This window comes from Streptomyces sp. NPDC001858, from assembly GCF_053594615.1.
On record NZ_JBSFEV010000044.1, the window covers coordinates 1 to 57,118 of the forward strand.

Annotated in this window: 44 protein-coding genes and 6 pseudogenes (1 of these 50 cut by a window edge); 14 read left to right on the forward strand and 36 right to left on the reverse strand. The window is 71.8% G+C overall.

Annotated features, from left to right (window positions below; translation table 11 throughout):
- Nucleotides 1-148: 148 nt before the first annotated feature.
- From ACWCPF_RS38540 to ACWCPF_RS38555, 4 genes are all read right to left on the reverse strand, one after another.
- Nucleotides 149-1,510, reverse strand: coding sequence for an aminomethyl transferase family protein (locus ACWCPF_RS38540; protein WP_451049798.1), 1,362 nt, complete (start codon nt 1,508-1,510; stop codon nt 149-151).
- Between the two features lie 261 nt (nt 1,511-1,771).
- Nucleotides 1,772-2,464: a response regulator transcription factor gene (locus ACWCPF_RS38545; RefSeq protein WP_451049799.1), complete on the reverse strand. Its 693-nt coding sequence runs from the start codon at nt 2,462-2,464 to the stop codon at nt 1,772-1,774.
- Nucleotides 2,465-2,757: 293 nt separating this feature from the next.
- Nucleotides 2,758-5,031, reverse strand: coding sequence for an MMPL family transporter (locus ACWCPF_RS38550; RefSeq protein WP_451049800.1), 2,274 nt, complete (start codon nt 5,029-5,031; stop codon nt 2,758-2,760).
- Between the two features lie 344 nt (nt 5,032-5,375).
- A complete protein-coding gene (locus ACWCPF_RS38555) occupies nt 5,376-7,526 on the reverse strand; it encodes an NACHT domain-containing protein (RefSeq protein WP_451049801.1) in 2,151 nt (716 codons plus the stop codon).
- A gap of 820 nt (nt 7,527-8,346) precedes the next feature.
- On the opposite strand from ACWCPF_RS38555, the pseudogene ACWCPF_RS38560 reads away from it, so the two are divergent.
- Nucleotides 8,347-9,198, forward strand: a pseudogene (locus ACWCPF_RS38560) (tetratricopeptide repeat protein); the annotation flags it as partial.
- A gap of 74 nt (nt 9,199-9,272) precedes the next feature.
- On the opposite strand, the gene ACWCPF_RS38565 reads toward ACWCPF_RS38560, so the two are convergent.
- The 5 genes and pseudogenes from ACWCPF_RS38565 to ACWCPF_RS38585 form a co-directional block, all read right to left on the reverse strand.
- On the reverse strand, nt 9,273-10,415 hold the full coding sequence (locus tag ACWCPF_RS38565; RefSeq protein WP_451049802.1) for a universal stress protein: 1,143 nt from the start codon (nt 10,413-10,415) through the stop codon (nt 9,273-9,275).
- Nucleotides 10,416-10,581: 166 nt separating this feature from the next.
- Nucleotides 10,582-13,725: a glycosyl hydrolase family 95 catalytic domain-containing protein gene (locus tag ACWCPF_RS38570; RefSeq protein WP_451049803.1), complete on the reverse strand. Its 3,144-nt coding sequence runs from the start codon at nt 13,723-13,725 to the stop codon at nt 10,582-10,584.
- A 305-nt stretch (nt 13,726-14,030) separates the two neighbouring features.
- A pseudogene (locus ACWCPF_RS38575) lies at nt 14,031-15,304 on the reverse strand (sulfite oxidase).
- A gap of 115 nt (nt 15,305-15,419) precedes the next feature.
- On the reverse strand, nt 15,420-15,503 hold the full coding sequence (locus tag ACWCPF_RS38580; protein ID WP_354775551.1) for a putative leader peptide: 84 nt from the start codon (nt 15,501-15,503) through the stop codon (nt 15,420-15,422).
- Nucleotides 15,504-15,588: 85 nt separating this feature from the next.
- Nucleotides 15,589-16,668: an aromatic amino acid lyase gene (locus ACWCPF_RS38585; RefSeq protein WP_451049804.1), complete on the reverse strand. Its 1,080-nt coding sequence runs from the start codon at nt 16,666-16,668 to the stop codon at nt 15,589-15,591.
- Between the two features lie 72 nt (nt 16,669-16,740).
- Here ACWCPF_RS38585 and ACWCPF_RS38590 point away from each other — a divergent pair, with 72 nt between their 5' ends.
- The 3 genes from ACWCPF_RS38590 (at nt 16,741) to ACWCPF_RS38600 (ending at nt 20,555) form a co-directional block, all read left to right on the forward strand.
- The gene (locus ACWCPF_RS38590) at nt 16,741-17,553 is read left to right on the forward strand and encodes a MurR/RpiR family transcriptional regulator (RefSeq protein ID WP_451049846.1); all 813 of its coding nucleotides are present in this window, start codon (nt 16,741-16,743) and stop codon (nt 17,551-17,553) included.
- 213 nt (nt 17,554-17,766) lie between these two features.
- A complete protein-coding gene (locus ACWCPF_RS38595; protein ID WP_451049805.1) occupies nt 17,767-18,996 on the forward strand; it encodes an acyl-CoA dehydrogenase family protein in 1,230 nt (409 codons plus the stop codon).
- Nucleotides 18,997-19,448: 452 nt separating this feature from the next.
- Nucleotides 19,449-20,555, forward strand: coding sequence for an aliphatic sulfonate ABC transporter substrate-binding protein (locus ACWCPF_RS38600; protein WP_451049806.1), 1,107 nt, complete (start codon nt 19,449-19,451; stop codon nt 20,553-20,555).
- A gap of 88 nt (nt 20,556-20,643) precedes the next feature.
- Here ACWCPF_RS38600 and ACWCPF_RS38605 read toward each other — a convergent pair whose 3' ends face one another.
- Entirely contained in the window at nt 20,644-21,879 is a 1,236-nt protein-coding gene (locus ACWCPF_RS38605; RefSeq protein WP_451049807.1) for a serine hydrolase domain-containing protein, read from the reverse strand.
- A gap of 224 nt (nt 21,880-22,103) precedes the next feature.
- Nucleotides 22,104-23,441, reverse strand: a complete 1,338-nt coding sequence (locus ACWCPF_RS38610; protein WP_451049808.1) for an aminotransferase-like domain-containing protein — start codon at nt 23,439-23,441, stop codon at nt 22,104-22,106.
- A 101-nt stretch (nt 23,442-23,542) separates the two neighbouring features.
- Here ACWCPF_RS38610 and ACWCPF_RS38615 point away from each other — a divergent pair, with 101 nt between their 5' ends.
- Entirely contained in the window at nt 23,543-24,190 is a 648-nt protein-coding gene (locus tag ACWCPF_RS38615) for a DJ-1/PfpI family protein (protein ID WP_451049809.1), read from the forward strand.
- Here ACWCPF_RS38615 and ACWCPF_RS38620 read toward each other — a convergent pair.
- The 12 genes from ACWCPF_RS38620 to ACWCPF_RS38675 form a co-directional block, all read right to left on the reverse strand.
- Entirely contained in the window at nt 24,133-25,212 is a 1,080-nt protein-coding gene (locus tag ACWCPF_RS38620) for a maleylacetate reductase (protein WP_451049810.1), read from the reverse strand. The two genes, ACWCPF_RS38615 and ACWCPF_RS38620, sit on opposite strands and share 58 nt — an antisense overlap.
- On the reverse strand, nt 25,205-26,134 hold the full coding sequence (locus ACWCPF_RS38625; protein ID WP_451049811.1) for a dioxygenase family protein: 930 nt from the start codon (nt 26,132-26,134) through the stop codon (nt 25,205-25,207). The genes ACWCPF_RS38620 and ACWCPF_RS38625 overlap by 8 nt, the downstream gene beginning before the upstream one ends.
- A 189-nt stretch (nt 26,135-26,323) precedes the next feature.
- Entirely contained in the window at nt 26,324-27,472 is a 1,149-nt protein-coding gene (locus tag ACWCPF_RS38630; protein ID WP_451049812.1) for a N(5)-(carboxyethyl)ornithine synthase, read from the reverse strand.
- Between the two features lie 156 nt (nt 27,473-27,628).
- Complete coding sequence (locus tag ACWCPF_RS38635; RefSeq protein WP_451049813.1) at nt 27,629-27,940, reverse strand: aldehyde dehydrogenase family protein; 312 nt, start codon at nt 27,938-27,940, stop codon at nt 27,629-27,631.
- Nucleotides 27,829-28,548, reverse strand: a complete 720-nt coding sequence (locus ACWCPF_RS38640) for an aldehyde dehydrogenase family protein (RefSeq protein WP_451049814.1) — start codon at nt 28,546-28,548, stop codon at nt 27,829-27,831. Before ACWCPF_RS38640 ends, ACWCPF_RS38635 begins: the two co-directional genes overlap by 112 nt.
- A complete protein-coding gene (locus ACWCPF_RS38645) occupies nt 28,545-28,979 on the reverse strand; it encodes a cupin domain-containing protein (RefSeq protein WP_451049815.1) in 435 nt (144 codons plus the stop codon). Before ACWCPF_RS38645 ends, ACWCPF_RS38640 begins: the two co-directional genes overlap by 4 nt.
- A 20-nt stretch (nt 28,980-28,999) precedes the next feature.
- A complete protein-coding gene (locus ACWCPF_RS38650; RefSeq protein ID WP_451049816.1) occupies nt 29,000-29,302 on the reverse strand; it encodes a putative quinol monooxygenase in 303 nt (100 codons plus the stop codon).
- A complete protein-coding gene (locus ACWCPF_RS38655) occupies nt 29,299-30,366 on the reverse strand; it encodes an Ldh family oxidoreductase (protein ID WP_451049817.1) in 1,068 nt (355 codons plus the stop codon). Before ACWCPF_RS38655 ends, ACWCPF_RS38650 begins: the two co-directional genes overlap by 4 nt.
- Before the next feature lie 106 nt (nt 30,367-30,472).
- Nucleotides 30,473-31,222, reverse strand: coding sequence for a GntR family transcriptional regulator (locus tag ACWCPF_RS38660; protein WP_451049818.1), 750 nt, complete (start codon nt 31,220-31,222; stop codon nt 30,473-30,475).
- A gap of 71 nt (nt 31,223-31,293) precedes the next feature.
- The gene (locus ACWCPF_RS38665; protein ID WP_451049819.1) at nt 31,294-32,307 is read right to left on the reverse strand and encodes a VOC family protein; all 1,014 of its coding nucleotides are present in this window, start codon (nt 32,305-32,307) and stop codon (nt 31,294-31,296) included.
- On the reverse strand, nt 32,304-33,224 hold the full coding sequence (locus ACWCPF_RS38670) for an alpha/beta fold hydrolase (protein WP_451049820.1): 921 nt from the start codon (nt 33,222-33,224) through the stop codon (nt 32,304-32,306). The genes ACWCPF_RS38665 and ACWCPF_RS38670 overlap by 4 nt, the downstream gene beginning before the upstream one ends.
- Before the next feature lie 8 nt (nt 33,225-33,232).
- A complete protein-coding gene (locus ACWCPF_RS38675; RefSeq protein ID WP_451049847.1) occupies nt 33,233-34,786 on the reverse strand; it encodes a bifunctional 3-(3-hydroxy-phenyl)propionate/3-hydroxycinnamic acid hydroxylase in 1,554 nt (517 codons plus the stop codon).
- Nucleotides 34,787-35,077: 291 nt separating this feature from the next.
- Between ACWCPF_RS38675 and ACWCPF_RS38680 the strand changes: the two genes are divergently transcribed.
- The 7 genes and pseudogenes from ACWCPF_RS38680 to ACWCPF_RS38710 all read left to right on the forward strand — a co-directional run bounded on the left by ACWCPF_RS38680 (nt 35,078) and on the right by ACWCPF_RS38710 (nt 38,593).
- Nucleotides 35,078-36,127, forward strand: coding sequence for an amidohydrolase family protein (locus tag ACWCPF_RS38680; RefSeq protein ID WP_451049821.1), 1,050 nt, complete (start codon nt 35,078-35,080; stop codon nt 36,125-36,127).
- A 154-nt stretch (nt 36,128-36,281) separates the two neighbouring features.
- Nucleotides 36,282-36,884, forward strand: a complete 603-nt coding sequence (locus ACWCPF_RS38685) for a hypothetical protein (protein WP_451049822.1) — start codon at nt 36,282-36,284, stop codon at nt 36,882-36,884.
- Between the two features lie 143 nt (nt 36,885-37,027).
- Nucleotides 37,028-37,378, forward strand: a pseudogene (locus ACWCPF_RS38690) (ABC transporter substrate-binding protein); the annotation flags it as partial.
- Nucleotides 37,378-37,536: pseudogene (locus ACWCPF_RS38695) on the forward strand (ABC transporter ATP-binding protein); the annotation flags it as partial. The pseudogenes ACWCPF_RS38690 and ACWCPF_RS38695, both read left to right, overlap by 1 nt.
- Nucleotides 37,529-38,221, forward strand: a complete 693-nt coding sequence (locus ACWCPF_RS38700; protein ID WP_451049823.1) for an ABC transporter ATP-binding protein — start codon at nt 37,529-37,531, stop codon at nt 38,219-38,221. The pseudogene ACWCPF_RS38695 and the gene ACWCPF_RS38700, both read left to right, overlap by 8 nt.
- Nucleotides 38,218-38,376 (forward strand): annotated as a pseudogene (locus ACWCPF_RS38705) (malate synthase A); the annotation flags it as partial. The gene ACWCPF_RS38700 and the pseudogene ACWCPF_RS38705, both read left to right, overlap by 4 nt.
- Before the next feature lie 7 nt (nt 38,377-38,383).
- On the forward strand, nt 38,384-38,593 hold the full coding sequence (locus tag ACWCPF_RS38710; RefSeq protein ID WP_451049852.1) for a hypothetical protein: 210 nt from the start codon (nt 38,384-38,386) through the stop codon (nt 38,591-38,593).
- A 185-nt stretch (nt 38,594-38,778) separates the two neighbouring features.
- On the opposite strand, the gene ACWCPF_RS38715 is transcribed toward ACWCPF_RS38710, so the two are convergent.
- The 7 genes from ACWCPF_RS38715 to ACWCPF_RS38745 form a co-directional block, all read right to left on the reverse strand.
- Nucleotides 38,779-39,537: a CbtA family protein gene (locus ACWCPF_RS38715; protein ID WP_451049824.1), complete on the reverse strand. Its 759-nt coding sequence runs from the start codon at nt 39,535-39,537 to the stop codon at nt 38,779-38,781.
- 24 nt (nt 39,538-39,561) lie between these two features.
- Complete coding sequence (locus ACWCPF_RS38720; protein WP_451049825.1) at nt 39,562-39,780, reverse strand: CbtB domain-containing protein; 219 nt, start codon at nt 39,778-39,780, stop codon at nt 39,562-39,564.
- 244 nt (nt 39,781-40,024) lie between these two features.
- Entirely contained in the window at nt 40,025-40,846 is an 822-nt protein-coding gene (locus ACWCPF_RS38725; RefSeq protein ID WP_451049826.1) for an ECF transporter S component, read from the reverse strand.
- Complete coding sequence (locus tag ACWCPF_RS38730) at nt 40,843-42,447, reverse strand: ABC transporter ATP-binding protein (protein WP_451049827.1); 1,605 nt, start codon at nt 42,445-42,447, stop codon at nt 40,843-40,845. Before ACWCPF_RS38730 ends, ACWCPF_RS38725 begins: the two co-directional genes overlap by 4 nt.
- Nucleotides 42,444-43,562, reverse strand: coding sequence for an energy-coupling factor transporter transmembrane component T (locus ACWCPF_RS38735; protein ID WP_451049848.1), 1,119 nt, complete (start codon nt 43,560-43,562; stop codon nt 42,444-42,446). The genes ACWCPF_RS38730 and ACWCPF_RS38735 overlap by 4 nt, the downstream gene beginning before the upstream one ends.
- A 20-nt stretch (nt 43,563-43,582) precedes the next feature.
- On the reverse strand, nt 43,583-44,470 hold the full coding sequence (locus tag ACWCPF_RS38740) for a hypothetical protein (RefSeq protein ID WP_451049849.1): 888 nt from the start codon (nt 44,468-44,470) through the stop codon (nt 43,583-43,585).
- Between the two features lie 20 nt (nt 44,471-44,490).
- Nucleotides 44,491-47,187 (reverse strand): prenyltransferase/squalene oxidase repeat-containing protein, encoded by a 2,697-nt coding sequence (locus ACWCPF_RS38745; RefSeq protein ID WP_451049850.1) that lies wholly within the window; start codon nt 47,185-47,187, stop codon nt 44,491-44,493.
- Between the two features lie 613 nt (nt 47,188-47,800).
- Between ACWCPF_RS38745 and ACWCPF_RS38750 the strand changes: the two genes are divergently transcribed.
- Entirely contained in the window at nt 47,801-49,249 is a 1,449-nt protein-coding gene (locus ACWCPF_RS38750) for a hypothetical protein (protein WP_451049828.1), read from the forward strand.
- Between the two features lie 144 nt (nt 49,250-49,393).
- On the opposite strand, the gene ACWCPF_RS38755 is transcribed toward ACWCPF_RS38750, so the two are convergent.
- The 3 genes from ACWCPF_RS38755 to ACWCPF_RS38765 all read right to left on the reverse strand — a co-directional run bounded on the left by ACWCPF_RS38755 (nt 49,394) and on the right by ACWCPF_RS38765 (nt 52,656).
- Nucleotides 49,394-49,882 (reverse strand): DUF4430 domain-containing protein, encoded by a 489-nt coding sequence (locus tag ACWCPF_RS38755; RefSeq protein ID WP_451049829.1) that lies wholly within the window; start codon nt 49,880-49,882, stop codon nt 49,394-49,396.
- Nucleotides 49,883-50,174: 292 nt separating this feature from the next.
- On the reverse strand, nt 50,175-51,476 hold the full coding sequence (locus tag ACWCPF_RS38760) for a M20 family metallo-hydrolase (protein ID WP_451049830.1): 1,302 nt from the start codon (nt 51,474-51,476) through the stop codon (nt 50,175-50,177).
- 58 nt (nt 51,477-51,534) lie between these two features.
- Nucleotides 51,535-52,656, reverse strand: coding sequence for a diaminopropionate ammonia-lyase (locus ACWCPF_RS38765; RefSeq protein ID WP_451049831.1), 1,122 nt, complete (start codon nt 52,654-52,656; stop codon nt 51,535-51,537).
- 94 nt (nt 52,657-52,750) lie between these two features.
- Here ACWCPF_RS38765 and ACWCPF_RS38770 point away from each other — a divergent pair, with 94 nt between their 5' ends.
- Nucleotides 52,751-53,716 carry a LysR substrate-binding domain-containing protein gene (locus tag ACWCPF_RS38770; protein WP_451049832.1) on the forward strand — a complete coding sequence of 322 codons (966 nt, stop codon included), beginning with the start codon at nt 52,751-52,753 and terminating at the stop codon, nt 53,714-53,716.
- Between the two features lie 33 nt (nt 53,717-53,749).
- On the opposite strand, the gene ACWCPF_RS38775 is transcribed toward ACWCPF_RS38770, so the two are convergent.
- The 3 genes and pseudogenes from ACWCPF_RS38775 to ACWCPF_RS38785 all read right to left on the reverse strand — a co-directional run.
- Nucleotides 53,750-54,865, reverse strand: coding sequence for an FAD-dependent oxidoreductase (locus ACWCPF_RS38775; protein WP_451049833.1), 1,116 nt, complete (start codon nt 54,863-54,865; stop codon nt 53,750-53,752).
- 190 nt (nt 54,866-55,055) lie between these two features.
- A pseudogene (locus ACWCPF_RS38780) lies at nt 55,056-55,301 on the reverse strand (response regulator transcription factor); the annotation flags it as partial.
- 199 nt (nt 55,302-55,500) lie between these two features.
- Nucleotides 55,501-57,118, reverse strand: the 3' portion of a protein-coding gene (locus ACWCPF_RS38785; RefSeq protein ID WP_451049834.1) for an FAD/NAD(P)-binding protein. Its footprint extends 1,100 nt past the window's final position; only the last 1,618 of its 2,718 coding nucleotides appear in the window; the start codon falls outside the window, past its right edge — the gene reads right to left on this strand; the stop codon is at nt 55,501-55,503.

The window sequence follows — 57,118 nt, forward strand, 5'->3', positions numbered from 1 at the left end:
GGTGGCACCGGGGGGGGGAGGCCGCCCGTTCGCCGCGCAAGGTCGGGGAAAGTCGGCCGCGCCCCAAAGGGGCGCGGGGAACTGCGCGACCAGCCACAACGGCGCCGCAGCAAAACGACGGCACATCGCGGCGCTTCCAGCGGAGCGCTTACGCGTCGCGGCGGTACGCGGTGCGGGCGTGCCGGTCGTAGGGGCTGGGCCGGACGGTGGCGCGAATGCGGGGGAACCCCAGATCGGCCTCGGGGTCGGTGCCGAAGCCGGGGTGTTCGCCCCAGACCACGCTCACCTCGGCGCCGGGCACGGCATGGGCCGGGTCGACCAGGGACTGGGCCAGGACCGTGCCGACCGGGTCGATCGAGGCGGTCTGCATGGTCGTGCCGATCATTCCCGCGGAAGTCTCGACGCGGTGGCGGGCGTAGGTGAGAACGAAGCCGGGGTCCTCTCCCCCGCCGACGACCCGTCGCACGTCGTCCGGGTCGAAGACAAGGGTGACCTTGGTGCGATGGGGTGCGTCCTTGGCCTTGAGCAGGGCGTCGCGGCCATGGAAATCGTGCCCGAAGTGGATCAGCTTGCCGTAGCCCAGTTCGTACGGGGAGACGTAGTAGTCCTCGATGTCCGCCGAGAAGAAGCTGCCGTTGAGCGGGCGCTTGCCCTCGATGCCGAACAGCGGCAGCCAGGCGCGGTACCCGGCCAGCTCGGGGTCGGTGTAGATGCCGGGCACCGGGGAGGGGACCCAGCCGCTCTCCACGCTCGGGGTGGTGTAGGCGAGCGCGCCGACCTGGACGAGGCCGAGCGGCTCGCCGGCCTCCATGAACGCTTCGTGGACGTACGCGGCATGCTCCCAGGGCCCGATGAACTCGTAGCCGGACTGCCCGGCCATGCCGTGCCGCAGGGCCTCGAAGGAACGGCCGTCCAGGGTGACCGGGGTGGCGTGGAAGAACTTGGTCTGCGGCAGCGGGCCGCCGAACACCTTCTCGGTCAGCTCCAGCGCCAGCGGGCCCTGGATCTGATAGCGGAACAGCTTCGGGTCCCCGCCGCCCGGACGGAACGCGGAGGACGCGTCGGTCTCGAAGGCGACGTCGTGGCCCGCCTTCTCGGCGTGGTACCGCACCCAGTGCTGGGCGGCCGGGATCCCGCTGAGGAGGTACTTGTTCTCGGCGTGGCGGGCGAGGATGCCGTCGGTGACGATGTGGCCGGACCGGGTGACGGGCACGTACTGCTTGGCCTGGCCGATCGCGAACTTCTCGAAGTTGTTCGCGCCGTACTCGGCCAACGCCCGGGTGGCGTCCGGGCCTTCGATCCACATGTCGTACATGTGGTGCGAGAGGTTGAGCAGCGCCACACCCTCGTGCCAGGCCGCCTGCTCCCGGCGCCAGCCGGCGTACTCCCGCTCGACCACCTCGGGGGTCCACGGCTCGGCGTTCGGCTTCCACAGCAGGCCGACGGGCGAACCGGCCTTGTCGATGCCGTCCTGAAGACTGGGGACTGCCATGTGTGCCATGTGTGCCATGTGCGGCTCCTGTCGGGGTCGTTCATCCGAGGTTACTAAATCGATCTAGTGGCGCGACGCGCTACGCAACCGACTCGTCCGGGGATGGGCAGGGAGATTACAACGGATTACTTAATCGATCTAGCCCTGGTCGGCTCTCTGTGAGATGTGAGAGGCGAGCAAGGGCCGGGTGTCGGGACAGGAGCAAAAACAACCACACTCCGGGGCGGACGGCTCCCGCACGGCACGCAACCAAAGCCTGCACTGAAGAGATGAGCCTCGTCAGGGCGCGCAGGCGTGGGGCTGCGGATGCGGTTTCACCAGGCCGCTCTGGTAGGCGATGACGACGAGTTGGGCGCGGTCGCGGGCGTGGAGTTTCGTCATGGCCCGCTGGATGTGGCTGCGTACGGTCAGCGGGCTCAGCACGATCTCGGCGGCGATCTCGGCGTTGGACTTGCCGTGCGCGGCCAGGGCCATGACCTCGCGTTCGCGGTCGGTCAGGGCTTTGACGGCGTCGGGGAGCGCGTGGAAGCCGTCGGTGTCCGCAGTGGCCAGGAAGCGGGTGATGAGGGCTCGGGTGGCGACGGGTGACAGGAGGGCGTCGCCGGTCGCCACGGTGCGGATGCTCGACAGCAGGTCCTCGGGGCGGACGCCCTTGCCGAGGAAGCCGCTCGCGCCGGCGCGCAGGGCCTTGGCCACGTTCTCGTCGTTCTCGAAGGTGGTGAGGATCAGGATGTGGGTGTCCGACAGTTCCGGTCGGGAGCAGATCGCTGCGGTGGCCGTCACGCCGTCGACGTTCGGCATGCGGATGTCCATGATGACGACGTCGGGCCGGTGGGTCGCGGTGAGGTCGACGGCTTCCTGGCCGTCGGCGGCCTCCGCGACGACGGTCAGGTCCGCGACCGAGTCGATGAGGATGCGGAAGGTGGCCCGCAGCAGGGCCTGGTCGTCGGCGAGCAGAACGCGGATGGTCATGGGGCGGGGCTCTCGTGGTTGCCGTGGGGGGAGGGTGCAGGCAGGGGGCGGCCCTTGAGACGTACGCGGCGGTGCCGACCTGGGCGTCTGCCGGGGTGAGGTGGTGGGCGACCAGGGCTTGCGGTTGGACACGGCCGGTGTCGCGGCTTCGACGACGTCTTGGACGGGTCGCTGCCCTGCGCGCTGACCTGCGCCCTGCGCCTTGCGCGTTGCGCCTTGCGCCTTGCGCGAGCACTGTGCGTGGGCCGCGGCGCCGTGGTGTCCGGCGCCGCGGCGCACGCGGGCGGATCGCGTCAGACGCGGGCCGGTTCCTGGTGCGTGGGCTCGGTGCCCTGCGGCCCGGTGGGGCCCGTCGGGGACGTGGCGAGCCCGGAGCCCTCGACGTCGACGCGGGGCAGCAGCCGGTCGAGCCACCCGGGCAGCCACCACGCCTTGTCACCGAGCAGGGCCAGCACCGCCGGCACGAGCGCCATCCGTACGACGAAGGCGTCGAACAGCACCGCGACGGCCAGACCGAAGCCGATGGTCTTGATCATCGACTCGCCGGAGGCGATGAACCCGGAGAACACCGCGATCATGATCACCGCTGCGGCGACGACCACGCGGGCGCTGTGCCGGAAGCCGGTGACGACGGCCTGGGGAGCCCGGTCGCCATGGACGTACGCCTCGCGCATCCGGGCGACCAGGAACACCTCGTAGTCCATGGCCAGGCCGAACACGATGCCGACCAGGAAGATCGGCATCAGGCTCATGATCGGACCGGCCTGCTCCACGCCCAGCAGTTCGGCGCCCCAGCCCCACTGGAAGACCGCGACGACCGCGCCGAGGGCGGCCAGTACCGACAGCAGGAACCCGAAGGCGGCCTTGACCGGCACGAGTACCGAACGGAAGACCACCAGCAGCAGGATCAGGGCCAGCACGACGATGACGGCCAGGTAGGGCACGAGGGCGTCCTGAAGGGCCACCGCGATGTCGATGTTCATCGCGGTGCTGCCGGTGACCTCGAACGTCGCCCCGGTCGCCTGTTCGAGATCGGCTCGTTCCGAGCGGATGGTCTTGACGAGGTTCTTGGTGTCCTCGGTGTTCGGACCGGCGGTCGGCACCGCGGAGAACAGCGCGGTGTCGCCGGCCGGATTGAACTGCGCGGGAGAGACGGACACGACCCCACGGGTCGCGCCGATCTTCTCGGCGATCTCGTTCGCGGCCGCCTTGGCGTCCGCCGCCCCCTTGGCGTCCACGACGATCGTCAGCGGTCCGTTGAAGCCCGCTCCGAAACCGTCCGCCAGCGCGTCGTAGGCGCGCCGTTCGGTGGAGGAGACGGGCTTGGACTCGGCGCCCGGCATGCCCATCTCCAGGCTCGCGGCGGGCAGGGCCAGGACGCCCAGGCCGGCGACGCACGCCACCAGCACGGCCACCGGGCGGCGCAGCACGAACCGAGCCCACCGGGAACCGCCGTTGTCCGTACCCCCGTTGCCCGTAGCCCAGTTGTCCGTACCGCCGTTGCCCGTGTCTGCGGCCGACCGGGCTGCCGCACGGCCGCGCTTGCGCGTGGCGCGGGAGAGCACGGCGTTCGGCCACATGCCGAGCAGGGCCGGGACCAGGGTGAGAGCGACCAGCACGGCGACGACCACGGCGCCCGCAGCGCACAGACCCATCTTGGTCAGCATCGGAACCCCGACCACCGACAGGCCCGCCAGCGCGATGACAACCGTGAGGCCGGCGAACACCACGGCCGAGCCGGCCGTGCCGGTGGCGAGTCCGGCCGCCTCCTGGGGAGCGTGGCCGCGCGCTCGTTCCTCCCGGTAGCGGGAGACCACGAAGAGGGCGTAGTCGATGCCGACCGCCAGTCCGAGCATCGTCGCCAGGGTGCCGGTGGTCAGGGAGAGGCCGAAGACGCTGCCCAGAGCCAGGATCGAGGCCATGCTGACGCCGACGCCCACGACGGCGGTGAGCAGGGGAAGCCCGGCCGCCGCGAGGGACCCGAAGGTGATCAGCAGGACGACGGCGGCGAGGGCGATGCCGATGGCCTCGGCGGAGCCGCCCGCCGCGGGCTGCTCGGCGAGCGCGTCGCCGCCGACCTCGACGGTGAGACCGGAGGCGCGGGCGTCGTCGATGGCCTCTTCCAGCGCGGCCTTGTCCGCGTCGGTGAGATCTTCGGCCCGCACCTTGAAGTTCACCGTGGCGTAGGCGGTGGAGCCGTCCCTGCTCACCGCGCCCGCCGTGAACGGGCTCACCGCGCCCGCGACCTCCGGCTCGTCGGCGGCCTTCGCCACGAGCGCGTCGATGGCGGCGCGGTTGCCGGACCCGGTCACCCGCTGGCCGTCGGGGGCGACGAACACGATGCGCGCGCTGGCGCCGTTGGCGTCCGTACCGGGGAAACGCTCACCGATCAGGTCGAAGGCCTTCTGGGCCTCGATGCCCGGCATGAAGGACGTGCCGTCGTCGGAGGAGGCGGGCGCCTTGGCCGCGCCGAGGCCGACTGCGCCGAGAAGCAGGACCCACAACAGCGTCACGAGCCAGCGCCGTCGGAAGGCGGTCCGGCCCATCCGGTAGAGGAAGGTAGCCACGAGAAACGGATCTCCAGGTCTGGGAGGGGTAGATCACCAGCCTGGCGGGCCAGGGTGTGCCGAGGCATCGTGCGTGTGCTGGCACTCCGGCTTGGTGCGGTCGCACGAGCCGACGCGCCGCTGCCCTCCTTCAGGACGAGTGGCGAGTACGACCTGGGTATGACCCCGGGCCTCGTGTCGGTGCGCCGACGACCAGAGCGTCTCATCGTTCGCTTCGGCGCCTCTCGGGGCGACGGCTGAACCACCCCGGCAGCGGCCCGCTCGTCCTGGATGTCCTCACCGGCCTCGGCCGGGAAGTTTCCCGGCTGCACCGATGCTCGTGCAGCGTGCTGGTCGTGACGTAGCTACACGTTCGCCGGCTGCGTCTCCGGGGCCGGGGCGGGCGAGTGGCCGTCGAGCCAGTGCTGCAACTGCAGATGCCGGAACTGGTAGCCGTCACCGGACGTGCGGAGCAACCCGGCCTCGCACGCCCACGACAGGAACCTCCCCAGCCTCCGGGGCAGTCGGCGCATGCACACCACGAACGCGACATAGCGACGCGTGGCACGAAGGCAGACGGCTGCGACGAGAAGTGTCAGCGCCATGCCGCTGGAGACGCCGGCGGCGTACTCGGTGTAGTAGATGTGCATGGGCTCGTCGAGGAGGTCGCCCCAGTACAGGTAGTGCCCCAGTTCCTCGCTCGCCTTGAACAGGGCGACGAGAAGAGCGAGTGCCGCGCCGTACGAGACGGCCGTGGCCGTGCCGGCGACCAGGTCGCCGCGCAGGGGGTGCCTCAGGTCGAGGGCGCTGTCGTCGGCCTCCCGGGACGGCTCCGTCGTGACCGCCGCGATCGCTCCTGTCGTCAGCCCGACGACGATGCCGGCCAGCAGCGCATAGGACGACACCAGGCTGACTCCCTTCACCTCCAGGTAGGGGAAAGCGATGTAGACGCCGGGAAAGCCGCCGAGACTCGGTTGGACGGTGACGAACAGGGCGGTGGCCGCACCGAGAGCGCCGCCCACGGCCAGGCCCCTGGTGCGGCGCCGCCGTGCCAGATCACGCCGTGCCCGGGTCCCCCGACGGGGCCAGCGGGCGACGGCCGGGAGCGGGGTGCCGAGGCGGAAGGCCCAGATGACCGCCCCGATGCCGATGGCCAGCCAAGCCTGATCGTGCAGGGTCGTCGGCATCTCGATGGCTTGCACGAACCACGAGTAGTCGCGCAGGTTCTGCACGGCGGGGATGACGCAGGCCGTCACGAGGAGCAAGTCCACGACAAGGACGCGCAGTCGCCCTGCCAACGGCCACAAGCGGTGCAGAACGAGTCGGGTCTCGGCGTTGCGGCCGAGGTGGTGGGCGAGGATGCCAAGCCATTCCTCGACGCGTTCCGCCGGATAGCGGGGGTCCGGCAGCAACTCGGTGAGGGCGGGAACGTAGCGGGCCAGCAGGTGCCGGTCGATGGCGGTCGGCGAGTCGTGGTTCAGCATCTCCCCGGGGTCGCCGTCGTGGGCGTAGACGGTGGTGGCGAGGGTGAGACGCCAGGGCGTGGAAAGTGCGCGGCCCAAGGCGCCGGTCGGGTTGTCCGCCAGGACACGAAGGACCGGATTCCAACGTTCGGGCTCACTACTGCAGCGGTCTTCGAGGAAGGCCCGGGCCTGGTCGGCCGAGACCGGCGCCAGGTGCACGCGGGCGGTATCGACGACCGGTGCGCCGCGGTGCGTGGTCGCTTGTTCGTAGAAGGCGCTGCGGCAGGTGAGCACGAACGGAGAGGGGTCGGCGCCGTCCTGATAGGCGGCAAGCAGCTGCAGTGCGGTTGTGGCACGCCTCGGGCAGGCGGTGTCGGGGGTGTCCATCTCGTCGAGTCCGTCCAGCACAGGCAGTACCAGCCGGTGCTCCACCAGGCAGCGGGCCTCTGCGGCGGCCAGGTCGAAGTCGTGCTCCAGCCGCATGCTCAGCCAGCGTTCCAGCGGCATGGCCACATCCCAGTCCGACAGCGGGAACCGGACCGGCACGGGGTCGTCGGCGCCCCGTCGGTCGAGAAGGGCCAGGATGAGCTTGACCGCGAGGACCGTCTTGCCGGCGCCCGGCTCGCCGGTGATGACCAGTCGGCGTGGGCGGGTGGCCATGAAGTCGTCGGCGACGCCTTCCAGCGAACCGGCCGGCCGCTGCGGCGGAACCGCCGCACGCCGCCCGCCGGTTCGGAAGGTGAAGGCGATGTCGATCGGGATCCGGTCCCCGCCCAGCAGCCGACGCCACTGCTCGCCCTCCGTGTTACGGACCCGGGCGGCCAGCCGCCCCGCGATCACGATCGGATCCGTTTCCGCAGGCCGCCGCAGCGCGACGACGCCCAGCACGACACCGGCGGCGCCGACGAACAGGCCCAGCACACCCGCCGTGTCCTGCGGCTCCAGATCCCGCGTGAGCAGAACACCGACGACCCACAGCAGACTGCTCCCCGACAGCAGCACCGCAATGCCCAGCAGCGCCCACCACAGTCGCCGCCCCGCTTTCCCTGACATCAACTCCGCACTCTCCTCTGAGCCTCCCAGCCGACTTCGTCAACGAGGAACCAGCCAAAGGGCGACGCACACGAAGCGGTCGCACAGAAGCAAACCCGCCCCCGAACCAAACCGATGCACACGCCCCGGCGCATTGAGGCGCGACACAATCGGGCTCGGCACACCGGGCCTCAGCAACGGCGTCGCTGCGGCCGGTGACGATGCTGCGGTCGCCACGGCCCACCCGGCCCCGACCACGTGGGGCCCTGGACGCCGTGCCGCGCCGATCCCCCGTCCCTTCCAGCTCGCCGTCAGTGTCGCGTCAAGATTTTTGGGCCTGGGTGTCAAGGACGCGACAAGACAGGACTGGGTCGCGTTCGAGGCGCAAGAGTGGCCCTCGCGGAAAGCGCGGCGCAAGCGGCTCCGCAGCGCGAAGGGGACTCGATGCGATGCCGGACACCAGCATTACGGAACAGCGCCCTGCGACACCGCCCCAGACGTCGGCTCCGGAAGGGGCCGACTTCCCCCGGTCCTCCAGAGGGAGGCACCGCGAACCGCGCGTTCCCCCAACAGCTGGGTGCGCCGGATACGTTGGGCGCGTCGCAGACCGACTGTGCTGTGGCGCGCCCACCTCCCTTCGACCGTCCCGAGATGGCCGAGACTGCTGCGCGGCGCCGCGCTGACCACCTCGGCACTGCTCGTCGCCGCGCTCGTCGCGACCGGTCTGCTCTCCCGCGCCGCCTGGTTGGACATCCGCAACCACTCCGCACCCCAGATCACCAGCGCCACCGGCCTGTACTTCGCGATCAACGACATGGACGCCCAGCTCGCCGACCAGCTGATGTTCGGCACCAATCCGGACCTCGCCGACGACCGCCGCACCGCCGCCCGCATCTACGACGAGCGGCGCGCCCAAGCCGGCGTCTACCTGCGTGACCTCTCCGTCGCGGCGCAGGGTGACCCCGTCGCCGGAGCGTCCGTCGCCCAGGCCATCGCCGACTACGGCAAGTACGAGGCGGACGCCGCCCTCGCGCTGCCGGTGCCGCTGGTGGACCCGACCGACCCCAACGCCGGGTTCCTTGCGGGCCTGGCGGCCGCGGCGCCGGCGGAGCTGGTCACGGCGTTGCGGACGGCGCCTGTCGACTCCGTAGAGAAACGGCTGCAGGACCTGCGGGCGCGGCTGGAGATGGACGACGTCGACGAGGCTTCGCGCCTGCTGACCGCGCTGGCCGACGACGACCTCGACGACTGGCGTGTGGTGTGGCACCGGGGCGTGACCGCGCTGACGACCGGCGATCACGAGACGGCCGCGCTGGCCTTCGACGCCGTGTACGACGCCTTCCCGGGCGAGTCCGCGCCCAAGCCGGCGCTGGCCATCTGCGCGGAGGTGACGGGCCGGCCGGCCAACGCCTCCGCGTACTACCGGCTGGTGTGGAGCACCGACGAACGCTATGTCAGCGCCGCGTTCGGGCTCGCCCGGGTGCTGCTGGCCTCGGGCGACCGGGCCGGGGCCGTGGCGGCGGTGGAGTCGGTGCCGGAGTCCTCGATCCACTTCACGGCGGCGCGGGTCGCCGCGATCCGTTCCCGGCTGCGCGAGCGGTCGCCGCAGGAACCGCTGCTGGACGACCTGCGGGCGGCGGCCGCGCAGGTGGAGGAGCTACGGCAGCTCGGCATCGACACCGACCGGCGCGAACAGCTCTCCACCGAGGTACTGGGCAGCGCACTCGACTGGGTGCTCTCCGGCAGCCCGGCTCCTGGTTCCTCGGGTCACTGTGCGGCGCTCGACGCTCCGGCGGCGCCTGCACGGCGGTGCAGGAGCCGACCGTGCGCGGCCTCGGAGTGGGTGACGACGTACACGTCGATGTCGTCGCCGGACCCCTCGATGATCGTCTCGCCCACGCCCCGGGAGAACAGCGTCTTCAGCCGGCTGCGCCGGGTGGCGCCGATGACGATCTGGGTGGCGTTCACCTCCCGGGCGAGGTCCAGCACGCCCTCGGCGGTGTCGTCGCCCGTCACCGCGTGGAACGTGCCGCCCAGCTCTTCCACCAGGGCCTGCTGGCAGGACAGGAGTCTGGGCGATGCGGTGGCGAGCCCGTCGGCGCGCTGCACATGCACGGCGAGGAACTCACCGCCCGCGCCACGGGACGCGATCCGCTTGGCCCGCCGGATGAGCGTCTCGCCCTCGGGCCCGCCGGACAGGGCGACCAGCACGCGTTCCCGGGTGCTCCAGGGCTCTTGGATGCCGTGGTCCGTGCGGTAGCGCAGCAGGGCCTCCTCGACCCGGTCGGCCGCCCACAGCATGGCCAGCTCGCGCAGGGCGGTGAGGTTGCCCAGCCGGAAGTAGTTGACCAGCGCCGCGTCGATCTTGTCCGCGGGGTAGACGTTGCCATGTGCCATCCGGCGACGCAGCGCCTCGCCGGACATGTCGACCAGCTCGATCTGGTCGGCCCGGCGGACCACGTCGTCGGGGATCGTCTCGCGCTGCCGTACCCCGGTGATCTGCTCGACGACGTCGCCCAGCGACTCCAGGTGCTGGATGTTGACCGTGGAGATCACATCGATGCCCGCGTCCAGCAGCTCTTCGACGTCCTGCCAGCGCTTCTCGTGGCGGCACCCGGGGATGTTGGTGTGGGCGAGCTCGTCGACCAGGGCCAGCTGCGGGTGGCGGGCGAGCACGGCGTCGAGATCCATCTCGGAGAAGGTCGTACCCCGGTAGGGCATGGTCCGGCGGGGCACGGTCGTCAGCCCCTCGGCCATCTTGCGGGTCAGCTGCCGTCCGTAGTCCTCCATGAACCCGATCACCACGTCGGTGCCCCGCCCGGCGCGCCGCTGTCCCTCGCCCAACATGTCGTAGGTCTTGCCCACGCCGGGGGCCGCCCCGAGGTACACCCGCAACCTGCCCCGCGGCATACGCCCTCCTTCCGGACGGGCCCGTCACGCACGCGAGGACGGCGCGCCACGGCAGGGCCCCGGCGTCCGCCAGGACGTCGTGCCCTCTCCCACCATGGTGACCCATCCGCACCGAGAACACCCGATCCGTCCGTTTACGGACCTGCTCCTTGCCGGACGCGCGGCATCAGGGCTTGGCCGGCTTCACCGTCCTGTCGACGCCGTTCACCCGCACGGTGACGCTCCCCCGGTTCCGTGCCCGGTCGGCCACGATTCTGTACGACGTGACCTTCCCGTCCCGCCACCGGCAGTCGACCTCGTAGCCGCCGCGGGCGCGCAGCCCGGTGAAGGAGCCCTCGGCCTTCCATGCGGCCGGCAGGGCGGGCAGCAGGTGGATGACGCCGTCGTGGCTCTGCAGGAGCATCTCCGCCACGGCGCCCGTGATGCCGAAGTTGCCGTCCATCTGGAAGGGCGGGTGGTTGCCGAACAGGTTGGGCAGCGTGTTGTAGGTCAGCAGTCCGCGCAGCATGATCTGGGCGCGGTGCCCGTCGCCGAGGCGGGCGAAGAGGGCGGCTCGCCAGGGCCAGGTCCATGAGCGGCGGCTGTCGCCCGACACCGTGGCGGCGGTGAACGGGACGCCGTCCTTCTCGCCGCACCGCGCCTTCAGCGAGACGAGGGCGGCGGCCGCCAAGTCGGGTGCCTTCGGGGTGATCTGACGGCCCGGGTAGACCGCGAAGAGGTGCGAGGTGTGACGGTGGATGTCGGTGGGGCTGTCGATGTCCTCCTGCCACTCCTGCAGTTGCCCCCACCGGCCGATCTTGTTCGGGGCGAGCCGCGCCTGCATGTCCGCGACCTTGGCCCGGTAGGCGGGATCCGCGTCGAGCACCGCCTCGCAGTCGAGGTAGTTCTGGAACAGGTCCCAGATGATCTGCTGGTCGTACATCACGCCGTCCTCGCGCGGCCCGTGCTCGGGGGACCAGCCGTTCGGCGCGACGAGCAGGCCGTCCGCGCGTTCCTTGAGGTGGTCCTCCCAGAACTCGCAGATCTCCTTGATCATCGGGTGGGCGACGGCCCGGAGGTAGTTCAGGTCCTGGGTGAACGCCCAGTGTTCGTACAGGTGTTGCGCGTACCAGGCGCTCGCGACGGTGTTCCACTCCCACGAGTTGCCGCCGAAGACGCTCTGGCTGGTGCGGGCGGTCCAGCCGCGGGTGTCCTCGCCGAAGGCATTGCGGGTCGCCACGCGGCTGGGCACCGCCACCTGCTCGATGAACCGGACGAGTGCCTCGTGGCTCTCCGGCAGGTTCGTCGTCTCGGCTCCCCAGTAGTTCATCTGGACGTTGATGTTGGTGTGGTAGTCGGAGGCCCAGGCCGGCTGGTTGCTGTCGTTCCACAGGCCCTGGAGGTTGGCGGGCAGGCCGTTCGGGCGGGAGGAGCTGATCAGCAGATAGCGGCCGTAGTCGAACATGGTCTGCTCGAGGGTCGGGTCCTGGCCGCCCGCCGCGTAGCGCGCCAGCCGGACGTCGGTCGGCAGCGCGACGACGGCCGGGTCGGAGACGCCCCAGGCGACGGAGACGCGCTTCATGAGGGCGCGCACCTCGGCGGTGTGTTCGTCGCGCAGCTTGCCGTAGGACCGGGCGGCCGCCTTGTCGAGCGTCCTGGCGACGATCGGTTCCGGAGCGGGTCCGCGCCACCCGGCGGCGGCGTCGAGCTTGTAGTCGGTGCGGGCGTCGAGGAACAGGGTCAGGGTGGTGCAGCCGCTGAACCGGAGCAGCGATCCGTCGGCGCGGAGGTCGCCGTCGGTGTGCACGGCCCGGACGGTGCAGGTGTGCTTGAGTCCGTTGCCCATGACACCGCTGAAGGCGAGCTGCCCGGCGTCGGCGTCGACGGTCGTCGGGGCGTCGTCCTGTGCGGACGTCAGCGATATCGCTCCGGACAGTTCCCGGGCGCCGTCCGAGGTGTACCGGAAGACCATGACGTCCGCGGACCGGCTGGCGAAGGCCTCGCGCAGGACGCGCCGTCCCGGGGCGCCGAAGCGGGTGGTGTGGACGCCCTTCATGAAGTCGAGGCCGCGCTGGTAGTCGACGACCGTCCGCTGGGTGCACGTGTCGAAGCCGTTGCCTGCCAGCGCGATCTCCGCGATCTGGAAGCCTCTGGCGGACTCGCCGGGCGTCAGGGTGAGCCGGTAGACGCGGTAGGCCGTGGTGTTGGCGACCCGGTAGGTCCGGCTCGCGCCGCGGTCGGCGAAGGGCGCTCCGGGGGTCTGCGTGTCGAGGGTCGTCCAGGCGTGCCCGTCCTGCGAGGCCTCGAGCGTCCATCGCCCGGGGTCGTCCCGCGGCCGGTCCGGGGCCGCCGTCAGCGTGTACGAGGTGACGGCGGCCGCGCGGGGCAGGTCGGCCTGCCAGACGACCGCCGGCGCGTCGGCGTCGACCCGCCAGACGGTGGCCGGATCGCGGTCCACGGACCGCGAGATGTCCATGGCCCGGGACTTGGAGCCGCCGCCGGATCCCGCGGTGTGCCCGCTCGTCGAGGACAGGTACCACGAACCGCCCGCGCCGAGGTCGACGCCGGACAGCCCGATCTCGCTCACCTGGAAGTGGCTGACGCCCGCCTTGGGGACGAAGTCGAACCGGTAGAAGCGGTAGGCGGCCGGGGTGCCGGCACAGGTGAATTCCTTCGTCTGGAAACGGCTCTCGAAGGGCGCGTCCAGCGTGCGGCTGTCGAGCGTGGTCCAGGTGGCGCCGTCGGCGGAGCCGGAGAGCGTCCACTGCTGCGGGTCGCGCTGCGGCACGTCGTTGGCACTCGTCAGACGGTAGGAGGCGACCGCGACGAGTTCGGGGAGCTCGACCTGCCACTGCACCTTCGAACCGGGCCCGTCGATGCACCACTTGGTGCTCGATTCGCGGTCGTACGACTTGTCGAGGCCTTCGGCCGAGGAGCTGCTGTACGGTCCGCCGGGGGCCGTGACCTTCGGGCTCGCGCGGGGAGCGAAGGTGACGACGACGTCCCCGAAGTTCCGGTACGAACCGAAGCCCGTCATGCCGGTGTCGAAATCGCTGTCGGGTTTGCCGGCGAGCGCGTTGTCGTAGTTGTTGACCCCGCCCCACAGGCTCTGTTCGTTGAACTGGATGCGCTCCTCGTAGGGATCGGCGAAGAGCATGGCGCCGAGTCTGCCGTTGCCGATCGGCAGGGCCTGGGACTGCCAGTCCGCTGCCGGGACGCGATACTTCAGCGCCTTGCGGGACAGGGTCGGCCACTGGACGGCCGTACGCGCGTCGGTCCCTGCGGCAGCGGCCTGTCCTGCGGGGATGCCGCCGGTGAGCTGAGTGATCAAAGGTGCAAGGGCGAGGGCGCTGCCGAACTTGAGGATGCTCCGTCGCTGCGGTTGAGAGTCATTGATCACAGTGAGATCTCCGGCCTATTCATCGGCTCTTTCACGGGGATATGACCGCCACATCGACGTCCATCGAGGGCATGAGCATCTTCGCCGGAGGAGAGATCCGATGTCTAGAGGCGAGCACGCGGTACGAGGCGGGCCCCGGTGCGGCAACGCCCCAAAGGGGCGCGGGGCGCTGACATTTGCGGCTCCGCCGCGCGGGCGCGACCAGCCACAACGGCGCCGCACCCAACCGACGACCCTTACACCACGCTCACCGGATGCCGGACCACCGCGTCGAACAGGTACCCCTGGGTGTTCGGCACGGCGGTGGTCGGCTGGGTGCGGCCGGCCGTGTCCGTGGCGCGGGCCAGCAGGTGGGTGGCGCCGGGGGCGTCGGGCCGCCAGCCGAGGGACCAGCGGGTCCAGGTGCCGGCGCGGGGACGGTCGTGCAGCCGGGCAGGCCGCCAGTTCGCCCCGCCGTCGGTGCTGACGTCGACCCGGGCGACGCCCCCGCGCCCGACCACGACCGTCCGTGCAGCACATGCCTGCGGCCCGCCTCGAACGTGGCCCCGCTCGCCAGCTCGAACGCGCTCTTCGTGGCCTGCCGGGTGAGCGGCGCGCTGCCGCCCTCCGGGTGGGCGGGGCCGAAGAGCCGGTAGAAGGTGGTGTTCCAGGGCGAGTAGAGCGGCTGCGCGGACACCTCGATGTCGCCGACCCACTTGATCGACGCGATCCCCACCCACGAGGGCACCAACACCCGTACCGGGTACCCGTGGTCGTACGGCAGCGGCTCTCCGTTCATCTCGTACGCGAGCAGTACGTCGTCCAGCGCCTTGGCGAGCGGCAGCGGACGGCGGACCCGGCCCAGGCTCTCGCCGCCGCTGACGTACTCGGCGTCCAGGCCGCGCGGCTGCACGTCCACGGCGTGCGGGGACAGCCCGGCCCTGCGCAGCACGTCGGCCAGGCGCACCCCGCGCCAGCGTGCGACGCCGATCGCGCCCAGGGTCCACGCGGTGCCGGTGACCGTCTCGCCCTGCTGGGTCGTGTAGAAGGAGCGGCCGTTTCCGGCGCACTCGACGAACGCGGTACGGGTGACGGCCGGCAGGGCCCGCAGGTCGTCGTACCCGAACTCCACCGGCCGGTCCTCGCCCGGGGCGCCGCGCAGCCCGCTCCCCCACAGCCGCAGCCGCCAGTCGGCGGCTTCCAGGACGGGGGTGGCGGTGTGATTGCGCACGAAGAACAGCTCGTTGGGGGTGTGGTGACCGGTGCCGCGCAGCGCCTCCCAGCGGGTCTCGGCGTTGGTGCCGCGCGGGATGAACCACTCGGGCGGCAACGGCTTGACGATCGGCGTGTCGGCGGCATGGGCGGGCGCAGTGGCGCCGAGTGCGGTTCCGGCGGCGGTCGCGGCGAGCAGGGTGAGCAGCCGACGGCGGGTGACCCCGTCGGCCCTGGCCTCACCGGCGAGCCACTGGCGCAGTCTGCGGCGGTCGTAGTCGGTTTCGTAGCGGTGACCGGCGGGGGCGGATGCAGGCATGGCGTGTCCTCGTCATGGGGGGAGAGGGAGAAGTGCGAGAGCGTCAGGCGCAGGCCAGGACACACAAATGGCCAGTGCAGCAGGGCTGTTGACGCAGACGTGAGGAGGCGCGCGGTCAGCCGGTCGTCCGACACAGCGCGGCGGCCACCCGGACGAGGTCCACGGCGCGGCGGCGGGTCAGAGGCTCCGACAACGGCATGGCGGGATGCAAGCACGTGGGGCGGAGGGTGTCAACGGACCGTCGGGACCCGGGCTCGGCGCCGCGTCACTCACCTCGACGTCGGTCATGCCGATCCTCCCGCCAGGGCGCGCCCTCCCGCCACGGCGCGCCCTTCCGCAAGGACGGGTCCTTCCGCCAGGGCGCGCAGGGTGCCCCGGACCTCGTCCGAACCGAGGACATCGCGGGCCACCGCCTCCACGTCCGCCCCGCAGGCCCGGTCGTCGTCCAGGCGGGGCACGACCTCGCGGATCGCGCTGTGCAGGAATCGCGGCCCCCGTCCCAGCACGGGCGGGGCCGCCAGGTCCACCGCCTGTGCGGCGACCACGGACTCCACGGCGAGCAACTGCCGCAGCCGCCCGAGGATCGTGGTCAACCGCCGTGCGCCGAGGGCCGCGTTGGTCGAGTCGTCCTCGACGGCGTGCGCGCCATGGCGGGGGTCGGTGCTCACCGGTACCGACAGCATGCGGATCTCGGCGACGAGCGCCTGTGCCGTCTTGGCCAATGGGGCGAAGCCCGAGCGCTCGGGACCGTACGGAGAGAGGTTCGGGGGCAGTCCGCTGACGGCCGGGTCGAGCAGCCGTCGCATGCGCTCGGCGGAGATCGACGTGGTCTGTGTGAGGGCCAGCGCGAGGGTGTCGAGCGCGAGGGCGAGGGCCGGGGTGTGGAAGTTCCCGGACGAGAGGATCTCGCCGGTGTCGGCCAGCACCACCGGGTTGTCGCCGCAGCCGTTGAGCTCCGGTCGCAGCGCGGCGTCGGCGAAGTCCAGCGCGGTGTGCAGCGCCCCATGGACCTGGGCCGCGCAGCGCAGGCTGACGGGGTCCTGGACCCGCCGGGCGTTGCGGGGATCGCCCAGCTCACCGCCGTCCAGGAGGGCGCGCAGTTCGCTCGCCGCCCGGGACTGCCCGGGGGCGGGCCGCAGTTCCAGGACCCGCGCGTCGAGCGGGCTCGTGTTGGCGCGGAAGCCCTCGTAGGTCAGGGCCGTGACCGACTGGGCCAGCAGCAGGACGGCGGCCGTCTCGTGCAGGGCGAGCGCGCCCTGACCGGCCGCGAGCGGGCTCGCGCTGCACAGCACGTGCCCGTCCTTCGGGCCCAGGACGGCCGGGGCCAGACCGGCCCGGCGCAGTGCCGTGGCGCCGTCGAGCACCTCGCCGGCGAACTCGGCGCTGCCTTCGCCGCCGGCACTGACCTACCTGCCGGTGTCGGCGCCTCCGCACGGCTGCACCGGCTCTTCGAAGGCCGTCGGCTCACCCCGACGCAGCGTCGCATCGCGCACTGCCTGGTGCGTCGAGCCGCGGATGTGCCCTTTCTGTCGAGCGTGGAACTGGCTCGACTGGCGGGCGTGAGCCAGCCGTCGGTGACCCGTTTCGCGATCGCCCTCGGCTTCGACGGCTATCCGGGGCTGCGCAGCCATGTGCGAGAACTCGCGCCTGCCGGAACCGCCTTGGTCCAGGAGCCGCGCAACCCGTACCAGCAGGCGGTGCAGGCCGAGATCGACAACCTGCGGCAGCTGGCGTCCCTGCTCGCGGATCCGGGTCCCGTGGAACGCGCCGGTCGGCTGCTCGCAGGCTCGCGGCCGCTGCCGGTGCTGGGGCTGCGCGCCTCCGCCGCTCCGGCGCGCGGATTCTCGTACTTCGCGGCGAAGGTCCATCCCGACGTGCGCCTGCTCGACGAGGGCGGTTCGCTGCTCGCCGACCGGGTCGACGCGGCCCGGCAGGCCGGCGCGAGCGCGCTGCTGTGCTTCGCGCTGCCCCGCCGCCCTCGGGAGATCCTCGCCGCGCTCAGCCATGCCCGTGCCACGGGGCTGACGGTGGTGACGATCGCCGACGGCACGTTCGCCCCGGTGGCGGCGCACAGCGATGTGCTCCTGCCGGCGGCCGTGGGGACGGGCCTGGTCTTCGACACCGTGAGCGCCCCGATGCTGCTGGGGCAGGTTCTGCTGGAGGCGATGTGCTACGCCCTGCCGGACGCTCAATCCCACCTGGAGGAGTTCGACGCGCGGGCGGCGGCGCGGGCGCTGTTCGTCGACTGAACCGAGGGCAGCCGCAAGCCGGTCGAGGGCATTGGGGGCTTGTCCGCCCTCCTGCGGTGTTGCGTTCCCTACTTTTCCTATCGATTTACTAGGAAAGAGTTGACGGCCCGCCCGGCGGGTGCCGAGGATGATGCACATGCCCCACGGGCAGCAACGATTCACTCCATCGGGTGGGGACGTGACTCTGCCGCCGACCTTGAGGAGACCACCGCCATGGGCGTTGCCGCCGCACCGTCCGGACCCGCCTCGGGATCCGACCGGACCGGGCCCGGCCGTGCGCACTGGCTGCAGGTGGCGCGCGAGACGGCGGACGACCTGGCCACGGACGCGGTGGCCAGGGAGCACGCGGGCAAGGCCCCGTTCGACGAGGTGTGCCGACTGCGCGAAGCGGGACTGCTGACGCTCCTCGTCCCGGCCGAGTTCGGCGGAGGCGGCGCGGACTGGCGCACGGCGTACGCCATGGTCCGGGAGATCGCCGCCGCAGACGGTGCGATCGGTCAACTGCTCGGCTGTCACTACTTCCTGTCGTGGAGCGCCCGGTTCTTCACCGAGCCCGCCGTCGCCGCCCGGATCGAGCGGAGGTCCGCGGCGGAGCAGTGGTGCTGGGGCGGCGGCTTCGCCCGCCATGACCTGCCCTTGACGCTGGCCAGGAAAGCCAAGGGCCATGTACTCGACGGTCGGCAGAGCTACGCGACGGGGGTCCTGGTCGCCGACCGTCTCGCCGTGCGGGTCGAGCGCGCCGACACCGGCGAACCCGTCGCCGTCGTCGTCGATCCCTCCCATCCCGGCGTGCGGATCGACGGCGACGTCGACACCTTCGGCCAGCGGCTCGCGGCCGGCGCCAGCGTGGAGTTCGACTCCGTGCCGGTCGCCGCCGACGACGTACTCGGCTCCCTCTCCGCGGACGAGGACGTCCTGTCGCCCCGGGTCGCTCTCCTGTCGCCGATCGGACGCCTCCTCTCCGCGCAGCTGCTTCTGGGCATGACGGAGGGGGTGCTCGCCGAAGCGCGCGAGTACAGCAGGGCGGGCCACTCCCCCTGGCATCCCGCCTGGCCGGTCGACTCGCCCCAGGACCCGCAGGCGCTGACCGCCTACGGAGAACTCACCGTCCTCGCCCGCGCCGCCTCCGCCCTGTCCGAGCAAGCGCTGCAAGCCGTGCACGCCGGGCTGGCACACGGCCCGGACCTCAGCTACGACGAGTACGCGGACATCTCGGTCCTCGTCACCATGGCCGAGGCCGCCGCGTCCCGGGCCGCGCAGGAGTCCACCACCCGCGCCCTCGACATCGTCGGCCCGCGCTCCGCGTCCTCACGGCTGGGCTTCGACCGCTTCTGGCGCAACGCGCGGACCCACACCCTGTACGCGCCCGTGGCCCATCGACTGCGCGACGTCGGCGACTACTTCCTCAACGGTGCGCACCCGCCGTTCGTCCTGCCGGTCTGACGTCCTGACCGACCAGGCCATCCACGGCTGATCTCACAGAGCGAGAAGGCCGCGTCCGCCATACGAACACCCTCTTGGGGTGCGCGTCAGCTTCTGCCACGATCCCCATCATCCAGGTAGGAAAACTAGGGATCCGGGGGGTGGCCATGGCAACGTTCGACCGCGCCGGTGAACTGCTGCCCCTTCTGACCTCGCGTCGTCACGTCGACCTCGGTCGCACGTGCAGTGCCCTCTGTCGGCCGCTCCGCCGCAACCAGACCTGACGCTCCCGAGCCGGCACCGCTGCTCCGCCGCTCCGCTTCCCCGCCGTTCCGCCGCGCCGCCGTTCTGCCTGGCAGGCGGGTCGGACGCGCTCGGCTCGGCCACGCCCCACGTTCCGCGCATCACATTCCACGCATCACACGCCACGTTCCACGCCCCTTCCTGTTCGCCATCCTTGAGAGGACACCTCTGTGTCTGCCGCGAGACCGCTCACCGCCCTGCGCACCATCGCCGTCGTAGCCGCGCTCCCCCTCCTGCTCACCGCCTGCGGCTACGGTTCCGAGTCCACCGACGACGGCAAGCAGGCCGCGGTCGCGGCAGGCGCCAAGAAGCTCTCCGCCGACGAGGTGAAGATCGGCTACTTCCCCAACCTCACCCACGCCACCGCTCTGGTGGGCGTGCAGGAGGGCCTGCTCCAGAAGGAGCTCGGCGGCACCACGATCAAGGCGGCCACCTTCAACGCCGGCCCCTCCGAGATCGAGGCGCTGAACGCCGGCGCCATCGACATCGGCTGGATCGGCCCCTCCCCCGCCATCAACGGCTACACGAAGTCGAAGAGCAAGAACCTGCGGATCATCAGCGGTTCCGCCTCCGGCGGCGTGAAGCTCGTCGTCAACCCGAAGAAGATCAAGTCCCTGGACGACGTCAAGGGCAAGAAGATCGCCACCCCGCAGCTCGGCAACACCCAGGACGTCGCGTTCCTCAACTGGATCGCGGAGAAGGGCTGGAAGGTCGACGCGCAGAGCGGCAAGGGCGACGTCTCCGTCGTCCGCACGGACAACAAGGTCACCCCGGACGCCTACAAGTCCGGCTCGATCGACGGCGCGTGGGTGCCGGAGCCGACCGCGTCGAAGCTGGTCGCCGAGGGCGGCAAGGTGCTGCTGGACGAGTCGACGCTGTGGCCGGACAACAAGTTCGTCATCACGAACATCATCGTGTCGCAGAAGTTCCTCAAGGCGCACCCGGACGTCGTCGAGGCCGTGCTGCGCGGCTCCGTGAAGACCAACGCGTGGATCAACGCCAACCCGGACAAGGCCAAGACGTCCGCGAACGCGGCGCTGGAGAAGCTGTCGGGCAAGGCGCTGCCCGCCGACGTCATCGACCCGGCCTGGAAGTCCATCACCTTCCTCGACGACCCGCTGGCCGCCACCCTCAACAGCGAGGCGGAGCACGCGGTCAAGGCCGGCCTGCTGGAGAAGCCCGACCTCGCGGGCATCTACGACCTCGCACCGCTCAACAAGGTCCTCAAGGCCGAGGGCAAGAACGCGGTGGACGACGCCGGTCTCGGCGTCGAGTAGCGACGACGGGACCGGCATGACGGGCCCGGCATGAACAGGGTGGTGCCATCGGCCGAGCCGGTGGCACCACCCTGCCGTGCGTTCCAGGTCAGTCGTCGATCGCCTGGTAGAGGGTGGTCCAGAAGTCCTGCATGGCCCGCGCCGAGTCCGGGGTGGACATCCCGGTCTGGGTGAGCAGGATGCCGACGAGCCGGTTGTCCGGGTCGGCGTAGGTCGTGGTGCCGGCTCCGCCGTCCCAGCCGAACTGGCCGATGGGCGAGTAGTCGCCGCGGTAGGTGCGTACCGTCATCCCGAAGCCCCAGCCGCCGGTCTGCCCCTGACCGTGTGACAGATGGACGACGCTGCGCGCCCAGGCCTGCAGGGCGGCCGTCTGCTCGGGCGTGAGGCGGTTGGTGGTCATCAGCTCGACGGCGGGCCTGGACAGGATCCGTTCGGTGCCGTGCGTCCCGTGGTTGAGCAGCATCCGGAAGTAGGCGTGGTAGTCGTCGACGGTGGAGTCGAGTCCGCCGCCGCCGGACTGGAACGCCGGAGGCTCGCTGTGGTGTCCCCCTTCGGCCGGGTCCTCCACGGTGAACTCCCCGGTCTGCGGGTCGGGGGCGTACAGCGGCGGCAGCCGGTCGATCTTGTCGGCGGGCACGTGGAAACCGGTGTCCTTCATCCCCAGTGGATCGAAGATGCGCTCGCGCAGGAACGCCTCGAACGACTGGCCGGTCACCCTGGCCACCAGCACCCCGAGCACGTCGTCGCTGACGTTGTACAGCCACCGATCTCCGGGCTGGTGCATCAGCGGAAGCGTGCCGAGGCGGCGCAGCCATTCGTCCGGCCCCACCGCCGGCAGCATCCATCCGTTCTCGCCGTAGACCTTCTGCTCGAAGTACGCGCCCATCATCGGGGAGCCCATGGCCGTCGTGTCCAGCCCGAGCCCGCAGGTGGAGGTGAGCAGGTCCCGCACGGTGATGGGACGCCGCGCCGGCACGGTGTCGTCCAGCGGGCCGTCGGGCCTCTTCAGCACCTGACGGTCGGCGAGTTCCGGCAGCCACTGATCTATCGGGTCGTCAAGTCGCAGCCGGCACTCGTCCAGCAGGACCATCGTCGCGGCGACCGCGACCGGTTTCGTCGTGGAGGCCATCCGGAAGATGGTGTCCCGGCGCATCGGCGCGCCGCCGTCGTGGCGCATCGTCCCGATCGCCTCGACATGCGTCTCCTCGCCCCGGCCGACCAGGGCGACGAGTCCGGGGATCTTCTTGGACTCGACATGCGCTTCCAGCACCTCGCGCAGTCGGCGCAGGCCTGCTTCGGACAAGCCGTAGTCACCGTTTCCCATGCCGAATCTCCTTCTGGACGGACCTGTTCCAGCCGCTCCGCGAGAAGGCCCCTTCTTGGAGGCCCTCTTCGCTAGTCAGCGCTACTGAGTACTGGTACACGGTAACGCTGACTAGCGGTACTTAGCAAGACCGAATAGCGGAAGTGGTCGACAGGCACTGCACTGGCGGCGTCACGGATGAACGGATGATTCGCCCCGTTCCGCGGTGGAAGCCGCGGGCGGGTTCAGGCGTCGGCGTCCTCGATCGTGACTCGTCGTACTGTGCGCAGCGTCGACCGGAGGCTGTCCAGGTCGGTCGAGCCCAGGGCGAGGCGGATCGCCTGGGGGGTGTGCGTCGAGGTGGTGAACGGTTCGGCCGTGGTCACCGAGATGTGCTGACGCGCGAGGGTCGCGGTCAGGCGATCGGCGCGGGCGTCGTCGGGCAGCGGGAGCCAGGTGAAGTAGGACGAGGGGTGGCCGATGAGCGGCAGGCCTGCCAGTTCCTGCCTGGCGAGGGATTGGCGGGCCTTGGCGTCGTCGCGTTTCTGTGCTTCCAGGTCGTCCACCGTGCCGTTGTCGAGCCAGCGGCAGGCGATCGCGGTGGTGAGGGCCGGGGTGTTCCAGGTGGTCGCCCGAATCGCGCGTTCGAGCGACGGCACCGCGGCGGGCGGGGCGACGACGAAGCCGACGCGGAGACCGGTGGCGACGCTCTTGGACAGTCCCGAGACGTAGACGGTGATGTCCGGCGCGGTCGCGGCCAGGGGCGGTGGCGCGTCCTCGACCAGGTAGGCGTAGGAGGCGTCTTCGATGAGGAGCGGACCGTGCCGTCGGGCGATCTCGATCAGCCGGGTTCGGTCGGCTGCCGGCATGACCCAGCCCAGCGGGTTGTGCAACGTGGGCATGGTGTAGATCGCGCGTACGGGACGGGTTGCGCACAGCTTTTCGAGGGCGTCGAGATCCGGACCGTCGGCGGTTGCCGGGATGGGCTCCAGGTCGAGATGCACGGCGTGCGCGAGCACCTTGAAGCCCGGGTAGGTGAGTGCGTCGACCGCGACGACGTCGCCGGCGTTGAGCGTGGCCATGACGGTGACCGCCAGGCCGTGCTGCGCGCCGTTGACGACGAGGATCCGATCCGCGTCGGTGGTGATTCCTCGACGCCTCAGGTGCCGTGCGATCGAGGCTCTGTCCTGGGGACGCCCTCGATGGGGCTGGTAGCGCAGCAGCGAGTCGAGGTCACCGGAGGTGGCCACCTCGCGCAGGGCCTGCCGAAGGAGGTCGGCCTGCCCGGGCAGCGACGGGTAGTTGAAGCTGAGGTCGACCGCATCCGTGGCGACGAACTGCTGATCGATGCCGTGACCGGCGGAGACCGCGATGTCACGCACGAACGTGCCGCGGCCCTGTTCCCGGCTCACCAGACCCATCGTCTCCAGCTCGGCGTACACCCGAGTCGCGGTCACCACGGCGATGCCCTCACGGGCGGCGAGGCCGCGGTGGGTCGGCAGCCGCACGCCCGCGGCGAGCCGCCCGGCCCGGATGTCGGAGGCGAACGCGTCGACCAGCGTCTTGTACCGCGAGGCTGCCATGCACCGAATTGTATGCATGACAATTCTTTGACTGTCCTGTTCGGGGGTCCTTACCGTCGAGAACCACCCACCCGCCCGACCGTCTCTGAAGGACAGCCGCCGTGCACATCGCCATCCTCACCTTCGAGGGCTACAACGAGCTCGACTCCCTGATCGCGCTCGGTGTGCTCAACCGCATCAAGTCCGACGACTGGCGTGTCACCATCGCCACCCCCAGCCCCAAGGTGACGTCGATGAACGGGGTGGTCATCGAGCAGATGTCCACCCTTGAGGACGCGTGCGCCGCCGACGCGGTCATCGTCGGCAGTGGGATCGCCACCCGCGAGGTCGTCGAAGACCCGGCGATCATGAACGTCCTGCGCCGCCTGGACCCCTCGCGCCAGCTCATCGCGGCGCAGTGCTCCGGCGCGCTCGTATTGGCCAAGCTCGGCATGCTCGACGACATTCCCGCCTGCACCGACCTGATCACCAAACCCTGGGTCGTCGCCGCCGGCGTCGAGGTGCTCGACCAGCCCTTCTACGCCAAGGACAGCATCGCCACCGCCGGCGGCTGCCTGGCCTCGCACTACCTCGCCGCCTGGATCATCGCCCGCCTCGCAGGCCACGACGCCGCCGAGAGCGCGCTGCACTATGTCGCCCCGGTCGGCGAGAAGGAGGAGTACATCGAGCGCGCCTGGCGCAACATCACCCCCTACCTGCCCGGCTCACCCTCTGCCAGCGTTCCGTGCAGCGCGTCGGTGAGCAGGTAGAGCAACGCGTCGCGGGTGACCGGTCGGGGGTTGGCGTAGGGGGCCGCCAGAACCTGCTCGACCACGTGTGGCAGGTCGGCGGCGGTCAGGCCGAGGTCGGCGAGCGAGTGCGGGGCGCCCAGGGCGGCGGACAGCCGGGCGAGGTGTCCCGGCACGTCGGAGGTGTCGGTCGCGCGACGCAGGATCCGCTCCGCTGCCGGGGCCGCGGGGAGGTTGAAGGCGGTGGCGTACGGGAGGACGACCGTGTGCGTGGCGGCGTGCGGGAGGCCGAAGGCGCCGCCGAGCACATGGCAGAGCTTGTGGTGCAGCGACATCGTCGTGGCGCCCAGGCAGGAGCCGCACAGCCAGGCGCTACGCAACGCCGTGGCACGGGCCTGCGGATCGCCCGGCTCGGTGGCGATGGCCGGCAGGGCCGAGAGCAGCGACCGCACGCCGTCCTCGGCCATGAGGGAGACGATCGGCGAGGCATCGGGGGCGTAGAGCGCCTCGACCGCGTGGGCGACGGCGTTGAAGCCGCTGGTGACGGAGACCGGCACGGGCAGTCCGGCGGTCAGCTCGGGATCGTAGACGACGCTGCGCGGGAGGACTGCCGGATCGCGGCCGGTCTGCTTGCGGCCCTGTGCGGTGAGCCCCCACACGGGTGTCATCTCCGAGCCCGCGTAGGTGGTGGGAACCGCCAGGACCGGAAGCCCGGTGTCCAGCGCGATGGCCTTGCCGAGGCCGATCGTCGATCCGCCGCCGACCGCGAGGCAGCCGTCCGCGCCCGCGTCCTTCGCCGCGGCGCGGGCCGCCTCGGCGATCTCGACGGGCACATGCTCGCGCGCCCGGTCGAAGACGCCGACTGCGGCGTTGCCGAGCAACTCGGCGAGCCGGTCGGCGAGTTCGCGCCCCCGAGGGGTCGACAGGACCAGTACCCGGCGCAGTCCCAGCCTCGCCACCTCGTCGGGCACCCGCGCGAGGCTGCCCGCGCCGAAGACCACCCGCATGGGCAGGGCCTCGTAGGCGAACGCCGTCTCACTCATGGTCGGCCTCCTCCGCGGACGGGTCACTGCCCTCTGGAGCGAGGACGATGTCGAACCGCACCCGGGTCCAGGTACGACCGTCCAGGTCGCGTCCGTCCGGGGTCGGGGTGCCCTGGGGCTGCGTCTCGAAGTGCTTGACGAGCGACTCCTTGACGCCGAACACGGCGTCGGAGTCGAGCAGTCGGTCCCCCTCGACGAAGATGTGCGTCACCAGCGTGCGCAGTCCGGGCGCGGTCGCCAGGAAGTGCAGGTGGGCGGCGCGCATCGGGGAGCGCCCGGTCCTCTCCAGGAGCGCGCCGACCGGTCCGTCGTGCGGGATGGGGTACGGGACGGGGGTCAGTCCCCAGAACGCGAATCTGCCGTCCCGGTCGGTGAACAGGTGGGCACGGCCGGCCACCCGGTCGTCGCCGTACTGCACGTCGTAGAAACCGTCGGCGTCGGCCTCCCACACCTCCAGCCGTGCCCCGGGAACCGGTTTTCCGTCGGTGTCGGTCACGGTGCCCTCGACCCAGCAGGGTTGGCCGGGCGCGCCGCCGGCGAGGTCTCCGCCCTTGGGGATCTCGGGTGACTCTTCGAGGAAGAAGGGGCCGACCACGGTGGCCTCGGTGGCGTCGGTGTGGGCCCGGTTGTTGACGTTGATGGTCTGCATCGAGGCGCCGAGGACGTCGGAGAGCAGCACGAACTCCTGGCGGCGGTCGGTGGTGATGTGCCCGGTCGCGGTGAGGAAGTCGATGGCCTGCTGCCACTCGGCCTCGGTCGGCCGCACCTCGCGGATGAAGGCGTGCAGATGCCGCACCAGGGATTGCGTCAGTTCCCGGAGCCGCGGGTCCGGTGCGTTGTCGAACGAGGCCAGCACGGTGCGGACCAGGTCTTCCTCGACGCGGTGTTGCCGGTCACGGGGTGCGATCGAAGTCTCGGGCATTGACGGCGTTACCTACCTTCCTCAGCCGCGGTCGCGACGTCGTAACCATAGATCCAGCCGTTGCCCATCAGGCAGTCACGGTAGGCCGGTTACGCGTCGCGGCGGAGCATGGGAACGGGGCCGCCGTAAGGCGGCCCCGTGTGGTCATCGCCTCCAGGAGCCCTGGGGGTCACTGGGGAGCACTGGGGGTCACGCGCGCGCAGGCGCGTGGGGGTAGGCGGTTTCCCGGTGTTGGAAGGAGAGGATCTTCGGGTTCTGGACGATGCCGTCGCGGACCTCGATGGCCTTCTTGACGGTGACGTCGCGGTCCCATGCCGCGGGACCGTTCATGACCTTGCGCAGATAGGGCAGGAGCGCCTCGCTGATCTCCCAAGTGGCGGAGTTCCACAGGTGGGAGGGGCTGTGGTCCACGGCGTAGTAGTGGCAGCCCGGCCCCACCGCGAACATGGGCTCGCCGAAGGTGGTCGGGCGGGCCCATCCGAAGCCCATGCCCTCGTCGCAGGCGACGTCGATGAAGAAGGTCCCCGGCCGGAACAGGGCGAGGTCCTCGTCGGTGACGAACATCAGCGGCGCGTCGGTGTCCTGGAGGACGCAGTTGACGATGATGTCGAACCCGGCCAGATACTCCGCCAACGGCAGGGAACCGGCCGCGGTGACGGCCCGCAGGCGCGACGGATCGTCCTCCTGCTCCTCGAAGTGCCCCATGACGACCGAGGGCATCGGCGAGGCCACCGCCGCGGCGGCCCGCTGGGTGAGCACCGTGACGTCGGTGACTCCCATGGCGCCCAGGCCCGTGACCGCTCCGCGCGCCGTGGCGCCGAAGCTGATGACCGCCGCGCGCAGGCGACGGCCGTAGTGGCCGGTCAGCCCGCCGAGCTGGAGGGCGTGCAGCACCGAGCAGTAGCCGGCCAGCTCGTTGTTCTTGTGGAACACATGGACGCTGAAGGCGCCCGCGGAGGTCCAGTGGTTCATGGCCTCCCAGGCGATCAGGGTCAGCCGCCGGTCGATGGCGACCTGGGTCATCTTCTCGTCCTGCACGCAGTGCGGCCAGCCCCACAGCACCTGGCCCGCGCGCAGCTCGGCGATGTCGTCGTGCATCGGCTTGGGCAGCAGCAGGACGTCGCACCCGGCGATGAGCTGTTCGCGCGAGCGCAGGCCCGCCACGAGTGGTCGCAGCGCGTCGTCGGCGACGCCGAAGCGTCGGCCGTAGCCCTGTTCGAGGAAGATCCTCTCCCTTATGTCCGGGGCGATCCGGTCGAGGTGGCGCGGGTGCAGCGGAAGCCGGAACTCGTTCTCCTTGCGGGAGGAGGCGAGTACTCCGAGACTCAACAGACTCATGTGGGGCGGCTCATTTCCGACCGGACGCGATGCGCTCCGGCATTGCCGTTCCCCGAGGGCGACGCCGAAACGGATGACGGCGTGCGAGGTGCGCTCGGTACCGCCACCCTACTCCCCAGCCGAACCCGAACCCGGAGGTCGCGGGCGCGGGAGGCGTCAGCGGGCGATCCAGCAGGTGCGGGTGTTGGTGAACTCGCGGATGCCGGCGCCGGCCAGTTCGCGGCCGTAGCCGCTACGTTTCGTGCCGCTGAAGGGCAGGCACGGGTCGGAGGCGACGACGGCGTTGACGAAGGCCGCCCCGGTGGTGACGCGGCGGGCCGGCGCGACCCCGCGGGCGGGGTCTGACGTCCATACGCTCAGGCCCCGGCCGAAGGAGGTCGCGTCGGCCGGCCGTACGGCGTCGTCGTCATCGCGGGCGACGGCCAGGGCGGCCAACGGGCCGAAGGTCTCCTCGTCGAAGGCAGGCATGCCCGGCCCGGTGTCCGCCAGGACGGTGGGCCGGAAGTAACGGCGGCGACGCGGTCGTCCTGGATGAGCCGCGCGGTGACGTCGGGCACGTCCGTGTCCGCGACGACCGGCGCGGTGACCAGGTGCTCGGGGAAACCCGCCTCGACGAAGAGGTCCCGCAGGGCCAGGGCGCTGCCGGTGACGTTGGAGGCGTGTTTGAGCAGGACGCCGTTGCCCGCCACCAGGGACGGAACGGCGACGCGCATCACCTGCCAGACGGGGAAGTTCCACGGTATGACCGCCAGGACCGGGCCGGCGGGCTCGTGGGCGACCCAGGTCTCGGCGCCGTCGACGGCCACGCGTTCGTCGGCGAGGATGCCGGGGCCTTGCGCGGCGTAGTACTCGGCCGTCACGGCGGACTTGTCGACCTCGCCCTCCGCCTCACCGACCGGCTTGCCCATCTCGGCCACGACCAAGTGGGCCAGGCCTTCCCTGTGTTCACGGAGGGTGTGGGCCAGCCGGGCCGCGCGGGCGGTCCGTTCGGCGACCGGCACCAGCGGCCAGGCGTGGGCGCGGGCGACGGCATGGGCGCGTTCCAGCGCGGCCTCGACGCGTACGTCGTCCGTCATGAGGTGGGGGCCCCTCCCTTGTCGCTCGCGGAGAGGTGCGCGAAGGTCTCGCCGGTGGCCGTGATGGTGCGGGTGACGTCCCGGCCGCCGTAGACCCAGTAGATCCGCATGACGCCCTCGCCGCGGTTGAAGAACCGGTGCGGTACGCCTGCCGGGACCCAGGTGGCCTGGCCGGGTTCCAGGTCGAAGAACTCGCCGTCGATCTCCGCGGTCGCCTCGCCCTGGAGGATCAGGACCGACTCCTCGACGTTGTGGCTGTGCAGGGGCAGGCCGGTGCCGGGCTGGAAGACGGTCTGGCCGGTGGTGATCACGGCCTGCTCCGCGTTCCACTTCCCCACGTACGGGATGGTGGCCACTCCACCGCCGCGGTCGAAGCGCTCGACCTCGTCGGGGTGGATGAGCAGGTTCGGCTCGGTGGGCTTGGTGCACATGTGGGGCTCCTTGCGGGCGTTCAGGAGTGGTGGAACAGACGGCGGGAGAGGGTGTTGACCTGGCTGCCGGGGACGACGTACTTCGCCGCCGCCGCGCGCCAGACGGCGAAATGGGGCGCGGCACGGTGGGCTGCCACGGCGGCCTCGTCGTCGTAGAGCTCGTGGAAGACGAAGTGGTGGTCGTCGGCGAGGTCGCAGACGACGTCGAAGGAGCGGCAGCCGGGCTCGTCGGCGAAGGAGCGTACGGCGTTCTCCTCGATGGCCTGGAGGAAGTCGTCCCGGCAGCCAGGGACGACCTGGAGGGACACGGTCAGCGCGATCATGCGGAAAGCTCCTGGGAGAGGGCGGCGGGCAGAGGTACGGCGGTGGCGTCAGCGATACGGGACAGGGCGGTCCAGGTGTCGTCGACGACCGTGATGCCCTCGGTGCGCAGGCGCTCGGCGGTGCGGATCTCCGGCTCGCCGGGGACGAAGACCTCGGCCGCGCCGGGCGCGGCGGGGGTGGACTTGGTCTCCTCGATCAGGGCCTCCATCCGGCCCTCGAACTCCGCCGGATCGGCCATCGCACGGATGTCGACGCAGATCAGCAGGTGACCGACCCCGCTGCGGCCGGTCGGGCGGTAGGGGCCGACGACGGCCGAGCCGAAGGCGCTGCCGGTCAGCACGCCCGCGAGGACGTCGAACATGAAGGAGATGGCGTAGCCCTTGTGGCCGGCCATGGGCAGGATCAGGCCCTCGACGGCGCGGCGCGGGTCGGTGGTCGGCACGCCGTCCTCGTCGGCAGCCCAGCCCTCGGGGATCGGCTCGCCGCGCTCCTTGGCGTGGTAGATCTTGCCGCGGGCGACGGCCGTGTTGGCGATGTCCATCACCACCGTTCCGTAGCGGCCGCCGGGGGCGGCGATCGACCACGGGTTGGTCCCGATCCGCTTCTCCCGACCGCCCCAAGGGGCCATCGCGGGGCTCGCGTTGGTGGCGAGCAGCGCGACGCAGCCCTGCTCGGCGGCCTTGCGGGTGAAGTAGGCGGCGGTTCCGAAGTGTCCGGAGTTGCGGACCGCGACCGCGCTGATGCCGTGCCGGCGCGCCCGCTCCACGCCCCAGGCCACCGCGCGGTCGGTGAGCACCTGACCGAGACCGTCACGGCCGTCCACGACGAGTACGGCACCCTGGTCGCTCACCGCCTCGGGCGCGGCCACGGCCGCCGTCGCACCGCTCGCCAGACGGCTCAGGTACCACGGCAGCCGCAGCATGCCGTGGGACGGATGCCCCCACAGTTCCGCGGTGACCAGCGTGTCCGCGAGCAGGCGGGCGTCAGCGGGCGGAACGCCGTGGGCTTCGGTGGCTGCGGCGGCGAACTCCAGCAGGTCGGCGGCGCCGACGGTGTGCGGCATGGGACGGCTCCTCACAGCGGCGAACAAGATGCATTGCGCCTGATGTATCCAGTCCTGTATACATCACTGAATCCAAGGAAACCACAGGCGGGCGAACGCCTGTGCCTCAGCCTGCGATGTCGATGTCGACGTCGACGTCGACGTCCACCTGGACGTCCGCCCAGTACGTCAGGTCCTGGCCGGTCAGGCTGTCGATGAGTGCCTGAAGGGTCTGCGCGAGATGGTGCCGGCAGGCCGCCTCCGCCGCCTGGGCGTCCCCTTGCGTGATCGCTTTCAGCATCGCGCGATGCTCCTCCAGCGAGGTCTGCATACGGCGCGGCCCACTGTGCGAGAGATGACGCAGGCGCGCGGTCTGGCCGCGCAGGTCGCCGATCGTGCGGGCCAGGTACGGGTTACGGCACGCGGCGATGACCGCCTGGTCGAAGCCCTCGGCGATCCCGTAGAACCCCTGGTAGCCGCGGATCTGAGCGGCGGGTTCCAGCGCGCGGAAGGAGTCGTCGAACTCCTCCAGCCGGTCGAGCAGGTGCCGAAACGGCGCCACCGCCCGCTCGTCACCCGCTCCCGCCGTCGCGACCGACGCGGCCGCGGACGGCTCCAGCAGCATGCGGAACTCGAACAGGGCCCGCACCCCGCCCAGCGAGATCGCGGCCACCCGAGCCACCTCACCCGGCACGAAGTCGACCAGACCGTCCCTGGCCAGCCGCCGGATCGCCTCGCGCACCGGCGTCCGCGAAGCGCCCAGCTCCTCGCCCAGCTGGACCTCGCTGAGCTTGGCGCCCGGGCGCAGCCGCAACGACTCGATGTCGCCCTTCAGCTGCTCGTAGACCGCTTCGCTCTTGCCGGTTGCCCGCGCCATGGAACTCCTCGCCTCACCGCCGCACATCACGCTGTATACAGCGTACCGTGATCCACCCACGGCCGGGGTCGTCAGTCGTCGGCGATGCCGGCGCCGCTGAGGGCGGGAACCGTCTTCTCCGGGCGGGCGAGGGAGCGGGCGCCGAGGCGGAACTGGTCGAGTTTGTCGACGATGGTCCGGCCGACGGGCAGATGGCCCCAGACGCTGATGCCCTGGTGGGTGGTGGGCTCCCAGGTGGTCTCGTCGATGACGATCGGGTTCCAGCCCACCTCCCACTCGAAGCCGGAGGGGGTGCGTGCGTAGTAGGAGAGTTCCTTGTCGTTGGTGTGCCGGCCGACGGAGAGGGCCATGTCGAAGCCGAGTTCGTGCACGCGCTCGTAGCTGCGGGCCAGGTCGTCGAGCGAGGCGGCCTGGATGTTGAGGTGCTGGACCCGCGTGCGGATCGGGTCGATCGGCAGGCCCCGTACGGCGGCGATCGCGATGGAGTGGTGGCGTTCGTTGACCCGCAGGAAGCGGATCTTGAGCTTGACTCCGCTGATGGTCTCGTCGATGCAGTCCGTCAGACGGGCGTCGAAGACCGTGCTGAAGTAGCCGCGCAGCAAGGTGGGCCTGGCGGAGGTGAGGGCGACGTGGCCCATGCCCGCGTCGCCGGTGACCCAGCCGGACGCGATCATCCGCAGGGGTTCGGGCGAGGTGACGGGCGTGGTGTAGATCTCCTGGGCGATGCCCTTGGGGCCGGGGAAGCGCAGGAGGCGTTCGACGCCGCGCAGCTCCGCCTCTTCCCTGGTTCCCTCGACGAGCGGCACGCCGTGGGCGTGTATGCGGTGCGCTATGCGTTCGAAGGTGGTGTGGTCGTCGATGTGCCAGCCGAGGGCGACGACGTCCTCGGCCGGTCCGCGCCGCAGCAGGAAGCGGCATTCCCGGTCGTCGAGGCGGAAACGCATGACGTCCGTGTCGAGGTCGTCGCGATGCATGCCGATGGCGTCGGTGCCGAAGCGGCGCCAGTCGGCGAAACGGTCGGTCTCGATGACCGTGTAGCCGAGGTGGACGGCGCCGAAGACGGATGCTCCCGGGGTGGCGTTCATCGGCGGCCTGCCAGGAAGTCGGCGCACAGCCGGTTGAACAGCTCGGCGCGCTCGAACTGCACCCAGTGCCCGGTGTTGGCGACCTCGTAGAGGTCGCAGTCGGGCATGCGGTCGGCCAGCATACGGCCGCCGGACGGACGGTTGACCTTGTCCGCCGCGCCCCACAGCACCAGCGTCGGCACGGGCAGCCGGGACAGCCGTGCGTCGCGGGTGAAGTCCATCTTCCACAGCGTGCGCAGCGCGTTCGGACCGGAGGGGCGGCGCAGCGGCGGCGCCGCGATCACCTCGGGATCGATGCTGGCCTCGTAGCGCGCGTCGATGACGGCGTCGGGCACGTCGGCGGCGTTGAACACGAGGTGGTTGCGGATGAACTTCTCCAGTTTGAGGCGCGAAGGCCCGTCCCCGGAGTAGTAGTCGAGCAGGCTGTTGAGGCCGGGGGTGGGCAGCGCGCGGGTGGTGCCGATGCCGCCGGGGCCCATGAGGACCATCCGCCCGACCCGGTCGGGGGTGTCCAGGGCGAGGCGCAGGGCGCAGGCGCCGCCGTAGGAGTTGCCGACCAAGTGGGCTCTGTCCAGGCCGAGTTCGTCGAGCAGGCCGCGGATTCCGTTGGCGAGGTATCCGAAGGGGTCGGCGCTGTCCATCCCCTTGGTGCTGCGGCCGTAGCCGGGCAGGTCGGGGACGATGACCCGGCGGTGCTTGGCCAGTTCGGCGATGTTGCGGGAGTAGTTGGAGACGCCGGAGGCACCGGGACCACCACCGTGCAACAGCAGAACGGGCAGGCCGTCACCGGTCCTGTCACCGGCTCTTTCACCGGTCTCGTCGCCGGTCGTCTCACCGGTTTCCGCGACGAAGATCTTCTTGCCGCCGACGTGGAGCAGGGACTCCTGCAAGGGCAGCGGCGCGGTGTGCGTGGTCATGGAGTTCCTCAGCTGACGGTCGAGGCGGTCGCCTGCGGTGCCGGTGCGAAACCGGCCGGGGGCGGCGGGAGCGGGGCGCCCTGGGGTGCGGCGGCGTAGACATAGGCGTCCGGGCGCAGCGCGAGGGTGGCCACGCGGTGCCGCGTCATCCAGGCGAGCAGGACGCCGTCGCTGTCGACGATCGCGCCCTCGGCCGGGCGGGAGCCGGCGGGCAGGACGGTCAGCGAGGGGACGCCGCAGCGGTCCCACGCGGGCTGCGCGGCGGGCAGGCCTCCGTGCAGGAGCAGCCAGCGGCCGCCGAGCAGGTCGTCCAGCCGCAGCCACCCGCCGTCGGGGCCCGTGACGCAGGGCTGGGGGATCTGGCGGCCGGAGGCCTTCGTGCGGGGGCGGGCCAGGAATCCCTTGGCGTAGTGGGCGACCGGGATCCAGTGCGCGTCCACCAGCCGGCTGCTAAGGGCGGACACGCGGCGGACGGCGTGCAGCGCGGTGTCCCGGACGTGGGCGAGGGGCAGCCGCCGCTCGGTGATGATCTTCCCGGTGAACACGGCCCGCCGGGTGATCTCCTTGACGTGCGGTTTGCGTTCGGCCTCGTAGGAGTCGAGGACCGTGTCGGGCAGTTCGCCGCGCAGCACGGCGGCGAGCTTCCAGCAGAGGTTGGCCGCGTCCCGCACCCCGGCGGCCATGCCCTGACCGATCCACGGCGGCATCGCATGCGCGGCGTCGCCCGCGAGGAAGACCCTGCCGACCCGGAAGCGGGCGGCGAAGCGGACGTGGTGGCTGTAGACGGTGGCCCGCAGGATCTCGATCTGGTCCCGGCCGATCCCGTACTTGGCGACCATGGCGTGGATGGCGTCGTCGGTGGTCAGGTACGTCTCGTCGTCGCCGGGCAGGATCGGGAACTCCCAGCGGTGATGGCCGAGCGGGGTCGGACAGTCGACAGCCGGGCGGGCGGGGTCGCAGCGGAAGCGCAGCCGGTCGTGGTCCGGCCACGGCTTCAGCATCTTGGTGTCCACGACCACCCAGCGGTCCTCGTACGTCCGTCCCTCGTATCCCACGTTCAGCCGGGCGCGGGTCAGGCTCGAGCCGCCGTCGGCGGCGATCACGTACTTCGCGCGCACCCGTCGTACGGAGTCGTCGGCGGTCCCGACCACCGTCAGCTCCACTGCGTCGGCGTCCTGGCTCAGCCGCAGGCACTCGTGCCGCAGGAGGATCTCGACGTCGGGGTAGCGGTCGACGCCGTCGCGCAGGACCTGCTCCAGCGCCGGCTGGTAGAGGAACATCTGCGGCGGGTGGCCGTGCCCGCGCGGTGAGGGGCAGGCGCTTAGGAAGGTGCGGCCGCGCGCGTCGACGAAGTCGAGCGGCCGCTCGGCGAGCATGTCCTGCTTCAGCCGGTCCGCCAGCCCGATCCGCTGCCAGATCCGGAGGACCTCCTCGTCGGTGGAGATGGCCCGCGCCCGGGAGTAGATCTCCGCGTCGCGCTCCAGCACGACCACCCTCAGCCCCAACGCTCCCAGCAGGTTCGCCGCGGTCACGCCGGTGGGCCCGTACCCGATCACCGCCACGTCGTACGGAGCGTCTCCGCCGCTGTCCGCGCCGCTGTCGTCGGCTCCGGCCTCGGCTCCGGCCTGGGCTTTGACCTTGGCATTGACCTTGGCATTGATGTCGCTCACCAGGCCACCTCACTGTCTTTCATCGACTCTTTGTTGGAACGTTCACTACTATTGGAACGCTCGCTACGCTAATCTCGCTGCCGGAGACGGTCAAGGGTCGGCACGGAAGACGGCGGCCCGCATGTCACCGTCGAGGCCGCCGCCGCGTCGACCTGCTCATCCAGAAAGCCGAGACACCTCCCCATGACCACCGCACCCCGCCGGATCGACGTCCACCAGCACGTCGTCCCGCCCTTCTACCGCGACGCCCTCGCCGAGGCCGGCATCGCCGAGGCGGGCGGTCGCGCCCTGCCCGACTGGAGCCCCGAGGCCGCCCTGGAGCTGATGGACCTGCTGCAGGCCGAGACCGCGATCCTCTCCGTCTCCACCCCGGGCACCGGCTTCCTCACCGACCCCGGCGAGGCCGCCGCACTGACCCGACGGCTCAACGACCACTCCGCGTCCGTAGCCGCCGAACACCCCGATCGCCTGGGGTGGTTCGCCACACTGCCCATGCCCGACACCGCCGCGTCGGCGCAGGAGGCGGAGCGGGCCCTCACCGGACTCGGGGCGGACGGGGTCACGCTGCTCGCCAACAACCGGGGCGCCTACCTGGGCGCCGAGGGCCAGGACGCACTGTGGCGGGTGCTCGACGAGCTCGGCGCGGTCGTCTTCGTCCACCCCGCCGAACTCCCCGCACCCGCCGTCGACGGCATCCCGCCGTTCGCCGCCGACTTCCTCCTCGACACCACCCGGGCCGCCTATCTCCTCGTCCGCAACGGCGTCCCGCGCCGGTACCCGAACATCCGCTTCGTCCTCAGCCACGCCGGCGGCTTCGTCCCGTACGCCTCCCACCGCATGGCCGTAGCCATCGCCGCCGACACCGGGCGCAGTCCCCTCGACACGCTGGACGACCTGCGCGGCTTCTACTACGACACCGCTCTCTCCGCCAGCCCCGCCGCCCTGCCCACCCTGCTCGCCTTCACCCGCCCCGGACACGTCCTGTTCGGCAGCGACTGGCCGTTCGCCCCCACCCCCGCCGCCCAGTACTTCGCAGGCGGACTGGACAGCGGCCTGGATCCCGGCACCCTCGCGGCGGTCAACCGCAGCAACGCCGAAGCCCTCTTCCCCCGCCTGGCGGCGAAGCCGGCCGCGCCGGCGCCGGCCCGGCCGCTTCCGGTACGGCTGCGCCAGTCCGCGCAACGGGCCGGCGCCCGCCTCTTCTACAGGCTCATCCAGGCCGGAACCGACTGAGCGCCCGACCACTGCGGAGCACTCCCATGAAGTGACGCATCGTCAATTGCTTTTGGATCATGGCCACTTCACTGACCGAGTAGGGCAATCGCCGGCAGACGGTGGTCTACTGAGACGTATGCCCCTTACCGGCGATGAGCGGGAAGCTCTCATCATGACTGTGGTCCTCGCAGGAGGCGGATCGGCGTTCCTCCTCGTGTGCGGGATCATCTGGGGATTCCCGTGGCAGGCGATCGCGCTCGTCATCGCTTTCATGGTCGTGCTCGGGGTCGCGCTCCCCGCCAGCACGCTGGCCCAGGTACGGCGCGACGCGGCGCGGCAGGCGAGCAGCCGCGGGACGCTGACCGCCTGGGCGCGCCGCAACGGAGGACGTTGCGAGAGCGACGTGGCCGCGTTCAGCGCCGACGGGGAGCAGTGGAAGCTGCCGGCGAGCCCGCTGTTCCAGGGCGAACTGCTGGCCGTGCTGCGCCGGAACGACGTCGAGGTGGGCATCGCCTGCTGCATCGTCGACGAAGGCCTCGAGGCGGGAAACAGCTGGTACACGGCGATCCTGGTCCGCCTCTCCGAACAGCGGCCGCCGGTCCGACTGCACCGCCGGGAGATCCGCGAACTGGACCTGCCGGAGGGCGTGGCGTCGGTGGAGATGGGCCGCCAGGAGCTCTGCGTGCGGTACGCGGGCTGGCCCGACCGGCCACAACTGCTGGACGCCCGGGTCGACGCGGCCGTCCGCCTGGCGGCGAGCCTGCCGCAGGCCTGACGCACCACCGGACGAGTCCGGGTGCGATGGGGATCACGTGCGCTCTTCTCAGGGTGGAGGACTGACGCCCGACAGCCGCGGGGAGCTCTGTTGTCGCAAAAGCATTGCAACAACAGTTCACTTGCAGCAAGGGTGTGAGGCTGATGACGACCCGTCGACTACGAGGTGCCGCCGTCGCGGCGGTGGTGATCACCGGGCTCGCCGCCTGCTCGGCACCGAGCAGCGGGTCGGGCGACGACACGTCCGCCGACTCCGTCGTGATCGGGGTGGGCTACGAACCGGACACCTTCAGCCCCCTGCTCGGCTACGGCAAGGACGGCAACTCCAAGATCTTCGACGGCCTGCTCACCCGGGACGCCGGCCTGGAGCTCAGACCCGCCCTCGCCAAGGAGCTCCCCGCCGTCGCCGACGACGGCCTCACCTACACCTACGCCCTGCGCGACGGGGTGAAGTTCAGCGACGGCGAGCCGCTGACGGCCGACGACGTGGTCTTCCGATCCCCGGCATGCCCCCGGAACTCGGCGACCTCCCCGACGGCTGCGCCTTCGCCTCTCGCTGCGAGCGGGCCACCGGCGCCTGCGCCGCCCCGCCCCGGATGACCGACGCGGTCGCCTGCCACCACCCGCACGTCCCGAAGAAAGCCCGTGCTTGAACTGCACGCCGTCACCGCCGGCTACGACCGGCACGCCCCCGTGGTGCGCAACGCCTCCCTGACGGTCGAGCCCGGCGAAGCCGTCGGGCTGCTCGGCCCCAGCGGCTGCGGCAAATCCACCCTCGCCCGTGTCGCCGCCCCGCTGCACCGCCCCGACTCCGGAACCGTCCTCCTCGACGGCACGCCCGTGCCCGGCTGGCGCCACCGCGCCCCACGCGAACTGCGCACCGCCTTCGGCGTCGTCTTCCAGCAACCCAGGCTCTCCGCGGACCCCCGGCTACGGCTCACCGACCTGATCGCCGAACCCCTGCGCGCCACCGGCCGCCGCGACGCACTGCCCGAGCGGGTGACCGAGCTCGCCGCGAGCGTCGGTCTGACCCCGGACCTGCTGGGCAGACGCTCGCACGAAGTCAGCGACGGTCAACTCCAACGCGCCTGTCTCGCCCGGGCGCTCGTGCTGCGCCCGCGCTGGCTGGTGTGCGACGAGATGACGGCCATGCTCGACGCCTCCACCACGGCCGCGTTGGTCGCCGTCGTCGAGGACTACCGCCGGACCACCGGCGCGGGACTTCTCGCCGGCGGCCACGACCGCGCCCTCCTGAACCGCTGGTGCGACCGCACGGTCCACTGGGAGACGCTGCGCGGCGAACCGTCCCTCGCCGGGGGAACCCCGGAGCTGCTCTGACCCAGCACGTCCGCGTTCTCGCCGCCCCCGGCCGTCGGCACGGCGAGATCCTCACGCCCGCCGCCCTCGACTTCGTCAGCCGGCTGGTCGCCGCGTTCGGCAAGCGCCGTCAGGAACTCCTGAAGGAGCGGAAGCGGCAGGCGATCCGGTGCGCGGCCGAGTGTGTTCCGGCGCCGCCGCTCCGGCCGGATCGGGACAGCCGTCGGCTGGGGTTCCCACCAGGGTCTCCAGTTCCCGCAGCAGCTGCTCGCCGCGTCTGACCTGCTCGCCGAGGACCCGCACGCGGGCGCTCTGGCCGCCGATCTGCCGTCGGCTGGCGAGCAGTCGCCCATATTCCTCCGGCGTCAGGGCGACCGCCTCGCGGCCGCCTAACGTGATGCGGCGCGGCTGGGGCTGTCTGGCCACTCGGGTCCTCCGCTCCTCGCCTTCGTCGTCCCCGTCCGATCGATCCGTTCGCCGGGTCGTGTCCATGGTCCGAGTCGTCGGTGTCCGAAGAACGCGAGAGGGCCCACGGATGGTTCCGCGGGCCCTCTCGTCGCTTCGGTCATGCCGTCACGTCACTGAGGGGCGGCCACCGGTGCGCCCGCGGACACCGCGGCGGGCTTGGGGTGCAGCAGCCGTTCGGCCAGCTCGCCGAACAGCAGGCCGAAGCCTCCCCACAGTGTGACCTGCATGGCGAGGGCCGAGATCCGGAACTTCCACAGCACAGCGGCCGGGAAGTCCGACGGCACCTCGTTGATGACGGGCAGGAACGCGTACGCCAGCCCGATCACGACGGCGAAGCCGAAGACGGCGGCCACGCTGGCGTACCAGGTGCCCAGCTTCGGCGCGAGGCGCTTGCCCGCGATCACCGCGCCGACCGCGAGGAGCACGCTCAGCACCATCATCAGCAGGTAGAGCGTGGTGCGCTTGGCGATGGTGTCGTGGTCGCCGACGGCGGGCGGATTGGCCGGGTACTTCAGGAACGGCACCACGTAGACGGCGATCAGGGCCGCGCCGGAGAGCAGCAGGGCCGTGGCGCGCGCGCCGAAGCGGCCGACGCGGCCGAGCGCGAAGCAGTAGGCGAGGGCGGCGATGCCGCCGAACGCCACCCCGTAGATCAGGACGCCGGTGGCCAGGCCGGCGGTGGACTGCAGGGAGCGGGAGACGAGTTCGACCTCGTGCGCATGGGCGGGTGCCTGCGACTCCTCGAAGGCGATGGCGCTGTCGACGCTGGGTTCACCGAGGAAGTAGGCGACGATCAGGGCGAGCACGCCGGCGCCGAGGCCGGCGAGCATGCCCCGCACGAGAAGGTTTCTTACCGTTGCGGAGTTCATGGGTGTGCTGTGCCCCTCGTGACGTCAGTGGCAGGGGAAGCCGAGCAGGTGGCGGGCGTCGTGCACCCACTCGTGGACTTCCTCGCCGGAGACGACGGAGGTGGCGCCCTGCTCGGCGCCGACGAAGTACAGCAGGACCAGCATCAGGATGCCGACGAAGACGGCCCAGGGGGCGATGTCCTTCAGCGGGAGCTTGGCGGGTACGACGGGGGTGGCAGTCGGCTGAGCGACATGCTGCGCCATGGCAGGGGCCTCCTCTGGGAGTTCGCGTCCCAACTCGGTGGTGCACAGGACGACGGTCCCGGGTCTGACTCGCGATGCGCCCCCTTTTCGGGGTGCACCGTCCACAGTGGCGCGACCGTGCCGGGTTCCCACCGGCTTCCGTGATGCCGTCGTCGTTATCACAGCGACGGTACCGCCTGTCGGGTGCATGGCCAATAGCACCTCACCTGGCGAGATTCTGCTCTCCCGCGCCGGGTGACCCGGATCACCGGTCGGAAGCCGTGGGCTCGGTCGTCCGGGGCGCCGCGAAGCGCACCGGGGCGCGGAAGCGGGCCCGGCGGGCGGCGCGGCGGAAGGTCGTCAGGACCGCGGGGCCGGCCAGCAGCACGCAGACGAAGTTGGTGACCGCGCGGCCGGTGTCCCAGCCGAGGGAGGTGGCGATGTCGAAGGCGATGTAGCGCTGCCACTGCTCGGTGAAGGGCAGGCCGGGGAGGTAGGCGATGGAGCTGCCGGGGTCGAGGGAGAACGGCCAGAAGGAGAGGTTGAGGAGGAAGCCGAAGAGGTAGCCGGAGAGGGATCCGTAGCCGGCGAGCATCAGGACCTCGCGTCGGCCGCTCGCCCGGGGGAGGAATCCGGCGAGCATCCCGACGAAGGCGCAGCCGAACATCTGGTACGGCATCCACGGCCCGACGCCGCCGGTGATGAGGGCGGAGGCGAACAGCGAGGTGCAGCCGAGCGTGAAGCCGAATCCGGGGCCGTAGACGCGCCCCGCCAGGACCAGGACGAAGAACACGGTCTCGATGCCGGCGGTGCCGGCGCCGAGGGGGCGCAGGGCCGCGTTGACGGCGGACAGGACGCCGAGCATGGCGAGCGCCTTGGAGTCGATGCCGCCCTCGGCGATCTCGGAGAGCACCACGCACAGGACGAGCAGGAGCAGCACGCCGAAGATCAGCGGGGGTGCGTAGTTCGAGGCGAAGGCGCCCGGCGCCACGACGAACGGCCAGAAGAACGCGACCAGTCCGAGGAAGGCGGCCATCGTCATCACGATGCCGACGCGCGGGGTGAGCCGGATGGCCGCGGCCGTCATGCGAGCGCCTCCCGTACCTGATCGACCGTCAAATAGGGCAGTGGGGCGAGGATTTTGGCGGTCTGCGGAGCGAACACGGGTGAGGCGACGATGACTTCGGCGGTCGGTCCGTCGGCGACGATGTCCCCTTCCGCCATGACGACCACCCGGTCGGCGGCGCGGGCGGCGAACTCGACGTCGTGGGTGGAGATCACCACCGCTCTGCCCTCGGCCGCGAGCGCGTCGACGATGGCGGTCAGTGCCGTTTTCGCCCGGTAGTCCAGGCCGCGGGTCGGCTCGTCGAGCAGGACGGTCGTGGGGGCGGCGGAGAGCTGGATGGCGAGGACCAGGGCGAGTTTCTGGCCCTCCGAGAGGTCGCGCGGGTGGGTGGAGTCGGGGATGCCGGGCGCGAGCCGGTCCAGGACGGCCCGGGCGCGCAGTTCGGTGCCGGACTCCGTGTCCGCCTGGTCGAGTTCGGCCCGCACGCTCTCCAGGTAGAGCAGGTCCGCCGGGGTCTGCGGGACCAGGCCGACGAGCCGGCGGGCTCGCGCGGCGCCCACCTCGTGCGGATCGGCCCCGCCCACCCGGACCTTCCCGGCGCTGCGTCGTCCCGACCCCTGGAGGGCCCACAGCAGGGAGGACTTGCCGGAGCCGTTGCGGCCCATCAGGGCGGTGACCTCGCCCGCGTGCAGATCGAGGTCGACTTCCCGGACCGCCGGGACGCTCTTGTAGCTGACGGTGACACCGCGTGCGGTGAGCAGGCAGGGGCGGTCCCCTGCCGCGGGCGGGCGGACGGGGGCCGGGGTCCGGTCGGCCAGCCGGGCGCGCAGGGGTGCGGCGGCGCGCCGGGCGTCACGGACGGACAGCGGCAGCGGCGACCAGTCGGCGGCCCGCCCCAGCTCGACGATCGGCGGCGCGATCGTGGACGTGTGCAGGATGTCGGCGGGCGCGCCGATGCGGGCGTGGCCGTCGCCGGGGAGGTGCAGGACGCGGTCTGCGTACTGGACGACGCGTTCCAGGCGGTGTTCGGCCATGAGGACGGTGACGCCGAGGTCGTGCACGAGGCGGGTGACGGCGGCGAGAACCTCCTCGGCGGCCGTCGGGTCGAGGGCGGAGGTGGGTTCGTCCAGGACCAGGACGCGGGGGTGGGCGGTGAGGACGGAGCCGATGGCCACGCGCTGCTGCTGACCGCCGGAGAGCTCGTGCAGGGCGCGGTGGCGCAGCTCGGCGAGGCCGAGCAGGTCGAGGGTCTCCTCGACACGCTTGCGCATGGTGGCCGGGGGAATCGCCAACTGCTCCATGGCGTAGGCGAGTTCCTCCTCGACGGTGTCGGTGACGAAGCCGTCGAGGGGGTCCTGGCCGACCACGCCCACGACGTCGGCGAGTTCGCGGGGCGGGTGGTGGGCGGTGTCGCGGCCGTCGACGAGGACGCGGCCGTACAGGGTGCCGCCGGTGAAGTGCGGCACCAGGCCGTTGACCGCGCCGAGGAGGGTGGACTTGCCGACGCCCGTATGGCCCACGACGAGGCAGAGTTCGCCCTCGTCCACCGTGAAGTCGACGTCCCGGAGGGCGGGTTCGGGCGCGTCGTCGTACTGGACGGTGACCTGGTCGAAGGTGATCACGACTCTCCGGGTGGGGGTGCGAGGAAGCCGGCCGTGCCGGCGAGGAGGATCGCGGCCGTCGGCACCAGCGGCAGCTCGGGCCAGGTGAGGGGGTAGAAGGTGGGGTTGAGCTGGGCCGGGTCGTAGCCGAGGTTGCCCAGGAGCAGGACGGCGGACAGCACTCCGCTGCCGGCCACGGCCCACTCGGGCAGCCGCCAGGGGTCGGGCCGGTAGGTGGTGCGGGTGACGCGCCGGCCGCCCAGGCGCAGGCCCGCCACGCACAGCGCCGCGCCGAGTGCCATGGCGGGCAGGCCCAGCAGGGCGGGCGCGGTCGCGTCGAGCAGCCCGTAGGCTCCCGCGCACAGCCCGCACATGCCCAGCAGGATCAACGCCCCGGTGATCCGGCGGGAGTGGGGGGTGGCGGTGCCCGCGCGGCCGTAGCCCCGGGAGTCCATCGCGGCGGCCAGCCGCAGCGAGCGCTCCAGGGCGTCCTCCAGGACGGGGACGACGATGCCGCGCAGTGCCTTGGATCCCTGGGTCCGCCCGGCGCGCAACTTCCGTGCCTTGGAGACGCGTTGGACGCTCTGGACGAGTTGCGGGGCCACGCTGATCGCGACGGTGACGGCGACGCCGAGTTCGTACAGGGCGCCGGGCAGTACCCGCAGGGCGCGCTTGGGATTGGCGAGCGTGTTCGCCGCGCCGATGCAGCACAGCATGCAGGCCAGCCGCAGCCCGTCGGTGGCCGCCGAGAGCACCGCCTCCAGCGACACGGGGCCGCCGATCTGGATGCCCGCGTACCAGTCGGGGGTGGGGATGCGCGGGAGGGAGAACAGGAAGTGGTCGCGCGGGGTGATGCCGGTGGCGAAGACCGCGCGGAAGACGACCCGGATCATGACGACGGTCAACGCCAGGTACAGGTAGTACTTGAAGCCGCGCGCCCAGGGCGCCTGCGTGCGCCGCGCGGTGACGACATAGCCGAGCACGGCCAGGACCAGGAACAGCAGCAGCGGGTTGTTGGTCCGGCTGACGGCGGTGGCGAGCGCGAGCGCCCACACCCACCAGGCCACCGGGTGCAGGATGCGCGGCAGACGTCGGCCGCCCCGGTCCGACGCGGGCGCGGTGCGCGGCGCCGCCATGGTCGTACGGGCCACCGCGGTCACTCGGTACGGCGGCGGCGACGGGCCACGAAGGCCGCCGCCCCGCTGATCAGCAGGACGAGCGCCGTACCGGTGACGACCGGCACGACCGAACCGGAGTCGTGGCGGGCGGCGGCCGCCGGGGCGGCGTCGACGACCCGGGAGGCGGCGCTCGGTGCGGCGGCGGCCGAGGAGCTCACGGCGGCGCTCGCCGAGGGGCTGGGCGAGGGCGACGGTGTCGTGCTCGCGCTCGCGCTCTTGCTCGGCGTGGGCGTCGTCGGCCGGGGTGCGGCGGACGTGGCGGGCTGTTCGGGAGCCGGTCCGGTGTCGACGTCCGGCGGCGGCTCGGGGGCCTTGTCGGTGGCCGCGGGCGTCGCCGCGTCGCCCTGCGGCCGGGTGTTGTGGGCGCGCAACCGGTCCGGGGAGACGGTGGGCCGCCCCTCGGTGCCCCCGATGTCGGTGCCGCCGAAGATCCACAGGTCGACGCTGCCCGGCTTCGGCTTGTAGAGCATGGCGCCCAACTGGCTGTACTCCCAGTCGTTCTCGCCCGGGTCGGCGTGCCAGTACGACCAGTAGGCCGAGGCGGGCGGTGTGAGGACGCAGTCGTCCTGTGCGGCCGTCGGGAACTGCTTGCCGTTCTTGAAGCCGCTGTAGCCGATGCGACAGACGAAGGCGGGCCCGTCGTGCCCGGTGCCGGCGGTGCGCCAGCCGCCCTGGTTCAGCAGTTCGTAGCCGGTGGTGGGGGTCGTGCCGCAGGAGCGCAGGATCGGGCCGCCCCAGTCGCTGAAGTCGACGGCGAGCACCGCTCCGGACGTGGTCGTGCAGCGGCCCATCGGCTGCGGGGCCGCTACAGCCGGCCCGGCGGTCGCGACGAGGGCGGCGCAGGTCAGGCCCAGCGCCGCCAGCATGCCTGTCGGTCGTGCACCGGTCACCGGCCTGCCTCCGTGGTCACGCGACGCCGGCGGGCGACGACCGTCGTCCGCCAGCCGCCGAGCACGAGCAGCGCGGCGATCGCGGTGACGAGACCGAGCTGCACACCGGTGGAGGCCAGCGCGCCGCCCCCGCTGCCGCCCGCGGCCGCTGATCCGCCGTCGCTCGGGTCGTCGGGGGTGACGATGTCCGGGGCGCCGGCGCTTGCGCTCGGGCTCGGCGTGGGCTGCGGCGAGGTACCGGCCAGGCTGCGCTCCAGCGTGCCAAAGGAGATTCCGGTGGCGCCGCTCACGGCCTGCGTGGAGGCGCGCAGGTCGGAGCCGCGCTGGCCTTCCTCGGCCACGTTGAAGCCGCCGTCGGCGTTCTGCTGCACGGCGAGGAACTTCCGCCCGTCGGCGATCTCCTCGGCATGGGCGGCCGCGTCCAACGACAGTGCCTGGACGGCGAGAGCGGCCGAGTTGACCGAGTTGCCGGCCGCGCCGGGGAAGCCGCCGTCGGGCAGCTGCTGGGCGGCGATCCACTTCAGGGCCTTGTCCCGGGCCGCCACCGCCTTGGCTCCGCCGGCCAGGTCGAGCGCCATGGCGGCGATGGCGGTGGAGTCCACGTCGGAGTCGTTCGTGGCGGGGATCAGGCTCGGCCAGGCGCCGTCGACCCGCTGGAGGCTCTCCAGGTAGGCGATCGGCTCCTGGGCGGCCGACGTCTCACCGGCTCGCAGTTGCGCCATGACGGCCAGGGACTGGGCGAAGACGGACGGGGCGTAGGTGTAGGCGCCCTTGGCCGCACAGGAGCGGTCGGGGGCCGTGCTCGCCTTGGCGCAGACGGCCTTGTCGAGCGCGGCGACGAGGTCGTGGCCGCCGAAGTCGCGGGGGTCGCGGCCGACGGCCTCGGCGAGCAGCGCGGTCTTGCCGATCGAGCCGCCCGCCGCATAGGCCGTGCCGACGCCCGTCCAGTCGTGGACCGTACGGCCCTCGCCGTCCTTGCCGCCGTGGTCGAGGAAGTCGACGATGCCGCGCAGCTTGGCGTTGTTCAGGCCGGTGGCGGCGAGCGCGTAGGCGCCGTCGATGGTGAGGCCGAAGTCGGCGCGGTCCGACGCGGGTCCGACGGTGTAGTAGCGGCCGTCCTTGAGCCGGGCCGCGCCGGTGAGGTAGGCGACGCCCTTCTTCAGGTCGGGGCCGATGCCCGGGGTCGGTGTGCCCGGGTCGGTGGTCGGCGGGTCGGTCGGCTCCGTCGCCTTCTTCGTGGTCAGCGTGACCAGGCTGGTGTCCGCGCCCGCGAGGACCGCGGACGGCGTCGGGTAGACGGCCGGGTCGGCGGCGTCTTCCTCGAAGCCGAAGCCGCCGCCGTCGAGTTGCTCCCGGGACAGCCAGGCGACGGCCGCGTCGGCGCGGGCGGTGTCGCCGAGGGCGCGCAACGCCTGGGCGGCGTAGGCGGTGGCGTACACGCTGCCGGTGGTGGAACCGGTGTAGCCGGGGAATGCGCCGTCCTGGCGCTGGGCCTTGGTCAGGTAGGCGCGGGCCTTGGTCACGGCGGCGTCGTGGCCGCCCGCCTTGTGCAGCACCAGGGCGACCAGGCCGGTGGTCGCGGGGTCGCCGTCGCAGTACTCGCCGGGGCGGATGAGGATGCTGGTGACGCCGCCGTCGTTGCACTGCAGTCGGCTGAGCCGGTCCACCGCCGCGGCCGGGGCGGTGGTCCCGGCGCGCAGCAGGGCCAGGACGGAGAGCGCCTGGCCGTCGGTGTACGTGGCGTTGCGGAAGTCGCCCTCGGCGGTGCAGCCGGGGGTCGGCTCGCCCGACTCCGGGCCCGCCGCGCACACGTTCTTGGTGAGGTCGCCCACGAGGTCGTGGCCGCCGAGGGCGTGCGGGTCGGCCTCGGTGATCTCGGCGAGGAGGGCGAGCCGGGCGGCGGCGGTGGCGTCGGGGGCCTGGTCGGCGCCGTTCGGGTAGGCGTAGTCGCCGGCGTGCGCGAAGAGGAAGGCGGTGACCTTGTCGAGGGCGGCGCTCTTGCCGTCGGCCGCGGCGAGCGCGTACGCCGTCTCGGTGGTCAGGAGGTGGTTGGGCGTTTCGGCGCCGTCGTCGACGATGCGTTCGCCGTCGGTGAGCCGGCCCTTGAGCCAGGCCGCCGCGGCGCTCACGTCGACCTCGCCCGGCCCGCCGGTCGGTGGGCCGCCGGGGTCGGGAGTGCCGGTGCCGCCCGCGCGTACGTCGTCGGGGCTGAAGTCGGGCTTGCCCGTGGAGCCGCCGACGTCGGTGCCGCCGTACACCCAGGCGTCGACGTCGCCGTCCTCGAGCTTGCGGTCCATGGCGCCGTACTGGCTGTAGGTCCACTCGTCCTGGCCGGGCGAGGCGGTCCAGTACGACCAGTAGGCGGTGGCCGGCGGGGTCAGGACGCAGGCGTCCTTCTGCGGAGTGGGGTACTGCGTGCCGGAGTCGAAGGGTCCGAAGCCGATGCGGCAGATGAAGGCGGGGCCGTCGTGCTCGGTGCCGGTGGTGGAGAACCCGGCGTCGTGGAGGAGGTCGTAGCCGGTGGTCGGGGTGGGGTCGCAGCCGCGTTCGGTCGTGCCGCCGAAGGGCCCGAAGTCGACGGCGACGACGGCGCCCTCGGTGGCGGTGCAGTCGCCGATCGGGTCGGCGGCGGCGGAGGCCGAGTTGAGGATCGTCACGCACGCCGCCGGGAGAAGGAGCGCTGCCGACAGCAGTGCCGCAAGGCGTCCGGGGCCGGTGCCCGGCCGTCCGTCTCTTCGCTTCCCCGTCGCCACCGCGGCCCCCTCGTTGCCAGGCCGGCGCGGGTGGGAACGTGGCTGAGCGCTCCCGTCACGCGGGAGGGCCCGGCGGGACGGAAGCTGGTCGCACCACGCCGTAGTCCGCGACGGCGTCCGTTGCTTGTCGATCACGCTCCAGGCATTCCGGCTCGCCCGGCGCGGGGCCGGGCCTACGGTTGCGGGTCAGCGCCGGATTTCGACCGGCTTTCCCTGGAACTTCTTGCGTATCAGCCGGATTTGAACACGCTTCACAGGAAGCGTCAAGGTGCGGCCGGGCCGCCCGCACGGGGTGTCCGGAGCGCCTCTGGCGGCCCGGATGCCAGTCGGGTACCGTCCGGCACTGCCGAGTGGGGGAACCCGGTGGGAGTCCGGGGCTGACGCGCAGCGGTGTGGGACGGCGAGGGGCCGGCCCGAGCCCGAATGCCCACGCGGAGCAGGATTTCAGGTAGCCGGTCCACGCGTTCGGACGGCGGCCCGCCCGCTGCTCCCCGCGCCGCGAACGGCCAGGCGGCACGGGCCCGGCCGGCGTCCCTCATCCCAGGAGCAGGCCATGTCCCGCCAGTTGCCCCGACCGTCGTCCCGACTGTCGTCCCGACCGTCGTCCCGTCGTCGCGCGTCGCTCACCGCGATGGCCGCGCTCGGCGCGTTCGCCCTCACGACGCTGCCCGCCGCGGCGACCGCGACGCCCGCGCAGATCGCCACGTCGAAGACGAACGGCGTGACGTACCTCAAGTCCCTTCAGGCGGCGGACGGTTCGTACGCCGGGTCGGGGCTGTCCAACGAGTGGGCGTTCAGCGCGTTCGCCGCGGCCGGAACCGCCGCCGTGGACGTGACCCCGGGCGGCGACCCGACCAAGAACGCCAGAACCGTCTACCGCAACCTGCTCTCCACCAGCGGCTGGCCGTCCGCCTCCCCCGTCGTCACCGACTACGAGCGCGCCACCCTCAACGCCTATGCCGCCGGCGTCGACCCGGCCCGCGTCTCCGCCTCCCGGAATCTGATCGCCGACATCTACGGCTACTGGCAGAGCGCCGAGGCGGGTTACTTCGGCCCGTCGGCCAACTTCAACGGCACGGTCTTCGCCGCGCTCGCCCTGAACGGCGCGAAGACCCAGTCCGCGCAGGTCCGCGTCCCGCAGGCGCTGCGCGACGCGGTCATCACGCGGCTGCGGGCCAACCAGCACAACGACGGCGGCTGGAACTACAGCAAGGCGGAGGGCAATCCGACCCAGCTCGCCGCGACCAGCGACATCGACATGACCGGCGCGGCGATGGCCGCCCTGTGCGTGTCCGGGGTGCCGGGCACCGACACCGACATCGTGCAGGCCAAGGCGTTCCTCAAGAGCAAGCTGGTCGCCAACAGCGGTGCTTTCAACGCCCTGTTCGGGGTCAACACCGACTCCAACGGCTGGGCCGTCTCGGGGCTCAACGCGTGCGGCATCAACCCGCAGACGGGCGATTTCCTCACCTCCCTCGGCAAGACGCCGGTCGACTTCCTCATCGCCCAGCAGTTCAACCCGGGCGGCGGGTTCAAGTACCTGCCCAGCGACACGACTCCGTCGGCGTACGCCTCGATCGACGGGCTGCGGGCGGTGGCCGGGGGCGGCTTCACCTCCGCCCCGCCCGTCCCGGTCACCGCGGGCGCCCTGCAGTGGGTGGGTCAGGGGGCGTTCACGGCCGGTACGGCGACGAAGCTGGCGCTGACGGTGGACGACGGCGCGGGCGGCCTGAAGGTGTGCGCGGTCGCCCTCACCCCGACCGGATCGACGACCACCCTGGGCGAGGTCCTGGACGCGGCCACGAGCGCGGCGACGCCGTCCGGCTGCGTCACGGCCGTGACCCCCTCGTCCGGCACCGGAACCGTCACCTCCGTCAACGGCAAGGCCAACAGCGGCTCGGACACCTGGAAGGTGAGCATCGACGGCGGGGCCTTCGCCACCGCCGCCCGGGAGACGACGGTGGGGGTGGGCGACACGATCGCGGTGCGCTGGTCCGCGTAGGCGCTCCGCTGGGCATGCCGCGATCTGCCACGATGTGCCGCGATCTGCCGTCGTTCGGCTGCGGGGCCGTCGTGGCTGGTCGCGCAGTTCCCCGCGCCCCTTCGGGGCGCTGCCGAGTTCGCCCGGCCCACCCACGGGGCCGGCTCAGAAGGCCGTCCAGGTGAAGGCCACCTTGTCACCGGCGTTCAGCTTGAACTGGCAGCCGCCGACGGGCGTGGACGTGCCGTTGACGGAGATGTTCCAGTACGCGACACCGCCGCCGTCGACGTTCTTGATGGTGTCCACCGAGAAGTCGTCGAACGACGCGTACCAGGTGCCGTCCCAGGTGAAGTGCCGCTTGCGGGCGGCGTCGTCGAGGGCGGCCGTCGGGGTGGGCACCGCGGTGGGGTTGGCCCCGCCGTTGGTGCCGTCGCAGCGGTGTGTGCCGCCGGTCGCGGTGGTGACGTCGTGCCCCTGGGTCCTGATCTTCCCCTTGAAGAGGAGTCCGTCCGGTCCCTGGACGGTGAGGCTCACCTTGACGGGGGTGTTCGTGCCCTGGTCGCTCTGGGCGTGGGCGACGGCCGGCGCGGAGGCCAGGGCGAGGCCGAGGGCGGTCGCGGCGATGACGCCCCGTCGTGCGGGTATCCGGTTCAAGGCTGAGCCTTCCTGGTACGGGTGGCCCACCGCACGCAACCGAAGGCCAACCCGAGCAGGGCGCTCGGCTTCGCGCTGCAGACCATGACAGGGGAAGCGGTTCTCGGCACGTGCCGGGCCATCCGACTCACGGCCCGTCGGGCCGCTCACGGTTGCAGGTCAGTGCCGGAATCCCACCGGCTTCCCCCGGTCATGCGCCTATGCGGTTGTCCTTCGAAATCATCGGAATCCTAGGCCCGTTGAGCTACGACCACCAGGGTCAGGGCGTCCCTCCGCGTTCCGGGTTTTGTTCTCACGCGGTCTCCTGCCTCGCCAGGCGCAGGAGCGTGCCCGCCAGGACGTCGACGCCGTGGGCGCAGGCTTCCGGGGTGGAGTACTCACGGGGGTTGTGGCTGATGCCGTCGTATTCACCGCGCACGAAGATCATGGCGGTGGGGCAGAGCGCGGCGATCTCCTGGGCGTCGTGGCCGGCGCCGGAGAGCAGGGAGATGTGCTCCAGGCCGCGCTCGTCGGCCGCCTGCGCGATGACCTTCTGCACCTCGTCGTCGAAGGGGACGTAGGCGGTCTTGGCCATCCGCCGGGTGCTCAGCGACAGACCCGGCTGACTGCGCTCCAGTTCGCGCAGGAACGCGGCGAGGGCCTCCTCGGCGCGGGCCATCTGGACGTCGTCGGGGTTGCGCAGGTCGACCGTCAGCTCGGCGCGGGCCGGGACGATGTTGGTCAGGTCCGGGTGGACGATCAGATGGCCGACGGTGGCGCGCAGGTCCCCGTACTCCCCCGAGTCGACCAACGCCCGCAGGTGAACGATGATCTGGGCGGCAGCGAGACCCGCGTCGGCACGCAGATGGGTGGGGGTGGTGCCGGCGTGGGCGGCACGGCCGTGGATGGTGATCTCCTGCCAGGAAATGCCCTGCACACCGGTGACGACGCCGATCTCTACGTTGTTCTCCGCGAGGACGGGGCCTTGCTCGATGTGGCACTCGACGTAGGCGTGCGGCGGGGCGAGGCGTACCTCGGTCGATCCGTCGAAGCCGGTACGGGCGAGTTCGCCGCCGAGGGTGCGGCCGTCGCGGTCGGTCAGGGCGTGGGCGTATTCGAGGGTCAGACGGTCGGCGGCGACGGCGCTGCCGAGCATGTCGGTGCCGAAGCGGACGCCTTCCTCCTCGGTGAAGACGCCGACCTCGATCGGGCGGCGGGTGGTGATGCCGCGCTCGTTCAGGGTGCGGACGACCTCGATGCCGCCCAGGACGCCGAGACAGCCGTCGAAGGCGCCGGCGGTGGCCACGCTGTCGATGTGCGAGCCGGTCAGCACCGGAGCCGCGGTGGGGTCGGCGCCCTCGCGGCGACCGTAGATGTTGCCCATGCGGTCGATGCGAACGGCCAGGCCGGCCTGCTCCATCCATGCGATGACCTGACGGCGGCCGGCCGCGTCGGCGTCGGTCAGGGCGAGACGGTCGACGCCGCGCAGACCGGTGCGCTCGTCGTCGTACGCGCCGATCTCGGCGAGGTCCATCAGCGACTGCCACAGGCGGTCGCCGTTGACGGTGATCGGGGCGGGGGCGGGGGCGGGGGTGGGCGCGGACGCGGGCTTCATGAGCGGTCTCCCGGAGGTTGTCGGGTGCGGACACAGCGTGTTTGCGGGTGTCGCGTGTTCAGTGATCGGTGGTGGTGTGCGGGTTGGCGGTCGTGCCCTCGGTGCTCAGCAGGACGACCACCGAGGACGGGCCGAGTCCCAGCGCCTTACGGCGTTCGTCGGCGCCCGTGCCGGTGAGCGCCGCGCGCAGCCCGGCGAGCGGCGCGGCCCCGCAGGGACCCGAGGAGACGCCTAGGGCCGCGAGATCAGCGGCCGCACGGGCGCCGGCGGCGTCGGGGACGGCGACGGCGGCGTCCAACCCGCCGTGCAGGTGGGGCCAGGCGATGCTGGACGGGGTGCCGCAGTTCAGCCCGGCCATGGCGGTGTCGCCGGTGCGGATGCTGACGGGCTCGCCGCGGGTGAGGCTTTCGAGGACGCAGGCCGCGGTCTCCGGCTCCACCGACAGCAGCGCCGGAGCGTGCCCGGAGGGGCGGCTGCGGTAGTGGGTGACGACGGCCTGAGCCAGGGATCCCACGCCCACCGGTATGGAGACGAGGTCCGGTCCGTCGACGATTCCTTCGGCCGCAAGTTGCTCGTCGATCTCGGCGCAGAGGGTGGAGTAGCCCTCGACGATCCACCCCGGGATCCGCTCGTAGCCCTCCCATGCGGTGTCCTGGACCAGGACCGAGTCCGGCCCCGCAGCCGCCTCGGCCGCCAGGCGCACGGCCTCGTCGTACGGTCCCGCGACCTCCGTGACCTTCGCCTGCTCGGCGACGATCGCCGCCACGGCCTCCGGATGCACCCCCTGCGGGACGAACACATGGGCGTGCTGACCGAGCAGACGTGCCGTGCGGGCCACCGCCCGGCCGTGGTTGCCGTCGGTCGCGGTCACCAGCGTGACCGGACCCCGGTGTCCGCCGCTCGCGGCCCGCTCGGCAAGAGTGCGGTGGACCGCCCAGGAGGCGCCCAGCGCCTTGAACGCGGGCAGCCCCAGCCGGCACGACTCGTCCTTGACGAAGACCCTGCCGACACCCAACTCCCCAGCCAAGGAGGGAAGTTCGGTCAGCGGGGTGGGTGAGTAGTCGGGCAGCGCGGAGTGGAAGTCGCGTACGTCGGCAGGTGCGGGTGCACACCGCCAGGCACGGGTGCCGGGACGTACGGTCCACGGCAGCGCAGGAAGGGAAGCGAGGTTCTCAGCCACGGGAAAAGGGTCCGATGGCGACCTGTGATCGGTCCAGCGAATGTTTCCGACCTGTACTCATCGGAAAAACCGACCATTGGACGAGGGGCCGTCGATGTTCGATCTGCACCGACTGCGCCTGCTGCGCGAACTCAAGCACCGCGGCACCCTGGCAGCCGTCGCCGCCGCCCTGTCCTACGCGCCTTCCTCCGTCTCCCAGCAGCTCTCGCAACTGGAAGCCGAGGTCGGCGTCCCGCTGCTGGAGCCGATCGGGCGGCGGGTGCGGCTGACCGAGCAGGCCGAGATCCTCGTCGCCCACACCGAAGCGATCCTCGAACGCCTGGAGCGCGCGGAGGCGGACATCGCCGCCTCCCTCGCCGATCTGACGGGCACGCTGCGCATCGCCTCGTTCCAGACCGCCGCGCTGGCCCTGGTCCCGACCGCGCTCGGTCTGCTGCGCGACCTGCACCCGGCTCTGCGCGTCCACGTCACCCAGCTGGAACCGGAACAGGCCCTGCCCGCCCTGCAAGCCCGCGACTTCGACCTGGTCCTCGCGGAGGAATACCCCGGCAACCCCCACCCACGGCCCGCCGAACTCGAACAGGAGGACCTGCTCGACGACCCCCTCCACCTCGCCCTGCCCGCCACGGCCGACAGCCCGGACAGCGACGGCCCGACAGCGGCACTGCGCTCGCTCGCGGACCGGCCCTGGGCGATGGAACCAGAAGGCACATTCGCCCGACACTGGGCGATGACCCTCTGCCGCAACGCCGGGTTCGAGCCCGACGTACGGTTCGAGACCACCGACCTCCTGCTGCACCTGCGCCTCGTCGAGCAGGGGCACGCCGCCGCGTTCCTGCCCGACCTCGTCTGGAGCGGCAAGCAGCCGACCGTGCCGCTGCGGCGACTCCCCCGCGGTCAGCGCGCCCGCCGCGTCTTCACCGTCGTACGCCGCGGCCGCAGCCGGCATCCCGCCGTCCTGGCCTGCCGCAACGCCCTCTCGCGGGCGGTGCCCCTCAGCTCCGGCCCGCCGGCGGACAGCCGATCTCAAAAATGTCCTGAGCCAGGTCCGCCAGGCTGAGCTGAGCTCAGGGGTTCAGCTTCGACACTGGCCCTACTCGTCCCGGGTGAAGAAGTTGATCACGTCCTCCAGTGCGGGGTTGTCCGGGGTTTCGGCTTCGGCTTCGGCGACCGCGGCGCTGCGGGGGAACATCGCCTGCTCGTACGCGGTGAGGGCGGCCTCGATGTCGTCGGGGTGCGCGGCGAGGGCCTCGCCGAGTTCGGCGCCGTCCAGCATGGCCAGGTTGGCGCCTTCGCCGTTCGGGGGTATGAGGTGGGCGGCGTCGCCGATCAGGGTGGCCCCCGGCACCCGGTCCCACCGTTGACCGACGGGCAGTGTGTAGTGGGGGCGCAGGACCGGTGCCGTGTCGCTGTCGGTGATCAGGGCGGTGAGTTCCGGGGCCCAGCCGTCGAACTCCTGCGCGATCCGGGGGAGGGCCGCGGAGGGGTCGGTGAAGTCGATGCCGGCGAACCAGTCCAGCGGCTTGGACAGCATCGCGTAGGTGTGGAGGGTCCCGCCGCTCTCCCGGTGGGCGCTGATCTGCCGCTTGCCGGGCTCCAGTGCGAACATCGACCCGCCGCCGACCGCCTTCGCGGCAGCGGGGTGACGGGTGTCGGCGTCGAACAGATAGGTCTCGACGAAGGACGTGCCGGTGTACTCGGGCACGGCGGCGGAGAGCAGCGGGCGGACCCGTGACCACGCGCCGTCCGCGCCGACCAGCAGGCTCGTGGCGACGGTACTGCCGTCGGCGAAGGTCACCTCGTGGCGGGCCTCGCCCAGGGCACGGACGCTGACGACTTTGCGGCCCCACCGGACGGTGCCGGCGGGGAGCGAGTCGAGCAGCAGCTGGCGCAGTTCGCCGCGCTGTACCTCGGGGCGGCCGCCGGTGCCGTCGTCGGGCTGGTCGAGCAGGACGGTCCCGTCCCGGTCGAGGACGCGCATCGCCTGGCGGCCCTCCAGGACGATGCCGCGGAACTCGTCCATCAAGCCGGCTGCTCGCAGGGCCGGTTGGCCGTTGTGGTCGTGGATGTCGAGCATCCCGCCCTGCGTGCGCGCCGTCGGTGCGGGCTCCGCCTCGTGGACGGTGGCCGGGATGCCGTGGACGTGCAGCACGCGGGCCAGCGTGAGGCCGCCGAGTCCGGCGCCGATGATCGTGACGGGGGTGTGCATGATGCTCCTCTGGATCGGGCGCGTCCGGTGAACTCCGGCCGGCCGTTTCTCGAAAGGTGCCAGGCCCCGCCGACGAACCGCCGACACCCACCCGACAGCCGTCGACACCCACCCGACAGCCGTCGACATCCGCCCGACAGCCGCCGACGGGCGACCGACAGGCATAGACGGGCGACCGACATCGGTCGGACTACGGCAGGCGGTCGGCGCCGCCGTCGCCGGAGGCGTGGGCCAGGCCCGTCCGGTAGGCGATGACGACGAGTTGCGCCCGGTCGCGGGCCTCCAGCTTCGTCATCGCGCGCTGTACGTGGGCGCGGACGGTGAAGGGGCTGAGGAACATCCGCTCGGCGATCTCCTGGTTGGACAGGCCGGTCGCGACCAGAGCGACCATCTCTCGTTCGCGCGGGGTGAGCAGGGCGAGTCGTTCGGAGTGGTGCGGTGCGGTGGCATGGAGAGGTCCTCTTCCTGCCCGGCCGGCGCCTCCAACCCTTCCCTCCGACGCCCCGACGGGCATCGTCCCCCGCCCCCGTCTTCCCCTGGTGCACCCGGACCAGCCGCCGACATGCCCTGGTGCCTACGCACTACAGATCGGCCCGTTCGCCTCCGTCGCCGTTCTCCGGTCCGGTCCGGTCCTGTCAGGCGGGGAGCGCTGCCAGTCTGCGTCGGTCGGACGGTGAGGAGCGGCGGTCCAGACGTTCCTGCAGGCGTACTCGGGCGGCGGCGCAGAGGCCCGCCGAGACCTGCGCGTAGAGCAGAGTCTCCTCCACGACCTCGCGCTGGGCGGCGCTTCCGCCGACCATCCGGAGCATCGGGAGGATGCGCTCCAGGTGCCGCACCGCCTCGGCCCAGTTCTCTTCCACCAGGTGAGCGAACGCCTCGCACAGCGGGGCGATGACCTCTCGCTGCACGTGATCGGAGTCCGAGGCGTGGGCCTGCAGCCGCCGCAGCCCCGGCAGGTCTCCCGCGGCGGTGAGGGTGATCGCGGAGTGCAGTGCGGTGAACGCGGTGGCCGGACGCTCCAGGATGTCGGCGGGGACCGAGTCCAGCACGTCGTCGATCGGTATCAGCCCCGGCCAGTTGTCGGACATCCGGGCGCGCCACAGCAGGGAACCGGAGTCGACCAGCGCCCGGATGCCGTTGACCTTCCCGGGCGACAGCTGTCCCGCCCACCTGCGCCGGACCGCCGCCGCATCCTCGACGGCCAGTTCGTGCAGGGCGGCGTGCCAGGCGAAGTGGGCACGGTGCGTGCCGGCCCGGCCCCGGCCGCTCAGCCACTCGTCGAGCCGTTCGCGGCCCCTGTCGTGGTCGCCGCGCTCGTAGTGCACATGCGCCAGCGCGTGCATGGCGTGCCCGGACGCGGGTTCCCTCGCAAGGGCCCGTTCCGCCAGGGCTTCCGCCTCGTCGTAACGGCCCTGCTCCTGGCGCATGAAGGCGAGCAGGGACGTGTGGAACCAGTGTCCGTCGTGGGCCGGCGCGGTCTCTTCCACCAGCCGGAGCGCGGTGCTGCCGTCGAGGTCGTACAGGCCGGAGAAGGCGATCGTCGGGACCGCGGTGGCGAGTGCCAGCCGGTCGCCCGGATAGTTCTCCAGGTGTCGCAGGAGGGCCGCGTCGCCCTCCGCGACCGTGCCCCGGACCCGCTGAGACACCACGTGGACGAAGGAGCGCTCGCGGTCGTCGGCCCGTTCGCGTGCGCTGCGTTGCGCGTCGGCCAGGGTGCGGGGCACGTCCACGTCGGCTCCGCACTCGTGTCCGACCAGCGCGAGCGCGGCGTGGGCGGTCGCGAAGCCCGGGTCGAGCGCCGTGGCGCGCCGGAACGCGGCCGGGGCGCCGGCCCGCACCTTCAGCACCCGGTCCGCCCCTGACCGGTAGGCGGCCGCGGCGGCGGAGTGGGTGCTGAGAACGAGGCCGCCGCCGTCGGTGGGACGCCGGGCCGCGCGCCGGGCGGATGTGGCATGGGCGGGGCCGGCGGCGGGCCGGCCGAGCACCGCTTCGGCCGCGGCCGCGGCCTGGACGCGGATCTCCGGGATCGCCGTGGACTCCCACAACTCGCCGCGGCGTGGCGAGCCGAGTGTCCACACCGCGCGGCGCGTCCGGCCGTCGCGGTCGCGCAGCCGTCCGTCGTCAGTGGACACGCCCATGCCCAGTGGGCCGGGCACCGCGTCGCCGCGTCGCAGCAGGTTCCGCCACAGCGGATCGGCCGTGTCCGCCAGCCGCAGGCCCGGCCCCGTACAGTCCACCACCCAGCCCACGGAC

What these genes read in the sequence shown, in the direction of transcription:
- ACWCPF_RS38630 (WP_451049812.1), bottom strand. Translation starts at nt 27,472, where the DNA reads ATGAGTCTGTTGAGTCTCGGAGTACTCGCCTCCTCCCGCAAGGAGAAC.
- ACWCPF_RS38740 (WP_451049849.1), bottom strand. Translation starts at nt 44,470, where the DNA reads ATGCTGGCGGCGCTGGGCCTGACCTGCGCCGCCCTCGTCGCGACCGCC.
- ACWCPF_RS38720 (WP_451049825.1), bottom strand. Translation starts at nt 39,780, where the DNA reads ATGGCGCAGCATGTCGCTCAGCCGACTGCCACCCCCGTCGTACCCGCC.
- ACWCPF_RS38565 (WP_451049802.1), bottom strand. Translation starts at nt 10,415, where the DNA reads ATGCCGCGGGGCAGGTTGCGGGTGTACCTCGGGGCGGCCCCCGGCGTG.
- ACWCPF_RS38640 (WP_451049814.1), bottom strand. Translation starts at nt 28,548, where the DNA reads ATGACGGACGACGTACGCGTCGAGGCCGCGCTGGAACGCGCCCATGCC.
- ACWCPF_RS38620 (WP_451049810.1), bottom strand. Translation starts at nt 25,212, where the DNA reads ATGAGTGAGACGGCGTTCGCCTACGAGGCCCTGCCCATGCGGGTGGTC.
- ACWCPF_RS38650 (WP_451049816.1), bottom strand. Translation starts at nt 29,302, where the DNA reads ATGATCGCGCTGACCGTGTCCCTCCAGGTCGTCCCTGGCTGCCGGGAC.
- ACWCPF_RS38545 (WP_451049799.1), bottom strand. Translation starts at nt 2,464, where the DNA reads ATGACCATCCGCGTTCTGCTCGCCGACGACCAGGCCCTGCTGCGGGCC.
- ACWCPF_RS38625 (WP_451049811.1), bottom strand. Translation starts at nt 26,134, where the DNA reads ATGCCCGAGACTTCGATCGCACCCCGTGACCGGCAACACCGCGTCGAG.
- ACWCPF_RS38760 (WP_451049830.1), bottom strand. Translation starts at nt 51,476, where the DNA reads ATGAAGCCCGCGTCCGCGCCCACCCCCGCCCCCGCCCCCGCCCCGATC.
- ACWCPF_RS38715 (WP_451049824.1), bottom strand. Translation starts at nt 39,537, where the DNA reads ATGAACTCCGCAACGGTAAGAAACCTTCTCGTGCGGGGCATGCTCGCC.
- ACWCPF_RS38655 (WP_451049817.1), bottom strand. Translation starts at nt 30,366, where the DNA reads ATGCCGCACACCGTCGGCGCCGCCGACCTGCTGGAGTTCGCCGCCGCA.
- ACWCPF_RS38595 (WP_451049805.1), top strand. Translation starts at nt 17,767, where the DNA reads ATGGGCGTTGCCGCCGCACCGTCCGGACCCGCCTCGGGATCCGACCGG.
- ACWCPF_RS38735 (WP_451049848.1), bottom strand. Translation starts at nt 43,562, where the DNA reads ATGGCGGCGCCGCGCACCGCGCCCGCGTCGGACCGGGGCGGCCGACGT.
- ACWCPF_RS38670 (WP_451049820.1), bottom strand. Translation starts at nt 33,224, where the DNA reads ATGACCACGCACACCGCGCCGCTGCCCTTGCAGGAGTCCCTGCTCCAC.
- ACWCPF_RS38665 (WP_451049819.1), bottom strand. Translation starts at nt 32,307, where the DNA reads ATGAACGCCACCCCGGGAGCATCCGTCTTCGGCGCCGTCCACCTCGGC.
- ACWCPF_RS38610 (WP_451049808.1), bottom strand. Translation starts at nt 23,441, where the DNA reads ATGGCAGCCTCGCGGTACAAGACGCTGGTCGACGCGTTCGCCTCCGAC.
- ACWCPF_RS38635 (WP_451049813.1), bottom strand. Translation starts at nt 27,940, where the DNA reads ATGCCTGCCTTCGACGAGGAGACCTTCGGCCCGTTGGCCGCCCTGGCC.
- ACWCPF_RS38685 (WP_451049822.1), top strand. Translation starts at nt 36,282, where the DNA reads ATGACTGTGGTCCTCGCAGGAGGCGGATCGGCGTTCCTCCTCGTGTGC.
- ACWCPF_RS38775 (WP_451049833.1), bottom strand. Translation starts at nt 54,865, where the DNA reads ATGCACACCCCCGTCACGATCATCGGCGCCGGACTCGGCGGCCTCACG.
- ACWCPF_RS38750 (WP_451049828.1), top strand. Translation starts at nt 47,801, where the DNA reads ATGTCCCGCCAGTTGCCCCGACCGTCGTCCCGACTGTCGTCCCGACCG.
- ACWCPF_RS38605 (WP_451049807.1), bottom strand. Translation starts at nt 21,879, where the DNA reads ATGGGAAACGGTGACTACGGCTTGTCCGAAGCAGGCCTGCGCCGACTG.
- ACWCPF_RS38555 (WP_451049801.1), bottom strand. Translation starts at nt 7,526, where the DNA reads ATGTCAGGGAAAGCGGGGCGGCGACTGTGGTGGGCGCTGCTGGGCATT.
- ACWCPF_RS38770 (WP_451049832.1), top strand. Translation starts at nt 52,751, where the DNA reads ATGTTCGATCTGCACCGACTGCGCCTGCTGCGCGAACTCAAGCACCGC.
- ACWCPF_RS38580 (WP_354775551.1), bottom strand. Translation starts at nt 15,503, where the DNA reads ATGCCGTTGTCGGAGCCTCTGACCCGCCGCCGCGCCGTGGACCTCGTC.
- ACWCPF_RS38645 (WP_451049815.1), bottom strand. Translation starts at nt 28,979, where the DNA reads ATGTGCACCAAGCCCACCGAGCCGAACCTGCTCATCCACCCCGACGAG.
- ACWCPF_RS38660 (WP_451049818.1), bottom strand. Translation starts at nt 31,222, where the DNA reads ATGGCGCGGGCAACCGGCAAGAGCGAAGCGGTCTACGAGCAGCTGAAG.
- ACWCPF_RS38680 (WP_451049821.1), top strand. Translation starts at nt 35,078, where the DNA reads ATGACCACCGCACCCCGCCGGATCGACGTCCACCAGCACGTCGTCCCG.
- ACWCPF_RS38540 (WP_451049798.1), bottom strand. Translation starts at nt 1,510, where the DNA reads ATGGCACACATGGCACACATGGCAGTCCCCAGTCTTCAGGACGGCATC.
- ACWCPF_RS38725 (WP_451049826.1), bottom strand. Translation starts at nt 40,846, where the DNA reads ATGACGGCCGCGGCCATCCGGCTCACCCCGCGCGTCGGCATCGTGATG.